The organism is Geobacillus sp. BMUD, assembly GCF_013096845.1.
Taxonomy (GTDB): domain Bacteria; phylum Bacillota; class Bacilli; order Bacillales; family Anoxybacillaceae; genus Geobacillus; species Geobacillus vulcani.
Genome location: NZ_SDLA01000005.1, coordinates 115,343 through 173,013, shown reverse-complemented (window position 1 = coordinate 173,013; position 57,671 = coordinate 115,343). Strand labels below are relative to the sequence as shown.

At 50.0% G+C, this 57,671-nt stretch carries 45 protein-coding genes, 2 pseudogenes and 2 riboswitches (2 of these 49 running past the window's edge); of the genes and pseudogenes, 13 read left to right on the top strand and 34 right to left on the bottom strand.

Features of this window, described 5'->3' with window-relative positions; translation table 11 throughout:
* The 3 genes from ETC05_RS08420 to ETC05_RS08410 form a co-directional block, all read left to right on the top strand.
* Positions 1-605 carry the 3' portion of an FAD binding domain-containing protein gene (locus ETC05_RS08420; protein WP_031405796.1) on the top strand. Its footprint begins 232 nt before the window's first position, so 605 of the gene's 837 nt are visible here — the last part of the coding sequence; its start codon lies beyond the left edge, outside the window; the stop codon is at positions 603-605.
* A gap of 21 nt (positions 606-626) precedes the next feature.
* Positions 627-1,100: a (2Fe-2S)-binding protein gene (locus ETC05_RS08415; protein ID WP_031405798.1), complete on the top strand. Its 474-nt coding sequence runs from the start codon at positions 627-629 to the stop codon at positions 1,098-1,100.
* A gap of 80 nt (positions 1,101-1,180) precedes the next feature.
* Positions 1,181-2,275 (top strand): MFS transporter, encoded by a 1,095-nt coding sequence (locus ETC05_RS08410; RefSeq protein ID WP_237746867.1) that lies wholly within the window; start codon positions 1,181-1,183, stop codon positions 2,273-2,275.
* A gap of 212 nt (positions 2,276-2,487) precedes the next feature.
* Here the strand turns inward: ETC05_RS08410 and ETC05_RS08405 are convergent, their stop codons facing one another.
* The 6 genes from ETC05_RS08405 to ETC05_RS08380 form a co-directional block, all read right to left on the bottom strand.
* Positions 2,488-3,645 (bottom strand): saccharopine dehydrogenase family protein, encoded by a 1,158-nt coding sequence (locus ETC05_RS08405; protein ID WP_031405801.1) that lies wholly within the window; start codon positions 3,643-3,645, stop codon positions 2,488-2,490.
* A 157-nt stretch (positions 3,646-3,802) separates the two neighbouring features.
* The gene (locus ETC05_RS08400; RefSeq protein WP_171660822.1) at positions 3,803-5,284 is read right to left on the bottom strand and encodes an aldehyde dehydrogenase family protein; all 1,482 of its coding nucleotides are present in this window, start codon (positions 5,282-5,284) and stop codon (positions 3,803-3,805) included.
* A 71-nt stretch (positions 5,285-5,355) separates the two neighbouring features.
* Positions 5,356-7,011, bottom strand: a complete 1,656-nt coding sequence (locus ETC05_RS08395) for a thiamine pyrophosphate-binding protein (protein ID WP_171660821.1) — start codon at positions 7,009-7,011, stop codon at positions 5,356-5,358.
* Positions 7,008-8,186: an aminotransferase class I/II-fold pyridoxal phosphate-dependent enzyme gene (locus ETC05_RS08390; RefSeq protein WP_156961372.1), complete on the bottom strand. Its 1,179-nt coding sequence runs from the start codon at positions 8,184-8,186 to the stop codon at positions 7,008-7,010. Before ETC05_RS08390 ends, ETC05_RS08395 begins: the two co-directional genes overlap by 4 nt.
* A gap of 881 nt (positions 8,187-9,067) precedes the next feature.
* Positions 9,068-10,756: a phosphomethylpyrimidine synthase ThiC gene (gene thiC, locus ETC05_RS08385; protein WP_031405810.1), complete on the bottom strand. Its 1,689-nt coding sequence runs from the start codon at positions 10,754-10,756 to the stop codon at positions 9,068-9,070.
* Positions 10,757-10,930: 174 nt separating this feature from the next.
* A riboswitch (TPP riboswitch) is annotated at positions 10,931-11,044 on the bottom strand.
* A gap of 135 nt (positions 11,045-11,179) precedes the next feature.
* The gene (locus tag ETC05_RS08380; RefSeq protein ID WP_031405812.1) at positions 11,180-12,433 is read right to left on the bottom strand and encodes a methyl-accepting chemotaxis protein; all 1,254 of its coding nucleotides are present in this window, start codon (positions 12,431-12,433) and stop codon (positions 11,180-11,182) included.
* Positions 12,434-12,782: 349 nt separating this feature from the next.
* Here ETC05_RS08380 and ETC05_RS08375 point away from each other — a divergent pair, with 349 nt between their 5' ends.
* The 5 genes from ETC05_RS08375 to ETC05_RS08355 all read left to right on the top strand — a co-directional run bounded on the left by ETC05_RS08375 (position 12,783) and on the right by ETC05_RS08355 (position 19,595).
* Positions 12,783-12,950: a hypothetical protein gene (locus ETC05_RS08375; protein ID WP_156961373.1), complete on the top strand. Its 168-nt coding sequence runs from the start codon at positions 12,783-12,785 to the stop codon at positions 12,948-12,950.
* Between the two features lie 269 nt (positions 12,951-13,219).
* Complete coding sequence (locus tag ETC05_RS08370; protein ID WP_031405815.1) at positions 13,220-15,148, top strand: IucA/IucC family protein; 1,929 nt, start codon at positions 13,220-13,222, stop codon at positions 15,146-15,148.
* Positions 15,145-17,151 (top strand): IucA/IucC family protein, encoded by a 2,007-nt coding sequence (locus ETC05_RS08365; protein WP_171660820.1) that lies wholly within the window; start codon positions 15,145-15,147, stop codon positions 17,149-17,151. The genes ETC05_RS08370 and ETC05_RS08365 overlap by 4 nt, the downstream gene beginning before the upstream one ends.
* Before the next feature lie 12 nt (positions 17,152-17,163).
* Entirely contained in the window at positions 17,164-18,402 is a 1,239-nt protein-coding gene (locus ETC05_RS08360) for an MFS transporter (protein ID WP_171660819.1), read from the top strand.
* A complete protein-coding gene (locus ETC05_RS08355; protein ID WP_031405822.1) occupies positions 18,390-19,595 on the top strand; it encodes a type III PLP-dependent enzyme in 1,206 nt (401 codons plus the stop codon). Before ETC05_RS08360 ends, ETC05_RS08355 begins: the two co-directional genes overlap by 13 nt.
* 40 nt (positions 19,596-19,635) lie before the next feature.
* On the opposite strand, the gene ETC05_RS08350 is transcribed toward ETC05_RS08355, so the two are convergent.
* The 9 genes from ETC05_RS08350 to ETC05_RS08310 all read right to left on the bottom strand — a co-directional run bounded on the left by ETC05_RS08350 (position 19,636) and on the right by ETC05_RS08310 (position 29,407).
* On the bottom strand, positions 19,636-20,049 hold the full coding sequence (locus ETC05_RS08350; protein WP_171660818.1) for an RDD family protein: 414 nt from the start codon (positions 20,047-20,049) through the stop codon (positions 19,636-19,638).
* Between the two features lie 302 nt (positions 20,050-20,351).
* Positions 20,352-21,869, bottom strand: a complete 1,518-nt coding sequence (locus tag ETC05_RS08345) for a SpoIIE family protein phosphatase (protein ID WP_171660817.1) — start codon at positions 21,867-21,869, stop codon at positions 20,352-20,354.
* 6 nt (positions 21,870-21,875) lie between these two features.
* Positions 21,876-22,160, bottom strand: coding sequence for an STAS domain-containing protein (locus tag ETC05_RS08340; protein ID WP_237746938.1), 285 nt, complete (start codon positions 22,158-22,160; stop codon positions 21,876-21,878).
* Positions 22,057-22,569 carry an ATP-binding protein gene (locus ETC05_RS18215; RefSeq protein WP_368668033.1) on the bottom strand — a complete coding sequence of 171 codons (513 nt, stop codon included), beginning with the start codon at positions 22,567-22,569 and terminating at the stop codon, positions 22,057-22,059. Before ETC05_RS18215 ends, ETC05_RS08340 begins: the two co-directional genes overlap by 104 nt.
* Positions 22,570-22,876: 307 nt before the next feature.
* A complete protein-coding gene (locus ETC05_RS18150) occupies positions 22,877-24,529 on the bottom strand; it encodes a response regulator transcription factor (RefSeq protein ID WP_031405832.1) in 1,653 nt (550 codons plus the stop codon).
* A gap of 194 nt (positions 24,530-24,723) precedes the next feature.
* On the bottom strand, positions 24,724-26,133 hold the full coding sequence (locus ETC05_RS08325) for a phosphomannomutase/phosphoglucomutase (protein ID WP_171660816.1): 1,410 nt from the start codon (positions 26,131-26,133) through the stop codon (positions 24,724-24,726).
* Positions 26,084-27,199, bottom strand: a complete 1,116-nt coding sequence (locus tag ETC05_RS08320; RefSeq protein WP_031405835.1) for a hypothetical protein — start codon at positions 27,197-27,199, stop codon at positions 26,084-26,086. Before ETC05_RS08320 ends, ETC05_RS08325 begins: the two co-directional genes overlap by 50 nt.
* On the bottom strand, positions 27,180-28,367 hold the full coding sequence (locus ETC05_RS08315) for a glycosyltransferase family 4 protein (RefSeq protein ID WP_031405838.1): 1,188 nt from the start codon (positions 28,365-28,367) through the stop codon (positions 27,180-27,182). Before ETC05_RS08315 ends, ETC05_RS08320 begins: the two co-directional genes overlap by 20 nt.
* The gene (locus tag ETC05_RS08310; protein ID WP_031405840.1) at positions 28,364-29,407 is read right to left on the bottom strand and encodes a nucleotidyltransferase family protein; all 1,044 of its coding nucleotides are present in this window, start codon (positions 29,405-29,407) and stop codon (positions 28,364-28,366) included. Before ETC05_RS08310 ends, ETC05_RS08315 begins: the two co-directional genes overlap by 4 nt.
* A gap of 289 nt (positions 29,408-29,696) precedes the next feature.
* On the opposite strand from ETC05_RS08310, the gene ETC05_RS08305 reads away from it, so the two are divergent.
* On the top strand, positions 29,697-30,869 hold the full coding sequence (locus ETC05_RS08305) for a Gfo/Idh/MocA family protein (RefSeq protein ID WP_031405842.1): 1,173 nt from the start codon (positions 29,697-29,699) through the stop codon (positions 30,867-30,869).
* Between the two features lie 310 nt (positions 30,870-31,179).
* Here ETC05_RS08305 and ETC05_RS08300 read toward each other — a convergent pair whose 3' ends face one another.
* On the bottom strand, positions 31,180-31,581 hold the full coding sequence (locus tag ETC05_RS08300; protein WP_031405844.1) for a (deoxy)nucleoside triphosphate pyrophosphohydrolase: 402 nt from the start codon (positions 31,579-31,581) through the stop codon (positions 31,180-31,182).
* A gap of 311 nt (positions 31,582-31,892) precedes the next feature.
* Between ETC05_RS08300 and ETC05_RS08295 the strand changes: the two genes are divergently transcribed.
* The gene (locus ETC05_RS08295) at positions 31,893-32,654 is read left to right on the top strand and encodes a sporulation protein (protein ID WP_031405846.1); all 762 of its coding nucleotides are present in this window, start codon (positions 31,893-31,895) and stop codon (positions 32,652-32,654) included.
* 137 nt (positions 32,655-32,791) lie between these two features.
* Here the strand turns inward: ETC05_RS08295 and ETC05_RS08290 are convergent, their stop codons facing one another.
* The 5 genes from ETC05_RS08290 to ETC05_RS08270 form a co-directional block, all read right to left on the bottom strand.
* Positions 32,792-33,022 (bottom strand): hypothetical protein, encoded by a 231-nt coding sequence (locus tag ETC05_RS08290; protein ID WP_031405848.1) that lies wholly within the window; start codon positions 33,020-33,022, stop codon positions 32,792-32,794.
* A 71-nt stretch (positions 33,023-33,093) separates the two neighbouring features.
* Entirely contained in the window at positions 33,094-34,341 is a 1,248-nt protein-coding gene (locus tag ETC05_RS08285) for an RNA-guided endonuclease InsQ/TnpB family protein (RefSeq protein WP_171660815.1), read from the bottom strand.
* A gap of 195 nt (positions 34,342-34,536) precedes the next feature.
* Positions 34,537-34,938 carry a hypothetical protein gene (locus tag ETC05_RS08280; protein WP_171660814.1) on the bottom strand — a complete coding sequence of 134 codons (402 nt, stop codon included), beginning with the start codon at positions 34,936-34,938 and terminating at the stop codon, positions 34,537-34,539.
* Positions 34,939-35,438: 500 nt separating this feature from the next.
* Complete coding sequence (locus ETC05_RS08275) at positions 35,439-37,397, bottom strand: phosphodiester glycosidase family protein (protein ID WP_031406940.1); 1,959 nt, start codon at positions 37,395-37,397, stop codon at positions 35,439-35,441.
* A gap of 154 nt (positions 37,398-37,551) precedes the next feature.
* Positions 37,552-38,784 (bottom strand): CAP domain-containing protein, encoded by a 1,233-nt coding sequence (locus ETC05_RS08270; protein ID WP_171660813.1) that lies wholly within the window; start codon positions 38,782-38,784, stop codon positions 37,552-37,554.
* 222 nt (positions 38,785-39,006) lie between these two features.
* On the opposite strand from ETC05_RS08270, the gene ETC05_RS08265 reads away from it, so the two are divergent.
* Entirely contained in the window at positions 39,007-39,750 is a 744-nt protein-coding gene (locus ETC05_RS08265; RefSeq protein WP_031406936.1) for a hypothetical protein, read from the top strand.
* A gap of 443 nt (positions 39,751-40,193) precedes the next feature.
* On the opposite strand, the gene ETC05_RS08260 is transcribed toward ETC05_RS08265, so the two are convergent.
* The 10 genes and pseudogenes from ETC05_RS08260 to ETC05_RS08215 form a co-directional block, all read right to left on the bottom strand.
* Positions 40,194-40,562 (bottom strand): type II toxin-antitoxin system VapC family toxin, encoded by a 369-nt coding sequence (locus tag ETC05_RS08260; RefSeq protein ID WP_031406934.1) that lies wholly within the window; start codon positions 40,560-40,562, stop codon positions 40,194-40,196.
* On the bottom strand, positions 40,549-40,791 hold the full coding sequence (locus ETC05_RS08255) for a hypothetical protein (RefSeq protein WP_031406933.1): 243 nt from the start codon (positions 40,789-40,791) through the stop codon (positions 40,549-40,551). Before ETC05_RS08255 ends, ETC05_RS08260 begins: the two co-directional genes overlap by 14 nt.
* Positions 40,792-41,147: 356 nt before the next feature.
* Complete coding sequence (locus ETC05_RS08250; RefSeq protein WP_171660812.1) at positions 41,148-43,475, bottom strand: bifunctional 2',3'-cyclic-nucleotide 2'-phosphodiesterase/3'-nucleotidase; 2,328 nt, start codon at positions 43,473-43,475, stop codon at positions 41,148-41,150.
* Between the two features lie 495 nt (positions 43,476-43,970).
* Positions 43,971-44,690 carry a hypothetical protein gene (locus ETC05_RS08245; protein ID WP_171660811.1) on the bottom strand — a complete coding sequence of 240 codons (720 nt, stop codon included), beginning with the start codon at positions 44,688-44,690 and terminating at the stop codon, positions 43,971-43,973.
* Between the two features lie 26 nt (positions 44,691-44,716).
* A riboswitch (cyclic di-GMP riboswitch) is annotated at positions 44,717-44,799 on the bottom strand.
* Between the two features lie 1,111 nt (positions 44,800-45,910).
* Positions 45,911-46,036: a hypothetical protein gene (locus tag ETC05_RS18080; protein WP_256371112.1), complete on the bottom strand. Its 126-nt coding sequence runs from the start codon at positions 46,034-46,036 to the stop codon at positions 45,911-45,913.
* Between the two features lie 681 nt (positions 46,037-46,717).
* Positions 46,718-48,124 carry an undecaprenyl-phosphate glucose phosphotransferase gene (locus ETC05_RS08235; RefSeq protein ID WP_171660810.1) on the bottom strand — a complete coding sequence of 469 codons (1,407 nt, stop codon included), beginning with the start codon at positions 48,122-48,124 and terminating at the stop codon, positions 46,718-46,720.
* Between the two features lie 133 nt (positions 48,125-48,257).
* Positions 48,258-49,628 (bottom strand): sugar phosphate nucleotidyltransferase, encoded by a 1,371-nt coding sequence (locus ETC05_RS08230; protein WP_171660809.1) that lies wholly within the window; start codon positions 49,626-49,628, stop codon positions 48,258-48,260.
* A 2-nt stretch (positions 49,629-49,630) separates the two neighbouring features.
* Entirely contained in the window at positions 49,631-50,884 is a 1,254-nt protein-coding gene (locus ETC05_RS18210; protein ID WP_171660808.1) for a glycosyltransferase family 4 protein, read from the bottom strand.
* 14 nt (positions 50,885-50,898) lie between these two features.
* A complete protein-coding gene (locus tag ETC05_RS08220; RefSeq protein ID WP_171660807.1) occupies positions 50,899-52,026 on the bottom strand; it encodes a glycosyltransferase family 4 protein in 1,128 nt (375 codons plus the stop codon).
* Between the two features lie 413 nt (positions 52,027-52,439).
* Positions 52,440-54,101: pseudogene (locus tag ETC05_RS08215) on the bottom strand (IS1634 family transposase).
* Between the two features lie 86 nt (positions 54,102-54,187).
* On the opposite strand from ETC05_RS08215, the gene ETC05_RS18205 reads away from it, so the two are divergent.
* Positions 54,188-54,409 (top strand): helix-turn-helix domain-containing protein, encoded by a 222-nt coding sequence (locus tag ETC05_RS18205; protein WP_483299795.1) that lies wholly within the window; start codon positions 54,188-54,190, stop codon positions 54,407-54,409.
* A 20-nt stretch (positions 54,410-54,429) separates the two neighbouring features.
* The gene (locus ETC05_RS08205; protein ID WP_253263974.1) at positions 54,430-54,936 is read left to right on the top strand and encodes an IS630 family transposase; all 507 of its coding nucleotides are present in this window, start codon (positions 54,430-54,432) and stop codon (positions 54,934-54,936) included.
* 127 nt (positions 54,937-55,063) lie between these two features.
* On the opposite strand, the gene ETC05_RS08200 is transcribed toward ETC05_RS08205, so the two are convergent.
* From ETC05_RS08200 to ETC05_RS18290, 3 genes and pseudogenes are all read right to left on the bottom strand, one after another.
* Positions 55,064-56,284, bottom strand: a complete 1,221-nt coding sequence (locus tag ETC05_RS08200) for an IS110 family RNA-guided transposase (RefSeq protein ID WP_171660806.1) — start codon at positions 56,282-56,284, stop codon at positions 55,064-55,066.
* A 645-nt stretch (positions 56,285-56,929) separates the two neighbouring features.
* Positions 56,930-57,120 (bottom strand): annotated as a pseudogene (locus ETC05_RS18295) (IS110 family RNA-guided transposase); the annotation flags it as partial.
* Positions 57,035-57,671: the 3' portion of an O-antigen ligase family protein gene (locus ETC05_RS18290; protein WP_256371113.1), read on the bottom strand. The gene runs 107 nt beyond the window's last position; the window shows 637 of its 744 coding nt (coding positions 108-744); its start codon lies beyond the right edge, outside the window — the gene reads right to left on this strand; the stop codon is at positions 57,035-57,037. The gene ETC05_RS18290 and the pseudogene ETC05_RS18295, both read right to left, overlap by 86 nt.

Genomic DNA, 57,671 nt, shown 5'->3' with positions numbered 1-57,671 from the left:
CGCTGTCGCTCACCGAGCTCGAGGAGGCGAATCCGTTCCCGTTATTGACAAAAGCGGCCCGAGAAGTCGCCGACCGAACGGCGCGCAACCAAATTACACTCGGCGGCAACATTTGTGGACAAATTTTTTACCGTGAAACCGCACTGCCCCTATTCGTCGCCGAGGCAGATGTCATCGTTGCCGGACCATACGGCATCAGGCAATGCCGCTTCCTTGACTTGTTTCATCAACAGCTGCAGCTGGGCCGCGGTGAATTTGTCGTCCAGTTCAAGGTTGACCGTGCCACCGCCACCCTGCCCCATTTCCATCGCAAGCGCCGCAAACAAGGAGAAGTCGGCTACCCGCTTGTGACGATTGCAGCGCTGAAAAAAGACGAGGCCGTTCGCGTCGCTTTCAGCGGTGTCTGCCCGTTTCCGTTTCGCCTGGCTGAAGTTGAGGCGCACCTCAACGACCGGAGCCGCCCGATTGGCGAACGGATCCAAGCGGCGATCGCCGCCTTCCCGCGCCCGATTTTGCATGATATTGAAGGATCGGCGGACTACCGCCTGTTTGTCGCCGCCCAACTTTTGGAAGATGCGCTTCGCGAGTTAGGGGAAACCATCTAGACGGGAGGTCCACATATACACATGGAAGAAACAACAAAGCGGGAGCTTGTGTTGCACATTAACGGGGAGCAACGAACCGTCGTCATCCGCCAAGCCGAGACGCTGCTGTTTGTTTTGCGCGATCATCTTGGGCTGACCGGCGCCAAACCGGGTTGTCTAAACGGTGACTGCGGAGCCTGCACCGTCTTAGTCGATGGCATGCCGATCAAGTCATGCATGATGCTCGCGATGGAAACGGTCGGCAAACCGATCACGACGATCGAAGGGCTGGATGATGCCCCCATACAACACGCTTTCGTCCGCCATTTCGCTTTTCAGTGCGGCTATTGCACACCGGGCTTCATCATGAACGCTCAGGCGCTCATCGAGCGGCATCCGGATGCCGATGACGCGATGATTCAAGAATGGCTCGAATCGAACATTTGCCGCTGCACAAGCTATCAAGAAATTGAAGCAGCAATCAAAGAAGTGCTTGAAGCTAAAAAACAAGCATGACGCGTTAGCCTCATTTTCGACAGAAATCTCCACCTCGAGCAATAGGCAAAGCAAGCGATCCTAGGAAGAAGTGAGAGAAGTTGGCCAAGACAGCTCAGATTTCGCTCCTCCGTAGGAGCGTTTATCATCGCGGCGCAACCCATTGGCAAGTGGAAATGCTGTTTACCGCCTACATTTTTACGATGGCCGTCATGATGATTCCGGTTGGCCTCGTCGTCAGCCGCGTCGGCGATAAACAAATGATGGTGATCGGACTTGGCCTTGTCACGATTTTCTCATTATTGTGCGGCTTTGCGGCGAATATCCCGCAATTATCCCTCTTCCGCGCCGGGTGGGGGCTTGGCAATGCCACGTTTTTTGCGACCGCCATGACCTTGTTAATCGCCTTAACACCGCAGGCGAGCACGGCTGTCGGCTTGTATGAGGCGGCGATCGGCCTCGGGATGGCCGGCGGCCCGCTCATCGGGGGGCTGCTTGGCCAACATTCATGGCACTACCCGTTTCTCGGCACGAGCGTGCTCATTTTTATCGCCTTTTTGCTTGTCGCCTTGTTTGTGTACGATCCGAATAAAGGAAAACCAAAAAAGGCGGCCGGGTGGCAAGAAATGCGGCGTCTGCTCGCCTTTCCGCCGTTTTTGAAAGGGGCGGTGGGCGGCATGCTTTACTATTACGGCTTTTTCGTTGTCCTAGCCTATTCGCCGCTCATCATTCGCTTATCCGCCATTCAAATCGGCCTCGTCTTCTTCGGCTGGGGGCTTTGCCTCGCCTACGGTTCGGCGGTGCTGGCTCATCGGCTGGAGGAAAGCCATGAACCGAAACATCTATTGCCGTACAGCTTATTGCTGTTTGCGGTGTTGCTGCTGCTGTTGGCCGTCGCTCAGCCAACTTGGTTGATGATCGTCTTGATCATTTTGTCAGGTCTTGTATCCGGCGTAAACAACGCCTTGTTCACAAGCTACGTGATGGAAACATCGCCGTATGAACGCGGCGTCACTTCCGGCATGTACAACTTCGTCCGCTGGCTCGGAGCGGCCATCGCCCCCGTGCTGTCCGGCGTCATCGGCCATGCCATTTCCGCGAAAGCGCCGTTTATGGTGGCCATGGCGCTGGCGCTCATCGCCTTCCTGTTCCTTGCCTGGCGCAAGCGGGAGACTTCGGCAACCAAAACGGCATAACCGTGAAAAGCAGGCGACAACGGCCGTTTCGCGTCTATATAAAACTCGGAAAACGCCCGTCTCCGTCTGGAACGGGCGTTGTTCACAACTCGCTTTCCAGCCACGATCATTTTGAGCATGCTGCGGTGGCGTTGTCTGCTCCGCACGCAATGGCGAGACATTGCCCTTTTTCACGAAACTTCTTCCATCCTCCTACTTATGGCGCCGCCTTTTCAGCTATGAACCGTCCGCTTCTCGCTGATGAGGACGCCGCGTTTTTTCATCTCGTCCATATACACATCCCCCGGAACGATTTGCTCTGGCGGATAGACGCCGCGCTTTGTAATCACCCCGCGTCCGATGAGCTGAGCGACAGCGGAAATGGTGTAAGCCGTCGTGCGCGCCATCGCCGTCACCTTGTTTTCGCGGTCATTGAACGTGACGGTTTCGTATTCAAGCACTGTTTCCTTTCCGTCTTTCCGACCGCCGACGATGACTCGGAGCAACACCACATCATCTTTTCCTTTCAAATCAAGAAGCGGCTTTAGGACGGAAAGCAGCACATCGCGCGGCTTGACTTTGCATCCATTGACCTCGACTTCTACATCGTTGCGCGTCAAGTTCAAATCGACAAGCAGCTTGCATTTTTCTGCATGGCCGCGGTAGCGGATCGTTTTGTACTCGAGCCGCTTCAAGTTCGGAAACGAACGCGAGAGCGTCGACGTCCCGCCTGAGGTGTGAAACGCTTCAAGCGGCCCGAACCGGTCGAAATAAATCGGCTCGACTTCCGAAAGGGACGGCACTTCCTGCTTTTGGCCGTTGCGGATAATCAAGGCTGGATCCGTGTAATGGTCAAGCAGCCCCTCGAGTGAAAACACATGGTTGTACTCCAGCGGCGGTTCAGGACGGACGGGAATGCCGCCAACATACAACAAGATGGATTCCACCTCATCGAGTTGACTCGCCCCATAACCGGATAAAATGTTGATCATTCCCGGTGCGACGCCAAGGTCGGGGATGATGGTCACACCAGCAGCTTGGGCTTGTTCATGCAGCTCAAGCACCCGGTCGGTGATATGGCCGATATGGCCGCCTAAATCGACAGAATGGACGCCAGCTGCAATGGCCGTTTTCGCCACCGTTTCGTTAAATTGGTAAAACAAGGCATTGACCACCACATCGTGCCCTTTCATGCAAGCCGACAGCTGCTGTTGATCACCAGCGTCCACCCGCACGGCGGCAAGCTTCTCGGAATGAAGCTGCCGCACCGTCTGCTCTGCCTTAGCTAAATCAACATCAGCCAACGTCACCGCCTCAACGTCTGGGCTTTGCACTAAATCTCGCGCTGCTTCTTTGCCCATCAACCCCGCTCCAAGCACAAGCACTTTCATCGTTCTTTCCCCCTCCGTCACCGATTCTTTGCCATACGCTCACATGGCAGCCGCTTGTTTCGCATCCTTGTTGCGGCCGTTGCTTCAGTTCGCCACACGTGTTTGGTGTTGATTTTTTCTTCTCTTTCCCCGACCATCTTGCAAGCGACATCCCGGTTCAATCTCCAGTATCGATTTGCGCCCGCTGCAGCCTGCCGCTGAAATCGACATAAATGCTCCGCCATTCGGTGAATACGTCAAGCGCAGCGACGCCGGAGTCGCGATGGCCGTTGCCCGTCCCTTTCGTGCCGCCAAACGGCAAATGAATTTCCGCTCCCGTTGTGCCGGCGTTGACATACACAATGCCGGTGTCCAAATCGCGCATCGCTCGAAACACGTTATTAACATCGCGTGTGAAAATCGCGCTTGACAGCCCATAATCGACGCTGTTGTTGACGGCGATCGCTTCGTCCAAACTGCGGACGGAAATGATCGACACGACCGGGCCAAAAATTTCTTCGCGGGCGATGCGCATATTCGGCGTGACATCGGTGAAAATCGTCGGTGCGTAGTAAAAGCCGCGCGCATAGTCGCCTTCACGCAATATATAACCGCCCACAAGCAGCTTCGCCCCTTCTTCTACGCCAATACGCACGTAGTGGTCAATTTTTTGCAGCGCCTCTTCGTGGATGACGGGTCCGACTTTGACCGTTTCATCGAGCCCGTTGCCAATTCTCAATGTTTTCACGGCTTCAAGCAGACGCCGTTCAAGCTCCTGTTTCACCCGCTCATGGACAATGACCCGGCTGCACGCCGTGCACCGCTGGCCTGATGTACCGAATGCACTCCAGATGATGCCGTCCACCGCCAATGTCAAATCAGCATCATCCATCACAATGACAGCGTTTTTTCCTCCCATTTCAAGCGAAACTTTTTTCAACAGCCGTCCACATTTTTCCGCAATCATCCGCCCGACTTCATTCGATCCGGTAAACGAGATGACCTTGACATCCGGATGTTCGACGAGCGCATTGCCAGCTGTCGGCCCGTCGCCATGGACAACATGAAACACTCCCGGCGGCAAGCCCGCTTCTTCAAAAATGCGAGCCAACTCCTGCGCCATGATCGGCGTCTCGGGAGCCGGCTTCCACACGACCGCATTGCCGGCAACAATCGCCGGGAATGATTTCCAAGTGGCGATGGCAATAGGGAAATTCCATGGCGTGATGATGCCGACCACTCCAACCGGCACGCGGACGCTCATGGCAAATTTGTCCTTCAGTTCAGACGGCGTCGTATCACCAAACAGTCGGCGGCCTTCCCCAGCCATGTAAAACGCCATATCAATGCCTTCCTGCACTTCGCCGCGCGCTTCCTCAATCACTTTGCCCATTTCCATCGTCAACAGCCGAGCCAACTGTTCTTTCCGCTCCTTTAGCAACATCCCGACTCTATATAAAACTTCCGCGCGTTTTGGCGCCGGCACGAGCGCCCACCGTTTTTGCGCTTCTTTGGCTGCCTGAACCGCTTCATCGATATCGTTTGGACCAGACATCGCCACCTCGGCAATCGTTTCCCCTGTCGCCGGATTGATCACCGGCGCAAATTGCCCGGTGCTTGGCTCCTTCCATTCTCCATTGATATAATTTTGGATTTTCACTGTATACTCCCCCCATTTTTTCTAGATGATTTATTAAGATAATTTATACATTGAACGCCGGGTGATGATCGTCAGGACTTCCTCTTGGCCCGCAAGTCTTGGATCGTTGCCGCCACCGAAATGTGGTCCGGATCGGTCAACACTTCAATCACCGTCGGCTTCTTGGCTTCAAACGCCAACAGAAGCGCTTCCGTGAACTGTTGTTCCGTCTGCACTTGGAATCCGCGGCTGTTCAAGCATTCTGCCAACCGGGCAAACGACACGCGGCCTAAATCGGTGCCGATGACCCGCCCCGGAAACTGCAGTTCTTGATGCATGCGGATGGTGCCGTACATATGATTGTTAAACACAATGCTGATGATCGGAATATCGTATCGTGCGGCTGTTTCCAACTCCTGCACCGTCATCATAAAACCGCCGTCCCCCGATAAAGAAACGACAGTCCGGTCAGGAAAGGCCAGTTTGGCGCCAATGGCAGCCGGCATGCCATATCCCATCGCTCCAGACGTCGGACCGATGTACGTGTGTCCATCCCCAAACGGGAAAAAGGCATGAAGCCAACCGGCGAAATTCCCGGCATCGTTCGTAATGACCGCATTTTTCGGCAAATGACGCCCTAAACTCGCCATGACCGCTTCATGAAGATTTCGTTTTTCAAGCGGCAACGCGGCCGTTTGTTCGTACCGTTTCCTCCGTTCAGCCACCCATTCTTGCCAAGACGGTCGCACCGCGAGATCGAGCAAACGGGACAGCGCTTCCCGACAGTCAGCCCAAACCGCAATATCCGGTGCATACACTTTTCCGAACCCATCGCTGTCGATATCGATATGAATCAGCGTCTGCGTTGGAGATAGCAAACGGTAATCTTGCGTCGTCACTTCCGACAGCCGCGTCCCCAACGCAATCACCACATCGGCCTGCTCGGCCGTTTCCATGACCTCTTTCGGCGCCCCTAGGCCTAGGTGGCCGACATAGCACGGATGGTTGTGGGGAAACACATCATGCCTCCGGAACGCCGCCATCACCGGAAGTGAATACTTTTCCGCCCACAAGCGCAGCAACGGCTCCGCCCCCGACCATTTGACACCGCCGCCGGCAATCACGAGCGGCCGTTGGGCGCGCTCAAGGCGCTCTTGGATGTTCCGTATATCTTCTTGCCTTGGAGCCGGTTTCGGTGCATGGGTCTCGGCCAGCACCGCTTCCGTTATCGTTTTGGAAAATAGATCTTCTGGCAGTGAAACGACGACGGGGCCGGGCCGTCCTGTTTTCGCCATGCGAAACGCCCGTTGCACCAGCTCGGGCACCCGCTCGGCTTCGTGAATTTCAACCGCCCATTTTGCGATCGGTCGAAAAAACGCTTCCATATCGACTTCCTGAAATCCTTCACGCCCTAGGAAGCGGCTGTTCACTTGCCCCAAAAACACGACCATCGGAGTGGAATCTTGCCTCGCGGTATGGACGCCGATCGCCAAGTTCGCCCCACCAACCGCTCGTGTGGCCAGCACGACGCCGCACTTCCGTGACGCTTTCGCATATCCTTCCGCCATAAACGAGGCTCCCCCCTCATGGCGGGTGGAGATGAATTCGATGGACGGCTCATCGTAGATGGCATCAAGCAACGGCAAATAACTTTCCCCCGGCACACCAAACACATGACGGATCTGTTCCTGTTTTAGACATTCAACGATGGCTTGAGCCACCGTGATGTGATGTATCGTTCGCTTCATGGCGCCGATTCCCCCCAATCCACGTGCTTCCATCGTTCAACGGCTTGCTGCAGACGCTCCATCGGCGCTGACAGCGATACGCGGACATATCCTTCCCCGGCGGATCCAAACGCTGTTCCTGGTGTTACAATGACCCCCGCTTCTTCCAGCAGTTTGGCGGCAAACTGCTCGGACGAGTATCCGTCGCAAACGGGAACCCATAAGAAAAAGGTCGCTTTCGGACGCTGCACGTCGATGCCCAATTCTCGGAGTTTCTCGACCATCATATTCATGCGTTGTTCATAAATGCGGCTATTTTCTCGAATAAACGTCCGTCCGTTCGTTAAAGCAGCCACCGCTGCTTTCTGAATCGGAATAAACTGACATGTGTCTGTGTTGCTTTTGATCACCGAAAGCGCTCGAATCATGTCACGATTTCCGACCACATATCCGATGCGGCAACCGGCCATGTTATAGCTTTTGGACAACGATCCAAATTCCACCGCCACTTCCTTTGCCCCGTCCACCTGCAAAATGCTCGGTGCCTGAAAACCGGCAAACGTCACGAACGAGTAGGCCGCATCATGAGCAATGAACATCTGGTGCTGACGGGCAAGTGAAACGGCTTCGGCAAATACATCCAAATCAGCAGTGGCGGCCGTCGGATTGCTCGGATAATTGAGAAACATGATTTTCGCTTGGTCATAAACAGACGAAGGAAGCGCATCAAACCGGGGAATATAACCATGTTGCGCATCGAGCGGAAGCGATAGACTCTGTCCACGGGCAAAATGGACAGCCGTCCGGTAAACGGGATAGCCCGGATCAGGCACTAAGGCGAGCTCGCCGGGATTGAGAACGGCTTGCAGCAAATGGACGATTCCTTCTTTTGAGCCGATTAACGCCAACACCTCGGTCTCCGGATCGAGCTTGACGCCATATTCCCGTTCATAAAAACGCGCGACCGCTTCCCGGTACTCCCTGCAGCCGCCATATGGCGAATACGTATAGTGCTCCGGTACATCAAGCGCTTCTTTCAATGTTTCGATGACAAAGGAAGGAGGCGGCAAATCGGGGGCGCCGATCCCTAAATCAATGACATCGACCCCGAGCTTTAGCAGTTCTTCTTTTTTCTTCTGAAATCGGGAGAACAAATATGGCGGCATCGTCTGCACAATATCGGAAAATGTGTTCAATCCCATCCCTCCTCATGGGCCTTCGTTTCAGTTTATGCGCGCGCCCATCGCCCTCATGCCCGTTTCACTTTCAAGAGGCTGCCTACAATACAAACAGATTTCCCAAAATAAAGACATCATCAAAATCCTTTTTCTCGGAAATCGGTTGATGCTGGGGAAATGATTATGTTTTTTCACTAGAAGGTCAGTGATTTTGCAGGAGATGCAGCCCGACCACGGAATGTATCAAATTGAGCAATCTTTCAAAATCTGCTTTTCTCTCTTACGAGAAACATCGAGTTGACGGAACCCATCGTTTTTTGCCAACCTTCTAGTGCTAGAAAGACGCGATCAACCTTCTGAAAACCGCCCCTTTCGCCATAAAAAGAAGCGGCCGGCATCATCCACGGTTCGATGACGCAACTGGCCGCTGTCTATGGAAGCAAAACGCCGGCGAAGGCGCCGCAATAGACTGCGCAGTTTTCCCCTCATGATCATTCTATGACTAGAAATTTGTACCTTATGCCATTATCATAATCGATTTGAAATGATTTGTAAATATATTTTTTTGAAAATTATATATTTTATATGTATTATGAACCTAAGACTGACCCAAAAGGTTGTTTTTCCTGAAACAAAACACCACCTGTCATTTCTTCATGATTGTTTTATGCCTACATACGGTAATAACATAAGGAAATCCTGATCCTTTTGGAACAACCTCTCCTAATTTACGTTAATGAGGAGACGCACCGATTTGCAGGACAAACAAGGGGGCGACGAACGTTCGCCCCCTTCCACTGCTTCGATCAGCACCCGAGCGTTTTCCAGCTCATGCTTTTTCTGTTGATCGAACTTCCATATCCTTATTTACCTATTTCGAGCAGCGCAGCCCCTTCTTGTCATTGATACAGCGACGACCCTTGCTGAACAAATTGTTTCGCTTTTTCTTTCATCCCTTCCTCTTTGATTTTCCGTTGCAATTCATGAGAAATGTTCATCGAGCAAAACTTCGGTCCGCACATCGAACAAAAATGGGCTGTCTTCGCCGCCTCAGCCGGCAATGTTTCATCATGGTACTCGCGGGCCCGTTCCGGATCAAGCGATAAGTTGAACTGATCGTTCCAGCGAAATTCAAAGCGCGCCTTCGAGAGCGCATCGTCGCGCTGCTGGGCAGCTGGATGCCCTTTCGCCAGATCAGCCGCGTGGGCCGCGATTTTATAGGCCACGACCCCGGCGCGTACGTCCTCTTTATTCGGCAGCCCTAAATGTTCTTTAGGCGTTACGTAACAAAGCATCGCCGTTCCATAAGCGCCAATGATGGCGGCGCCAATGGCTGATGTAATATGGTCATACCCGGGTGCGATGTCGGTGACCAGCGGCCCTAACGTATAAAACGGCGCCCCATGGCAAATTTCCTGTTCCCGCTCGACATTTTCGCGAATTTTATGCATCGGAATGTGTCCTGGCCCTTCGATCATCACTTGCACATCATGCTTCCAGGCGATTTTCGTCAGCTCGCCGAGCGTCTCCAGTTCGGCAAATTGGGCCTCATCGTTCGCATCGGCGATAGAACCGGGGCGCAAGCCGTCGCCAAGGGAGATCGCGACATCGTATTGTTTCAAAATTTCGCAAATGTCTTCAAAATGCGTATACAAAAAGTTTTCTTCATGGTGGGCGAGACACCATTGGGCGATGATCGAGCCGCCGCGCGAGACGATGCCGGTCGTCCGGTTGGCGGTGAGCGGAATGTAATGAAGACGCACGCCGGCGTGGATCGTCATGTAGTCAACTCCTTGCTCGGCTTGCTCGATGAGCGTCTCGCGGTACACGTCCCATGTCAGCTTCTCCGGCACCCCTCCTACCTTTTCGAGCGCCTGATAAATCGGCACCGTTCCCACTGGGACCGGCGAATTGCGGATGATGTACTCGCGCGTTTCATGAATGTGTTTGCCTGTCGATAAGTCCATCACCGTATCGGCGCCCCAACGCACCGCCCAAAGCAATTTTTCCACTTCATCTTCAATCGATGAAGAAACAGCCGAGTTGCCGATATTGGCATTAATTTTTACATGGAAACGACGGCCAATGATCATTGGTTCGCTCTCTGGATGGTTAATATTGGCTGGAATAATGGCCCGACCAGCGGCGACTTCTTGGCGGACAATTTCTGGATCGATTTGTTCACGAATCGCGACAAACTCCATTTCTGGCGTAATGATCCCCCGTTTGGCGTAATGCATTTGTGTCACGGTTTTTCCAGTCTTCGCCCTTAATGGACGGCGCACAAACGGAAGCGGACGTTGGATGGCAACAGAAGGCCGCTCCATTTCCTCCACATCCCCGCGCTCGACAATCCAGCGGCGGCGAAGAGGAGGCAAGCCTTTTTCTACGTCCGGTTCAAAATCGGGATCCGTATACGGGCCCGTCGTATCGTACACACGCACCGGTTTGTTTTCCACCATTCCTTGTGGCGTTTTCGTTGGCGACAAGGCAATCTCTCTCATCGGCACGCGCACATCCGGGCGCGACCCTTCGATGTACACTTTGCGGCTTTCCGGAAACGACATAAACGAGCGGATGTTTTCCATGCGTGGCTCCCCTTTCAACATAAAATGAAGATCAGATCTGAAGCCACACCGTCTGAAGAGGGGCAAACACGAGAATCAGTGATGGCGGCCAATCGAAAATAAAAACAGGTTCCGACATCGGAACCTGATCGAAGGCAAAAGGCCAAATGGACAAGATATACGTCTACGTCCATCTATTCCCGCTGCCTGCTTCCCTACGCTGGCATGACCCAGATCAGGTTCAAAGGGTCAAAGAACTTCATCGCGTTCTTTTCTCAGCCCGGCTCTCGGACTCCCCTAGCAGATAAGCGTATAACAATGATGCCTGACTTTTTTTATTTTATCAGTCCATTGTCAAAGATGCAAACCATTTTGTTCCAAACGTTGGCTCCCACACGTCGTTTGCAAGCCCCTCTTTCTCGGAGAAAGCGTCCTGTTCCTCACTCACACAGAAAATTTCTTCAGCATGGCCCGCATCTCGTCCGCCATCTGACCGAGCGATGTCGACGAAGAGGCGATTTCCTCGACGGAAGCCATTTGTTCCTGCGTCGCTGCCGATACGTTGGCCGCACCGGACGCTGACTGTTCGACAATATGGGTCATTTGTTGGAGTGCATCATTTACTTGACGAGCATGCGCTGTCATTTGCTCAATAGCGGACGATACTTGTCCAATTTGTTCACTCACTTGACCGATTTCCTGGCGAATATGGGCAAATGATTGGCCGCAGACCGCCGCAACGTTTAATCCTTTTGCCACCTCAGCGATCACCTGTTCAGTGGATGCAACCGCCCGTTTCGTTTCTTCTTGAATATAAACAATCAGTTCGGAAATTTGTTGAGCTGAACGAGCGGATTGTTCTGCGAGCTTCCGCACTTCATCTGCGACGACCGCAAACCCTTTCCCTTGCTCACCGGCGCGCGCCGCTTCGATCGCCGCATTGAGCGCCAACAAATTCGTCTGCGACGCAATGCCAGTGATCGCTTCCGTAATCTGTCCAATCTCATTGGAGCGCTCCCCAAGACCTTTCACCAACTGGCCGAGCGTTTGCACATGATCATAAATGAACCGCATTTGCTCGGACATTTGCCCAATCGATTGCTTGCCATCCTCAGCTTTCTCCGACGTTTTCTCGGCCCGGTGCGCCACATCTTTCGTAAGGCAAGCGACGTCGCTCAATGTTTTAGAAATATCATGCACGGACGCGGCGTTGGTGCGGACAGCATCGGCCTGCTCCTCCGCGCCTGTCGCAAGCGTTTCCATCGTTGTCGCAATTTGCTCTGTCGCTTTCGTCGTCTGTTCAGCAACAGCAGCAAGATGCTGAGAATATTGCGCTACCTCTTCGGCATGATGTTGGATTTGCCTCATCACACTTTGCCAAGCGTCTGCCATATCGTTTAACGACGCCGCAATCGGCCGCAGCTGCTGCACGCGATCAAGCGGTACGCGTACCGTCAAATCTCCGCCTGTCATCTTGCCTAAATGTTCATTAATAACAGCAATCGGGGCAACAAACCGCCGGTAATTGAGCGTTGCCGAAACGAAGCCGAGCATCGCGCCAAACAGCACCGTAGCAACAAGCGTCCACCAAAATGCCGCGCCGCGAATGCCGTTGACCAAGCATGTGGCAAGGCCGATCGCCGCTGTGCCAGGAATGACAACGAACATTGTGCGAATGATATAAGCGCTTAACGACAATCCATTCTCCTCCTTTTTCTATCGTGCAAACAGTTTTGTCGTCGTCATAGACTTGATATATTCGTCAACTTGCGTTGGTTTTCCTGCTTTATCGCCCAACCGAACATCCTTTATATGACAGGAGTTCAGTAAAAGTATCAGAAAATGTTATTATACCAAGGTTTTATCCCCTCCTCGAATCTCACTTATCGAGTGAGCAGCAAAAACGTTATATTTATTCATTGTTCTCAGCAGCTTGGACACATTTTTCACATGGAAAAATTCTATTGCTAGCAAAAGGGAATTGGATTAAAACAGAAATTATGTTATAAATATTCATTTACGAGATCAATAGAATGGAGGATCATCCATGAATAGGAAGATGATTGGCGGGGCACTTGCCTTCAGTTTGTTGGCATTCTCCCCTTGGACGGCCACGCAAGCTGAGCCGATCAAATGGACGAACGTCAATGCGTTTGAAGAACAAAACGGGAGCTTATTCAACCAAGAAAACGATGACTTTGTCAAGTTTTCGTAAATTAAAATCGTTGATTCATAAACGCGTGGAAAGGTTGTTCATTCATTAGCGACCCCCCCTCGCTAGAACGTTTTTCCTTTAAATTACCGACTTCTGAGGCGGAACCTTTATAATTCTTCCTCCCATAAATCGAACTAACCAGTTTTTCTTACTCCCCTCCCTATCTCTTGGACGGAAAGACTATTTTTTATCCCTCTATTGAAAATGATAATCATTTATATTATGATATTTAACGATATTGATAATCGTTATCAAATGGAGGGGTCCCCTTGCATTCGATCCGCCTCTTTCTTGATGAGGAAGAAAAAACATATCAGTCTTTACAAACGATTGATCCGTCGCTGGCTCGTTTGTTTTTGTCTATTTTGCCAAATAGCCGGCGACGCATCGCCGGCCGGCTGCTACAGGCGCTCATTCGCGAACGGCTTATTCCCCTTGACCGGGTCATCTGGAAGTGTGCGGGGGAAGAATGGGAGCTTTTCATCCCACTTTCCGGGACAAAACAGATCAAAGCGGCGATAACGGAACGGTTCAACCTCGGTCAATTTGTCGTCGCGCATCTTTGGCTGCTCGACGGAAAGGAGCGAACCCCCCTCTCCTCTCCTTTGGAGCTGCTCGAGCTTCTTCGGAGCGAAGGGCTCATCGGTTCCGCGCCAAACTGGAGCGGATTTTGCGCCGAAATCGCCAACAGCGTAATTAATGACGCGCTTGTCCAAGCCGCGGCCGAGCGGCGAAGAAGCCGGCGGCGCGACGCCTACGGGAAGTGCTCCTCTTCGCTCGAGTGGGTGCGCGCTCAGCCGCGGCCGTTCAGTCCGCTCGTCTTTTATGAACAGGCGGTCATTGACGGACATACGCTACATCCGTGCGCCAAAACAAGGCTTGGTTTCAGCGTCCAAGATATGATTGAGTATTCGCCGGAATGGGAAGCCAACGTCTCTCTCCCCTTGCTGGCGGTGCATCGCAGCCATTGCCGTTTTGTTTCCTTTTCCTACGGACGGATGGCAGATTGGGTTTACGAACAAGATGAAACGTTGCAGTCCGTTGTACAAAACGCGTTGCGGACATACGGCCTGTCTGAATGCGAATACGACGTCATCCCCGTTCATCCATGGCAATGGAAGCACGTCATCCAACAGCGTTTCCAAAACGAGCTGGCCGCACAAACCATCGTTCCGATCGATGGCGGCGTACTGCCGGCTTATCCGCTCGTTTCTGTGCGGACGTTCATGGTTCCCGGCGCTTCCGGCGATCATTTGAAAACGCCGGTCAACGTGCAAATGACAAGTGCCATCCGCACTGTATCCCTGGCGGCGGCAGCCAATGGGCCGCGATTATCGGCATGGCTGGCCGATGTGCTCACAAAAGAACGGCTCGCTCCCCGCTTTCGGATCGTCAGTGAAAAGGCAGGCATCTGCTTCTTGCCTCACGGCCGAACGGACGAGGAGGCAGCGGCCCTGGGCAAACAACTCTCGGCCATCGTCCGAGACAATCCGGAACGCGGACTGTCCGAAGGAGAGATCGCGTTGCCGGCGGTGGCGCTTCTTTCTCCGTCTTTCCTAAGCGGCAAACCCGTGGCAGCTGAACTTGTCCAGGAATATGCGGCCGATCAAGCGGCAAGCTCCATGCGTGAGGCGGCTGTGTCATTTTTCCGTCAATATGCGGAAGTGCTCATTCCGCCGCTGCTCGTTCTTTTATGCAAGTACGGAATCAGTCTTGAAGCCCACTTGCAAAACAGCGTCCCTGTCTTTCGCCGCGGCGTGCCTCAAGCGATGCAAGTTCGCGATTTAGGGGGCATTCGCCTTCATTCCGGCCGCTTTCGTCGCCATCGCTATCCGCTTGACGAGCTCGCGCCGTCAAGCGTCGTGACAGCCGATCTCAACGAGTTGCGGCATACGTTCACCCATGCTGTCATTCACAACCATCTCGGCGAGCTGACCGCCTGCTTGTCTCGCACATTCTCTGTTGAGGAACCGCTCTTTTGGCAGACGCTGGCCGACGTGATCGAAGAGGCATTCGCTTGGCTCGCCCGCGACAGCGAAATCAAAGAACAGGTAAAACAAGATCGCGAAGCGCTCTTTTCCCCGGTGCTGCCGATGAAAGCGCTCGTTGCTATGCGCTTAACGGATGATCTTCGCAACCATTTCATTGAAACGGCCAATCCGCTGGCCAAATGGAAAAGGGAGGAATGGGAACGATGAATACGCGTTTATCCCTCCGGACAGCTGATATCATCCTTTATCCATACGAAGAAGAATGCGCCGAGTTCATCGAAAAACGATTTCCTGAACATCTGTCCGCTTATGTCCACCATGTCATGCGGGCGCGGACGACGATCTTGCAACGAACCGTAGCTGCGTTGCTGCGGGAAGACGTATTCGGTCTATACTCCCGTTCCTACAACTTGCAAGTGATCGGCTCAGTGTATATCACGAACTGGCGCTGGCTGACGCCGGAATGGGAACCGGCTGTCCGCCAGCTGCCGGCCGCCCACTTGCGAGAAGGGATCATGTATAAATTGTTCCCCGTTGCCCCCGGCCAATGTTTGCTGATCCCGATCCGCGGCGAATCCGCTTTCCGCCAATGCGACATCGGCGAAGAGGTCATTTCGGTCGGCGAAGGCATCCAAACGGTGCGGGACGCCCTTTCCTTCCTTTCGCTGCTAACGCCGCTCATCAAAGCGGCCGGCGAGGAACAAGCATGGGCGCAGCTGGCGAAAGAATTGGAAAACGGAACCGCCAACTTGGCGTTGGCTTATTGGCATTTTGAAAAGGAATGCCAAACGATGCGCAAGGAAGCGGACAACTTGTTCACCTATATCGAACAACGACAAAGCGATCCATCGTTTTGCCCGGCGCTGTTTTTCGAGCAACTTTGCATTGAAGGGCATCATCTCCATCCGGGCGCCAAAACGAAACTGCCGATGTCCCCTAAAGACGTATTGGCTTACTCGGCGGAGTTTGGGGGTCAACCGCAGCTGCGGATCGTCGCCGTCCGACGCAATTTGTGCGATTTCCATTTTGACGGATATGAGGATCCGAACACCTTCTTGTTCGACCATTTTCCGGCGCTGCGCAGCCTGGTTGCCGAACGCTTTCGGGAAGCGGACAAGAGGCTGGAAGACTATGTGCTCGTGCCTGTCCATCCTTGGCAATACGAACATGTCCTTCCGAACGTCTATCGCGAGGAATTGGACGACGGCCGCCTTTGGCTGATCGAAGGAGCGGTGATCCCAACGCAGGCGACCGCCTCGTTCCGAACCGTTTTGGCGAAAGAAGCGCCGCTGTATATAAAGACGGCCGTCCATAGTCAAATGACCTCGACGGTCAGGTCCATTTCCCCCCAGTCAGCCAACAACGGCGCAACATACAGCCGGCTGTTTCGCGCCATTTTGGAAAGAGAGAGGGGCTTGTCCGCTATCTTTCTTCCTGTTTGTGAAATTGGCGGCTGCTCGTTCCGCTCCAAAGATCCAAATAAAGCACGGAACTTATCGGTTATTTATCGGGAAGGGCTGGATCGCTTGATCGATGAAGGGGAAATCGCCATTACCGGCACCGCTTTATATGCCCCATCTCCATTTAGCGGCCAGCCGATTATCAACGATATGATTGAGGCATATGCCAAGGGAATCGGCCGCCCATCATCTCAAGAAACGGCGCTTTCCTTTCTTCGCGAATACGCCGTCATCGCCGTCCGTGGCTTTCTAACGTTGCTCGTCAAGTACGGCATTGGCCTGGAAGGACACTTACAAAATACCGTTCCCGTTTTCCGGCAAGGAAAACCAACAAAATTGCTGTTTCGCGACTGGGGCGGCATTCGTTTGTACCGGCCGCGCCTTGAACGCCAAGGATTCCATATCGATGTCCGTCCCGGTTCCATCACGATTACAGATGATTTGCGAGAAGCACAAAACAAAGTGTTTTATACAGTCTTTCAAAATCAGTTTGGCGAAATCATCCGGCACATCAGCCGCCGTTGGGGCATCGCCGAGGAACAAGGCTGGGCGTGCGTCCGCCGCCAATGTGATGAGGTGTTTGCCGAATTGGCGAAAGACCCGAGCCTAACGTTCGCGGTGGACGAGGACCGCGAGGCTTTATACCGGCCGTTTATCGACCATAAGGCGTTGACAAAAATGCGGCTGCAGCCAGAGGCGAAGACATATTGTTTCGTTTCCGTGCCGAATCCGCTAGCAACAAGCCGATAAGGGGAAATCGATATGCTTCTGACATCGAAAAAACCGTCCCCTTCCTTCGCATTATTTTGGCGCCCGTTCCGGATTTATTGGGGCGGAACGCTGCCGGCGCGCATCGGGGAGTGGGCTGATTTCATCGTCTTAAACTGGGCCGTGCTGCAGCTTTCCCGCTCGCCGCTCGACCTCGGCGTTCTCAACGTTTGCCGGCTGCTGCCGATTTTTCTATTCAGCTGGCTCGGCGGGATGCTCGCTGACCGCCTTCCGCGTCGCCAAGTGCTGGCCGCCTCCTTGCTTGGCATGGCAGGATCTACTTTGGCGATCGCCTGGCTGTTGCATGAGCCGTCCTCCCTCATTTGGCTGCTTGCCGCTGTCTTCGTCCGTTCGGTTTTTATGGCCATTGAGACGGCGGTGCGCAATGCGTATATCGCTGATCTTGTTCCAGGCGCGGCACTCTCGAGCGCCATTTCACTGCATACCGCCGCTCTTCACATCGGGAAAATCATCGGCCCAGCAATGGCCGGATGGGGGCTCTCTTCACTCGGCGGCGTTTTACTGCTTATCATCTACAGCGCGATGCTCGTTATCGCAGCTTTTGCTGTATTGTCATTAGAAGAGAGCCGCCCCCGCCGTCCAGCTGCGCGTCCGACCAACAGCGGCAAAGGGGAGGCGATCTGTTACATCAAGCGCACCCCGCTCGTTCGGGCGCTGCTTCTTCTTTCAATCATTCCGATGACGTTTGGCTTTGCCTATTCGGCGGTCACCCCGCTTCTTGTTGACGCGTTGGCCAACGGCGATGCCGGGGATTTCGCCTTGCTGCTTTCTGTCTCATCCGCCGGGGCATTGCTTGGCACGACTTGGCTTTCCTTCCGGCCGGTCGAGGCGATCGGCAAATGGCTCATCATCTCTTTGCTCGCTTTCTCTTTATCGTTGCTTCTATGGATCGTCTCGTTTGAACATCAGCTGCTTTGCCTTGCCGCCATGGCGTTGGCCGGGCTGACCGGGCAGCTGTATCGGACGCTATGCCGCCTGGCCGTCCAACTGACCGTTCCGGATCAGCTGCGCGGGCGGATCATGAGCATCGCCTTAATGGACCGAGGCTTCATCCCGCTCGGCACGCTTTTGCTGACGACTCTTGCCGAGTATGTTGGAGCGAAAGTCGCTGGCTATGCGATGGGATGGCTTTGCCTGCTTTGCGTCCTTGCCTTTTGGCGGCGAAAAGAACTATGGAACATCTCCACAGGAGGACGAACATGGAACGATTGAATACTGTCATTCAAACGATCGTGAGCCACAAGACCAAACAGCGGTCCCCGCTTTGCGCCTATGTATATGACTTAGACAACCTCCGCGTCCATACAGCGAGCTTGTCCGCCTCGCTCCCCCCTTCCGTCCGGCTCTTTTACGCCGTGAAAGCGAACGCGGATGAGCGGATCTTGCGAACGGTCGCGCCGCATGTCGCCGGTTTTGAAGTCGCCTCAGGCGGCGAGCTGCAAAAAGTCCGCCGCCTGTTTGCCGATGCGCCGGTCCTTTTCGGTGGGCCAGGAAAAACGGATGAAGAACTTATCGCAGCACTCGAGGAGCGCGTGGCTCTTATTCATGTCGAAAGCCTTTGGGAATTGCAGCGGCTCAGCTGGATCGCTGCCGATCGGCAAACAACCGCGCGTGTGCTCTTGCGAGTCAATTTACGCCAAGCTGCCTCAGGCGCCACATTGCGTATGGCGGGAAAACCGACCCAATTTGGCATCGACGAACGGCACATCGCCGAAGCCATCCATATAGCGCTGGCACTTCCATCTGTGGATCTACAAGGATTCCATTTTCATTCGATGTCCAATCATACCGACGAGCAAGCCCATCTTTCTTTTATCGAAACGTGCCTGTCATTTGTCGCGCAAGCGGAAATGACGTACGGGCGGCGGTTTTCCACAGTAAACGTTGGAGGAGGAATCGGCGTCCATTACAGCGATCCGGACCGGCAGTTTCACTGGGATTGGTTTGCCAAAGAGCTAAACTTTCTGCTGCGCCGCCGCGCTTCCCGGCATTGGACCGTCATTTTCGAGCTTGGCCGTTTTATCACCGCTCATAGCGGATATTACGCTGCAGAAGTGCTCGATCTGAAAAACAATTACGGAACGTATTTTGCGATTCTCCGCGGCGGCACCCACCATCTCCGGCTGCCGGCAGCTTGGAAAATGAACCATCCGTTTCTCATCATTCCGATCGACAAATGGCCTTACCCGTTGGACCGCCCATTTTTGTTCAATGAACGGGTGACGTTAACCGGCGAGTTGTGCACGCCAAACGATGTATTGGCTCGGGATGTGCCTTGCGACCGTCTGCGCGTCGGCGACATCGTGCTGTTCCGCTGTGCCGGCGCCTACGGCTGGGACATTTCCCATCATGATTTTTTAAGCCACCCGCACCCGGAATTTATTTACCTTGATTCGTCAACCTAAAACAGCGGGCCTCCATTTGGAAGCCCGCTCGTTTCCTTGTTTACGCCGTCGGTTTTTCTGTTGTCACATACGTCCCGGCGATAAAATCGTGAATCGACCGTTTGTCTTCTCTTGCAGCTACCATAATCGCACTAATAATAAGACCGATTCCAAAAGTTACAAAATAAACCAGTCCACCGACAAATGAACGCAAAAACATCGTGCCGAGGCCGACTTTGCCGCCATTCACCTTCGCAATTCGAATGCCAAGCATCCGCTTGCCCACCGTATATCCATACCAGACAACCGGAACGATTAACGCGTACAGGATGTTCGCTAACGATGTAAACCAGTTCGTTTCCCAACTGCCCGTGATCCAATAGCCGACAAGCGAAATTGGAATACCCACAACAATGGCGTCCAACAAATTCGCCAACAGCCGCTTCCAAAATCCAGCCGGATTCGTCACCGCCATCGATCTTCCCTCCTCGTGCCTTTTCTATATTGTATTCGCCATCAATAGCGTAATTGTCTTTATTTTAACCTAAATTGTGGAAAGGAATCTATACCATTGTTTTGTATTTATTTCCATATAAGGAAACATGAGTGAATTTGCTCGTCTTTTCAAAATAATTAAAAGGGAATAGGGCAAAAGGCCACTTTTGTAACCGCCTCCCCTTTGAGGGAGGCCAACTTGACTGCCATGCCGTTTCATCCGAACAAAAAAGTACTTGTAAAACGAGCCGACAGCCGGATATAGGCAGGCGGGGCCCTCATTCAGCCAAGCTTGGCCACCACCACCGAAAAATCGTCCCGAAGCGGACCTTTTTGCGCAAAATGGCGGCGCAGATAGTCCAAAAGCACCTGTTCGTCCAATAAAATATGCGGCGCCAGCGCGTCGCGAAGCGCCTCGATCTTTTGCCGAACGGATCCCGTTCCCCCTTCAATCGCCCCGTCGGAATACAGCACAAGCGTCGCCCCCGGCTCGTAGCACAACCGGCCGCTGTCGACAAAAAGATGCGGAAGCAATCCGATCGGCGCACAGCCGCGATCCAGCTCCGCCACCGTCCCGTCCGGTTGGAACAAAAACCCTGGCGGATGGCCGGCTGATGCATATTCAATCATCCGTTCCCCGACATCCACAAGAACATACACAGCGGTGAAATAATACGTCATTCGCCCGTTTTCATGGTACAACTGGCGCATATGGCGGTTCAACTCGCGAAACACTTCCGCCGGAACGATCCCTTTGCGGATGACGCCGTTTAAGAGTGAGCGAACCGACATGCAAATGAGCGAAGCTGCTGCCCCATGCCCCATCACATCCATTAAAAAAATGCCGTACCGCTGCTTGTCGATCGGATACCAAGCGTACATATCGCCACCCAGCTCCCGCGATGGGATGTACATCCCGGCAATCTGAATTCCTTTGGCCGACAGCGGCTTGCTCAACACACGCTTTTGCACCTCGCGGGCGAGCCGCAAGTCATCTTTCATCGATGCGGCGTATGGGTTCTCATAAGTCGGATTGGCAAATAAAAACAAGTAAAAAGCGATTCCTCCATCATGGCCGGGCACAGCTCGCACCGTCGTCTTCCTGACATAAACCGAACCGTTTTTCCGCCGCCAACGCACCTTTCCCCTCCATTCCCCAGTTCCCGCTTGAACCACCTCGTAAAGCCAGGCTTCGTAATAACCCGCGTAAAGCGTATGCAACGGCTGACCAACAATCTCTACACCATGGCCTGTTAGTTTTGTGAATGCTGGATTCACAAACTGAACGATAAATTGGCCATCGGTTACCAGCATCGCCTGTTCCATAGCTTTGTACACTTGTTCAGCGAGCTGCCGTTCATTCTCGTTTCGCTTTGCTTCTGTCAGATCAGCGACAACCCCGCTGACGAGCCTCACTTCCCCGAATGGACCAAGCACAGGAAACGTCCGTTCAAGCACCCAGCGGACGGAACCATCCCGCTGATTGATGATGCGATACGTTTGGGCACCTGCATCCGCCCCTGAAAGAAGCGACCATTTTCGTTCCGCCTTGGCGCGGTCATCCGGATAGGACACTTTTGACCAGATGTCTTGATCTCGGTAAAAGTCGTCCGGAGGCAAACCGTACAGCTGCTCACATGATGACGAGATGAACAAGAGACGCCTTTGTTCCGGCGCTGCGAGCCAATACACATAATCGCCCGGCCCAACGAACACATTCATTTTTTCCAAGCTGAGAAGCAACTCCCGCCACGCGAGGTGATCATAGCGTTGAACAGATTCCCAAAACCCATCCACCATAGAACGTCATTCTCCACTGAAATAATCCATGGCTTCCTTCTCTGTGGCAAATAGTTTGATAAACGAAGAAAATTTGACAATATGGAAAATTTCTGCGAGCGACCCTTCCACCCCAGCAATGACCAACTCTTTTTGTCGGGCTCTCGCCGTCATAACGCTGTCAGCGATAACACCGAGTCCAGCGCTGTTAATGTATTTGACCCCCTCCATGTTGACAATCAATCGGTCCGCCCGTTTGTCCAGCAACGTTTCCAGCACTTGACGGAACGACTCGACGTTGTTTAAGGTAATATCTTCTGTCCATGTCAGCGTGCAAATTGCCCCTTGTTTTGTCTCCATCCTGTTTCCTCCAATGGTCACTCTTTTTTTTTTTGCATTTGCACATGCACAACAAGACGTTGTTTCCCGCTCGCTTCACGTATACATCGTCGACAATATGGGTAATCAGCTGCAATCCCCTGCCGCGCGGCCCAGTATTGACGACATCGGTTCGGGCTAAGGAGAAGCATCCCCCTCGCTGCTTGACAATTATCATCAACTGTCCCGCATCAATTTTCCAAAATATCCTAAATGGAAAACTTTCCGTTTTTTTACAATATTCATATGCATTCGTGCACGCTTCCTCGGTTGCCAGCCGAAGAAAAAGGCAATCACGCGGCAAAAACCCCACTCTCTTCGCCAATTCCTCGGTAATGTCCATCGCTTTTAAAATGTCCGCCGGTTTCATGATGGCCATCGTTCGGATCATGGCTGCAGGCTTCATCGGCATTCCCCTATCCTTGTTATGCTTATACGCCGACCAAAGCAGCACGGCAACTTTTCCGCTATCGCACGTTCCGGCGCTGGGGAAAACGGATTCGAATGCTATTTTTTCCTTGATTGTTCCATTCTTATCGAAAAATAGTTCTTATTTACTACAATTCATTATAATACAAAATAGGGTTCATTCCAATTTCCTACATTCAAAAAAAAAGACATCATGGCACCCATCGTCCAATGATGTCCCCTTAGCGGCGCTGCCGGCGGTGGTTTAGTTGATACACAAGGGCGATCAACTGTGACCGGTCATTGACGCCAATTTTTTGAAAAATGTTCGTAATATGATTTTTCACGGTATGGACGCTAATGAACAACCGTTCTGAAATTTCACGGTTGCTGCAGCCTTGAATGAGCAACTCCAATACATCCATCTCCCGGGCCGTCAACTGCTCAGATAGCATGTCGATATTGACCGTCCCATCATTCCCGCCGTGAGCCTTGCCGCTAATCATCATCGAACCAATCGCAGCCAGCGCCGTCATATACACTTCCGCCTCTTTCGCTTCCCTTTCTTTCTTTATATGAACGGAAAGAACACCGTATTGGCCAGCGCTGACGAAAAACGGCACTTCCATCACAGGTTTGTCCTCGACATAGAGCAACACCGGCACCTCGTTTTTCGCCTTCTCGCCCTGACAGCCATAGCGACGGCAAACATCATCCCGATAACGAACAGCCATTTCTACGTCCATCGCTCCTTCATGGACAACGGCTGCTTGGCCATCGCTCGACCATACCACGCAGACAAAATCGCCGTAAGCGAGCTCTGCGGCGAATTCGGCCATCATCCGGATGATGTCTACCTCGTTTTGCACAACACGCATGGCTCGTCCAATTTCCATCAACATCGAAAGGCGCATCAAATGGCGGTCCATTTTCATATCGGCCTCTGTACATTTCGCCAAGAGCAGCCAATGTTGAACGAGGGCGGAGCCGACCGAACGAAGCGACGCCGGCAGTGAAGAGGCCGCCTCGCTGCCGATCATGACCCATCCTTCCATTGTTTTCCCGTACATCGCCGGATACGCGATCATCGCTTTCGGGCGGATGTCATGGCGGACAAAAAAGGAAAAGCGTGGATCCAAAGCGGCATCTTGAACGTAAACCGAACGAAGCGGGGGCTCCGAAGACGAAAGCGGCGGAAATAACACATCTATCATCTTGCCGCGCAGCTTCCCTGCCTTTTCTCCACTTGCCGCTGCCACCATCCATCCTTGCGGACATTTGGCGATATACAACGCCATATCGACGCGTTCATCGAACGCCCGCAACTCAAAAAGCAGCTTGTCTACGTCCGCTAAGGCGGAGCTGTCTGTGACCACTGTTTCGAGCCGTTTCCCGTATTCACAGCATTGTTGCTTGCGGCGCTCGCCGCTGATTAATTCCCCGCATATGATCGCCATCTTTTCTATATCTTTTAACTTCGCTTCGACTGCTGGCGCCGGCAGCGCCACCGATTGTTCGAGGGCTGACATCCACTTTCCGCCGTCTACCAGCGGCTGTTCGCAAATGAGCCATTTCGTCTCTTCCTCGATAAACACGCCCGCCCAAATCCAATATTCCACCTTTCCATCGACAAACACGGGAGCGACGATGCTTTTCATGCCCAAACGTCCGACCGGCACGACCGACGGGCGCTGCCATCTGTCAATGCTAAGTTCTCGCGGAAAGGAAAATGATGGCGCTTCGCTTTTAGCGGCAAACAAAACGAGCTCCGCCAGCTCAGTCATATTTGATACTTTCGTCACGGGAGTACCGTGATCATCAACGATCAGCATGCTCAACTCCGTCAATGCCGCGTATGCATCTTGAATATATTGCAACGATTCACGGATCACCACGCCTTCAACTCTCCTACAACTCGTTTTTACCCCTATCTATTATGGACAAATAACTGGCAAGAAATCAAGCTTTAACCCTCTGCGACAGCAAAAACAAACCGGCGCAGCGTCCGTCACTATGCGGACGGCCCACGCCGGGAAAGAGCTTTTGAACCAGACAGGGCACATCGGTGCAAACGTTTCGGAATAGGATGTCACCAATCGATGTGCAATTCCAGAGCATGGAGACAGTCAGCCAGCTGCCGCTTAATCTCCGCCAATGCGGCTTCCGTCTTCGCCTCCGCACGCAGGACAAGAATCGGCTGCGTGTTCGATGGCCGCACCAACCCCCAGCCTTCCAGAAACTGGATGCGGACGCCATCCACATCAACAACTGGATAGCGGCCGGCGAACCGGTTTTTCACCGCGGCAATGGCAGCTGGTTTTTTCTCTTCCGGACAAGCAACGCGCGTCTCCGGCGTCGCTGCGTACCGCGGCACATCGGCAAACCACTCAGACAGCGGACGTTCGTCATTCGACAACAAGCGAAGCAGCCGCCCGGCGGCGTACAAAGCGTCGTCATAGCCGTAAAACTCATCATTAAAGAACAAATGGCCAGACATTTCACCGGCAAACGGGATCTCCGGACGGCGGCGCAGCGTCGCTTTGACGTGCGAGTGGCCGGTCCGATGGAAGAACGGCTTCCCGCCGAGCCGCTCAATTTCCTCCACGAGCGCTTGTGAACATTTCACTTCGACGGGCGCGTCGGCTCCCGGATGGCGCTTGAGAATCTCGCGCCAGAACAGCACCATCAGCTGGTCGCCCCAGCGGATCGCACCCGTTTCATCCACAACCCCGATCCGATCGCCGTCGCCGTCAAACGCAATGCCAAGATCGGCCTTCTCTTTGCGCACCGTTTCAATCAAATCCGTCAAGTTTTCCGGCACGACCGGGTCCGGATGATGGTTCGGAAACGTTGGATCGGATTCGCAGTAAAGCGGGATGACATCGCACCCCCACTCTTTGAGCACTTGTGGCGCAATGATCGATGGGGTGCCGTTGCCGCAGTCAACGACAACCTTCAGCTTGCGCGGACCGAGTTGGATTTTCTCCTTCAACATCTTGATATACGCTGGAGCAAGGTCCAACGTTTCCTCACGCCCCCGCGCTGTTTCAGGCCGCGGCTGTTCCTTGCTGAGCCGCTCCATCGCCAGCCGCAGCGCTTGGATACGCTCACCATAAATTGTCGTTTTCCCCATGGCAATTTTAAATCCGTTCTCATCGCCTGGGTTATGGCTGGCGGTGATGATCATGCCGCATGGGATGTTCGTGTAATATAAGCTGTAGTAAAACATCGGCGTCGTCGAAAGCCCAATATCGACAACATCGCAGCCGCCATCGAGCAGCCCGTCTTTGAGCGCCCGATGCAAGCCAGGCGATGACAAACGATTGTCATGACCGACAACCGCCCTCTTCTCGCCTTCCTTTTGCATCATGTCGGCAAAGGCCCGTCCGAGCCAATACGCGAACGACTCATCGAGCTCCTCGCCGGCTCGTCCGCGAATGTCATATTCTTTAAACACGTGTGCCGGCCATGCGAACGGTTTCGTTGTTGATGGATTCATCGACAACCACCTCCACCGAAATCGATTGAGCGATTGCTGCGGTTAACAAGTAAGATAATGTCGATTCTGCCCCCCGATTCGGGTTCGGGCCGTTCGGGCCAAGCCCGTCGCAACAACTGCCGTCGCTTGGGTCGGCAAGCGGCGCCTTGCCGTCGTTTTCTCCGTAAAACCAGGCAAGGCAGCGGCGGACGACGCTGCGATACTGCTCGTCGTCCGTCGCCCAATACGCTTCGCGCGCCGCCAAAGCGAGCTTCATCACATCAAGCGGCTGCTGATCCCAATCGGCGCGGTAGCGGCGGCTGCACCAACCGCGGTTGCCGATCGGGCGGATGACACCTTCCGGTCCGCTCATTTTTTCAATAAGGAAAGCAAGGCTTTTTTCCGCCACTTCCCTCACCTCATTCCGCGGCGCGCGCCGATATGCCGTCCAAAGCGCCCACGGCAACACCCCGTTGGCGTACGTCAACTCCGGCTCATACCAATGCCAACTGTCACCGGCATGCTCCCAATAAGCCGCAAGCAGCCGTTGCTCAAACCGTGCGGCCAAAGCCGCCACTTCCTCTTGATCGACGCCACGCGGGCGTCCTTCTGTCAATAAAACGCCGCAAGTGGCCAACCCCCAGGCGACGCCGCGCAGCGATCGAAGCTCCCATGCCGCCGGCATGGCCCGCCGCAACATCTCGGCCGCCGCCTCGCGCCGCGCCGGATCGCTGAGGCGAATGCAAGCCAACGCCGCCGCCCAAAACGATCGCCCAAAACAGTCGTCTGACGGCGTTTCCTCTTCTTTTGTCCGGTCGAAGAAAAAGTTGTTGTGGAACGTGCCATCATCGTTTTGCGCCCAAAGCAAAAACGCCAAATACCGGTCAAGCAAACGGTGCAGCCGCTCTTTCTCTTCTTTGTCCTCGCATAGCGCCATCCATTCCAGGCTCGCCCAAATAGCGCGAGCGTTGTCATCGGTCGAATAACCCTCGCGACGGCGCGGGATGCGACCAAGGCTATGCTCAAGCAACCCGGTGTCGTCAGTCATGCGCTCGAGATGGTCGAACTTAATGACTGACGGTGCCAATGGTCTTCACCTCCCCACGTTTCGCGGCGCACATGCGCGCAAACAAGGCGACATGCTGTTCGCCGACGCGCGGCCAATGCGTGTTTGCCCCGATTTGGCGCATCTTTTCCTCCCATCGCTTCAGCGCCGCCTCGTCGGCCAACAGCTGCCCGAGCCGCTCTTCCCAGACAGTTGTATCGCCATATGGCAACAACAGCTCTTCACAACCTTGCAACAAATCGCGCGCATGCTCATACGGCGTCGAAACGACCGGACGACCGACGCCGACCGCATAGGCAAGCGTGCCGCTTGTAATTTGTTGCATGCCCGGGTACGGGGTGACGTATAGATCGCATGCCGTCAAATAATCAATCAATTCCTCTTCGCTGAAATACCGATCTTCCATACGAACATGGCGCTCAAGCCCCAAACGGTGAATGAGCGATTTCAACTCCTCGCGATAGGCTTCTCCTTCCCTCTTTTTCACTTCTGGGTGCGTCTGTCCAGCGATGACATACAGCGCTTCCGGCACCTTGCGAACAACACCCGGCAATGCGGCCAAGACCGACTCAATGCCTTTGCCGCGGCTGAGCAAGCCAAACGTCAACATCACTTTGCGGCCACTGAATCCGAGGCGACGGCGCAGCGAATCGCGGTCCTCACTGCTTGGACCCGGAGCGCCGTGCGGAATGTAGACGACTTTCTCCTTTGGCAGGCCGAACGCCTTCACTAAGTAAGGGATCGCCTGCCGGTTCATGACGATGATCGCATCGCTTGCTGTCGCGATTTTCTCTTGAATCGGGCGATACGGTGGCTCGGGCTCGGCAAACACCGTATGGAACGTCGTTACGAGCGGCTTATGGAGCGCGGCAATGAAATCAAGAATGTATTCGCCCGCCTCGCCGCCGAAAATGCCGAACTCATGCTGCAATAAAACGACGTCGATGTCGCTTTCATTCACCCTTTTGGCCATCTCAGCATACGCCGCGCGGTTTTGCGCCGGAAGCGGCCAATACACTGGGTTGTTGCGATAGGCGTCATCTCCATCGCTTTCGTTGTACAACACGATGACGCGGTCGCCGTCGGACGGACCGCGGACGCCATCAATACTTTGGCGCAAATGTTCCGTAAACGTCGCCAGCCCGCACCGCCGTGGTGGGTACGTGCTGACGTAGGCGATTCGAATCATGCTTGCACCGCCTCCTTGAACTGATTAATAATCGAATCTTCGAACACTTCCCCCGCCGGCGTCACCGTCCGATAGCCGAAAATGCTGTTTTGCAAACGGCTGCGGTCACGAATGACAGAGCGGTCCCAAACGATGGTTTGCGCGCAATGGACGCGGGCGCCAATTTGACAACGATCGCCGATGACCGCATTCGGGCCAATGACGGCCTGCGGACCGATTTTCACGTGATCACCGATGAGCACAGGCGGCACAAACAAGACGCCAGCCCCAATCTCCACGTTTTCCCCAACAAACACGCCTGGTTGAATTTCACGTCCTTTGAGCGGAATCGGAAATTCCCGGTTCAACGCATCCCAATGCACTTGGCGATAGCGGGCCGGCGTCCCCATATCTCGCCAGTATCCGTTGCTGACGATGCCATATACACCGACATTCTTCTCGATCAGCAGCGGGAACGTTTCACGCTCGATCGACACTTCCCGCTCAGCCGGGATATAGCGCATCACGTCCGGCTCGAAAATATACATACCGGCGTTGATCCGGTTCGATGGTGCTTCCTCGCGGCGCGGCTTTTCGACAAAGCGTAAAATTTGCCCGCGATCGTTCTGTTCGACTACCCCATAGGAAGAAGGATCGTCTACTTCCGTTAAGACAATCGTCGCCAAACCGCCATGTTGACGATGGAAATCAAGCAACGGGATCAATTGCGGCAAATGCACGATATCGGCGTTAAACACGAGAAACCGTTCCTTCAGCCAGCGTTCGGCGTTTTTGATCGCTCCAGCCGTTCCGAGCGGGAACGGTTCAAGCGCGTATGTAATCTTCACATTCCAGCGCTTCCCATCTTCGAAATAGCGACGGATCACGTCTGAACAATGATGTGCGGCGATGACAAATTCGTTGACTCCTTGGTCGCGAAGATGAACGATGAGGTGTTCAAGCCATGGCCGGTTCGCAATTGGGGCCATCGGTTTGGGGATGTTTTCCGTCAATGGACGAAGACGTGTACCTAATCCTCCTGCCAGCAACAATGCTTTCATTTCGTCATCCCTCCAATACTATTTTTTTCACAAAAATAGACACGCTTTTGACGGATGAACGAGAAAATGAAAGTCGTTCATAGATTGCTAGCACTCGGCTATGATGGTTGCTAATAATAATATACATAATATTCCTCCTTCGATGCAAGCGAAATGATTGTCGAATGACGTCGATGAAGAATGGACGCTTATAAATTTAGAAGCTTTCATTTTCTCGTTCTTCTTTTTCTTTGCGGTATAATGAGTATCGTTAATGCTATATATATGTGAGGGAGGAGGAGAATACGCCATGATTTCTTCATCATCTTTCCGTTACCATGTTGGCATTGCCGGTGCCGGCGCATTCGCTGAGTTTCTCGCCGGCGCTCTTGCTCCGCTTCCTTCCTTTCATCTCTTCGCTGTCGCTGGGCGGACGGACGAAAAACGCCAGCGCGTCATCGACGCCTATCGCCGCCGTCAGCCGCAGGCGGGCGACGTGCGTGAATACCGCGAAGCTGAAGAATTGATCGTTGACCCACACGTTGATATCGTCATTCTCACCACCCCGCCGCATTTGCACACCCCGCTTGCCAAGCGGGCGCTTGAGGAAGGAAAACATGTGCTGCTTGAAAAGCCAGGCGGCCTCACCGCCGAGGCGCTGCGGGCAAACATCCAGCTCGCCGCCCGCCAAAACCGGGCATTGGCGGTCAATCTCGTTCTTCGCTACCACCCGCTCGCGGAAGCCGTCAAGCAACTCATCCACCGCGCGCTTCTTGGCCCAGTGGACTACGCAAGCCTTCACAACGCCGCCCATCGCGTTGCGGAAGGCCATTGGTTTTGGGACGAACAGCGAAGCGGAGGCATCCTGATCGAGCACGGCGTCCACTTTTTTGAAGTCGGCCGCGATTGGTTTGGCGAAGCGGCTTCCGCGCACGGATTCGCGTTGGGGGAAACAGACGGCACACGGCCGCGCGTCGGTGCCACGGTCATTCATGAAGGCAACGGACGACGCGTCCCCGTCCATTATTACCACGGCTTTACGATGGACCCTGCCGCTTCGGAATCGACGCACTGGGACATTCATACGGCACGCGGGCGCATCGTGCTTGACGGCTGGATCCCGATGCGGCTATCCGTATCCGGCCTCGTCTCAATCGATGAGGCAACCTATATCAACGCCTTGTTTGATGCCATTCCGAAGCACCCATCCGCAGATGCCATCGAACAAATGCGGTGCACCGCCGACCGCCTGGCGCCGCCCGCTGCATCGCCAGCCGCCCCGCGCATCCCGTACGAACGCACCGTGGTGCTCTCGGACCGCCACGGGTGGTACGAAGCGATCGCCCAAGCGCGCTTTCTTGACTTTTGCCGCTTGATTGAGGATCCAAGTGCGCGCAGCATCGTCACTGCCGAGAATGCCGCCGCCGACCTCGCTTTGGCGGAAGCGTGCACCACCGCCAGTGAACCGTCACGCGTTCGCTAGACAGCGGGCAAGAAAACAAGCCTGTTGGGGATGCAATGAAAGCAACCGCCGACAGGCTTTTTCTTTTGGAACCAATTTCCTATTGTTACACAAATCAAAAACGGCTCTTCCTACGGGAAAAGCCGTTTTCCTGCATTAGAATCAATGAGGGCGGTGAAAAACGGCTGATTCCCTTACTCAATGGGGGGAATGGGCGAAAAGCAGGGTCGATGCAACAAGGTTTTTCTAATTGAGAAATGACATGGTAAAGCCGTATTCACGATTAAATCACCAGCCTCCAATACCTCCCCCAGCTCAGTGCCTCATTCTCCTATAGGCAGCCTTTTGCCAACAGTGCCTCAACGGTGGGAAGATCAGCCGGCGCCCATCTAAGGTCACGAAGCTGCGAGGGCGGCACCCACCGAAGCTCGGCATGCTCCCGAGCTCGCGGTTCCCCATCGACTAAGCGGGCTTCATACGTCCGCAAATGCACGATGGCGTGTTCATATTCATGGCATACATCCGCCAACAGTTTGCCGATGGAAATCGTGCAGCCAAGCTCCTCGCGAATTTCCCGGACTAAAGCCGCTGCCGGACTCTCCCCTTCTTCCACTTTGCCGCCGGGGAACTCCCAGACGTTCGGCAACGACATATTCGGTGCGCGCAGCGCGCATAAAACGTCCCCCTGCTCGTTGCAGATGGCTGCTCCGACGACAGGAATGACCCGTTTCATTGCTGACCCGCCCTTCTCATCCATATACGCCATTTTAGCAAAAACCGCTTTGTTTTCCAAAACAGTGGAACTCCTTCAAACATGACGAATGCGGCATCGCCTTGCCGCTGGCCAACTTGGCTAAAGAGCTGTACGGGTTTGCCAAACCATACGGTCGGGGGCAAGAAGACGCTTTCCGCTGTTTATCGGCTGTTGTCAAGCCAAAAGGGACAGGCAGGGACGGTGCCGTTCCCTCTTTTTTGAAAGGACGAAACTTTTTGACTGGACGCTCCGTATTCTCAACTGAAATCGATGACAGGGAGGCGAACTCATTGTTCAAAAAACTGTTAAGTTCCATCGGCATCGGATCTGCCACGGTCGACACGAAGCTTGCCAAAGCGCAATACGCTCAAGGGGAAACAGTCGAAGGAGTAGTCGAAATTCGCGGCGGCAGCGTGGAACAGCACATTGATAAAATTGATCTAGCCTTAGTGACGACGTATATTCGCGAAGTCGACGATCACAAATTCGAAGAAAAAGCTGTGCTCGCCCGACACAAGGTGTCTGACTCGGTGACGATCAGGCCGAACGAAACAAAAACGATCCCGTTCCGATTCACCCTGCCCTATGACACACCGGTGACGCTCGGCTCTTCCAAAGTGTGGCTGCAAACCGGCCTGGACATTCAAATGGCGCTTGATCCGCAAGACCGGGACTACCTCACCATCGAACCGCATCCGCTCGTCACAGCGTTTCTTGAAGCCGCCCGTCAACTGGGATTCCGCCTCCACCATGTGCAGTGCGAACAAGCACCGCGCTATTGGCAGCGGCGGCTGCCGTTTGTCCAAGAGTTCGAGTTTCGCCCGGTAAGCGGAGCGTTTCGGGGCCGCCTTGACGAATTGGAAGCCATCTTCTTTGTGTCCGAGCACGGAGTGGAAACCATTTTGGAAATCGACCGCAAAGCGCGCGGATTGGCCGGGTTGCTCGCCGAGGCGCTCGACATCGACGAGACGCTCGTCCGCTTCACCTACGGGCCGAACGATCTCGCCTCGCTGCCGCAATTGCTGGCCAATGCCATTCATCGATATAGCTGAACCGAAAAAGCAAAAGGGGCCATCGGCCTCTTTTGCCCCATAATGAAGCAAATCGACAACTTGCCCCTATGTCCCCTCTATCACTGCTCTATAGACAAAACAGCATGGTTTCTTCCAGCGAAAATGCAAGCAAGCACTTAAATCGTCCATTGATCGTGAACAATCCCAACCAGCCGCCATGTATCGCCATCTTGTTCAAAAACAAGACGCAAACTCTTCCAATCCATTCCATTATATTGCTCGTCAAACCCGGTAAAATGAAACTCCACAAACACTCCATTGGGATATACTTCATGAATGTTTTCCAACGTATTTCCTTTCCCAATCACGATGTTGTTTCCAATCATATGCGGATTGGCAAAATCCACGTCGTGAACTACCCCCACTTAATTTTCTAGCGAAAATTTGAAGTGGAGGCTTCCAAAGAAGTTTGACTGCTTCAAGCAATCCTTATTCTTTGAGGCGTGTCCACTTCGCCGCTAGAGCATAAGACACTCAGGTCTACAGCTTTACTTTTCTTTAAGATGTTTAATGCGCCATTGACATCAGCATTAATTAGTTTGCCAGACTTTGTTCGATACAAGCCGCGCTTAATACGTTTGCCGCTGAACTTATATTCTTTTGGATTGTCGGCATTATATTCAGGAATCTCATCGCCGTCAAAAAAGCTGGCTTGAGACGTATATGATTCTTCCTGTTTAAAGAATTCAATGCCGTAAAATTCACAAAGATATTCTAGTTTTTCTTTTATGTTACCGAGAGGAATATTGACAAAGTTTTGATTTGTCTTTTTTCCTAGATTAATATTGCGTTGCCATGTTTCAGCATAGCCAATGACAAGTTTGCCAATTTGATTTTCAATACAGTAGTTAATGATGTAACGGCAAGTCTTGTTGATATAATCATTCACTTTATTATTGCGATTCATAGCAAGCAACGCCTGTTTACGAGTCGTGCCTTTGATTTTTTGCTTATCTTTAATGCTTTGAAGTCTGGCATTTTCTTTGTTAAACCATTGATTTATACTTTTTAATCTCCGCCCATCAATGATGAATGATCTGCCGTCTGATGTGACACAAGTGGCAAAATTGTTTAATCCTAAATCAATTGCCAGTGCTTTTTGGTCATTTAATTCTCTTTGATCTTCAGGCATTTCATATTTGTACTGAATCTCAAAGAACCTGGCATGATGCTTAGGAATGATTTCAATCTGCTTAATCTTTTTGTCCAGCAACACAGGCGGAATCGTTATCGTGATAGGCTTGTGAGTCTTTTTAAATAGGCGAGAATACGGTATCGTGAATTTGTTGCCGTCTATACGAATCTGGCCAATGATCAGTGAATGAAAGCCATCTTTTTTAAGATATTTTGGAATACTGATAGCCTTGTGGTCATATTTTCCTTGTTTGGCAAGACTGATCAAACCAAAGAAAGATTTAAAGGCTTCATTGACCTTTTTTAAAATTTGCTGTGCCATGTTACTGTTTAACAGCTTATAGTTTTCGTTAGTTTTTGCAAGATGATAGTTTTTCTCATAATTAAGAAATTCCTTGTGTTCAAAATAGTATTGTCTGACATTGTACAATCCGACGTTGTACATGTTCTTGGCAATATGGCACAGTTCTCTAAGAGTCAAGTATTCTTCTTTGGTCAAACCATTTAGCTGTTGCTTGATACAAAAATACATTTTTTCACCTCCCATCTAACTATATGATACTATATTTTACTGAATATATACTATTTTCAGTAAAATATAGTTAAGGCGATTCATCTCCCACTTACTCCGCTTCGCTTCGTTGAAGTAGGAGTCTTCTCGCCTAATTAAGATAAATAAGGCTGACTCTTCAGTCACCTTTCCATTGACTGTCAGAGTCAGCCTTGATCAACTAAAGTGCGGCCAGTTCGTTTGCTGCTGATCCCCGTCGATTTTGCTTAGCGTCCGGTAGCGAAACGGAATGATGGCCTGCTCTGGCTTTCCAAGAAACTCTTTCGCCCATTCGAACGGAATCAAATCGAACTGTTCCTTGTTTTCGGCGATGAAATAGACGCCAACAACTCTCCCTTGTTGATGGAGGTCAATGGTTAAAAAAGCCGGATAATACGTGCCGTCTTGCGCTTGCAACACGGCTTTGGCTGTCACCCGGTCGCCTCCTTCCTCTTCCACATCCGGATTGGCGATTCTCTCCAACACCTTGATCGCCCATCCTTGTTTTTTATATCCTCCGACCAGCTTCGGCGGGTTTTTCCGCAACTGCTCCAACAACGTTTGTTCGTCCATCGTCAAGCTTTTGCCTCCCTTGCGGTTTGCCTATCCACATATATACAATACTTTTCAGAGAAATGCAAATGCCCAGAAGAACAGCATGCAAGGATGGCCCGATTTATATAGATGCCATTTGAAGTTCTATAATTTACATTTTTTACATAATATAGAGTATACTGTATATAGAACGAACCACGCCGCTTCCAGACCCATCGATGGGTCTGTGAAGCAGGCGGTGGTTCGGTCTTCCGTCACGCCTTGGTGTGATGGAAGCAAGCCACAGGCTTGCTTCGACAGTCGAACATGGACCAACCGCTTTTCCGTCAAGGATCTGTTCCACGTCTTCGTTGCATCCTGAAAATACCCGAATTCGAAAATGTGCAAAATATAGAGGGGGATTTTCATCCTTCCGTTGGTGACGAAATTTTTCCGTCATGGAAGTCTATATAGGAATCCTTATCGGCGAGCAACATCCCTTGTTCATTCGCCATCTTTCCAGGCAAGCACGGGAGGCGAGCACATCAGCGGAAAATGGCGCGAAGGCCGTCGATGTAAATCACCCCGGCGTTTTTCCGCCCTGCGTCTGTTTCCATATAGCGCACCGGCGTCTCCAACATGAGCGGAAGCGCAACATCGCTAGGCACAGCGGCCTGCACGTATTTCCACCCCACCCAATCAACATGACGGGCAAAATCGATCCAAAAGCGCCGTCCGCTTCCATCCTGCAGCTGGGCGCGCAGCCAATGGCCGCTTCCGTCTCCATACACCCACATGCCAATCGCTTGCGGCCGTTTCGAAATCCAAATCGCTTCCTCCCGACTAGCATAGACGCCGGATGTTCCCAGCATCCCGCGGAAATCGTATGAAATTTTCAACGCCTTCGTTCCGTCTTTCGCCTTCTCCATCGTCCGCTCAACCGCCGCCCCCACAGCGTTAACGCCTGCTGCCTTCCACTTCGACTCCGTTTCAAAATCATCAAGCACTTCTTCGCTGTCCCCGTTCTCCTGCGTCTCTTTGTACACCACAAGAAGCGCATTGGCCACCGGCCGCGGGAACCCATCAGACGGTTTGTTTTCGACTTTGAGCTGCCCGTTTGGCTGACGGACGACCAATGTCGAAGATCCGCCGCCATCAAGCGTCATCGCATCGACTGCGCCAAGCTCACCCATCAACTTGGCCATCTCGTTCAAAGTCATGCCTTGACTATGGGCAGGCTGACGACCATCGACAACAACGAGCATGACATTTCCATCCCGATCAATGCCGACAGCGGTGCGAGGATGAGCACCGGCGATCGCAAACGACTGCACTTGTCCTCCTGCCACCAATCGATATCGACCGCCAAGCGCTTCTTTCACCCCGCTCCATTCGGGTTGGTCATACTGAAGGGAAATTTGCACCGTATCCCCCTCTTTCGCTTGCCGCAAATAGTCGCTCGCCCGTCCGTGGCCCGACAACACCAATTCCCCAGGCTGAAGCGGCTCATCTCCTTGACTCACAGCCACCTTCTTCACCGTTGCAGTGACCGTTCCATTCCCATTCAACACCCCTTGGACGTTCGTCAACACGACTTCCGTCCCAAGAGCGTTCGTTTTCGTGGAGGCAGCGAAATACGGGGTATACAAAATCAACTGATGAGCACGCCGCGGTTTATTGATGCCGTCAATGGGATAAGGGCTTCCTTGTCCCATTTGAACTCGAATCTGGACATCCGGATTGCCGATCATCGGCTTCCCATCAGCGCTGATGCCAAAAATCGTCCGTTCCGCCGCCGGCGTCGTATTCGTCATCACGATTTCCCCGCGGTGCACCATCAAATCGGTCGGTGACCCGTCCTCTTTGAAATAATCCCCATTCACTGCCGCTAACACGATTCCGTCGCGGCCATCATAGCGCTTGGCCTGCTGAAGCACCGGTTCAATGCCAAGCACTTGATCATTGGACAGCGCCGTCTCGATGGCCAACTTCTCATTCGACGCATCGATGTCAAGCTTGTATACGTGTTGCTTGCCGCGCACGCCGACAATTTCCATTTCTTCTTTTTCTACCCCTGGCGCCACGCGCGCCAACGCCTCCTTCACCACTGTGCCCACAGCCAATTGTTTCGCTCCGTACCGCCCCGGATTGACAAGCTTGAGCTTCTCCTTCGACGGCGTTTTATACAAGACATGCCCTTTGATGTTGGTGACGTAATATCCACCGCCAACCCCGTACTGGCCGCCAAACGCCTCATCGTACGAATACACCCGATACTGTTCTCCAGGCTGCAGCACACGAACAAACGTCAACGCCTCATTTTCTCGTTTCCATAGATTAATCGGTTTCACGATCTCCAATTTTCCAATTTGCCCCTGCAAAAGGCGCATACCTTCCCAGTAGACGACATTCGCCGCGGCATCCACTTCTGTCGCTTGCAGCGCCGTCCATGCCGCCAACACCGCCCCGACCCCGCTGCGGATGATGTTCTTCACTTTTCTCACTGGTTCCCTTTTCCTCTCTTTCTATCATTTTGTTGCAATCGATTCTATTATACGACAAACTTCTACAAAAAGGGGCATTATTTTCCATTTGTTTTGCAAAAAAAAAAACGCCCGGCGGCGCCGGAACGTTCTCTAGAGATGCCAAACCGCGCCATTACGGGGCGTAAAATTCTTGAGAATAGTAGGGTTGATGGAATGAATTGAACGCCACCCCGACACCGAGGCGGGTAAAGTTCGGATATAAAAGATTTTGCCGATGTCCGAGCGAGTGCATCCACGCTTCATGGACAAAAATCGCATCGTATTGTCCGTAGGCGATGTTCTCTCCCGCCACGCTATAAGCGATGCCATGGCGCTCCATGCGGTCAAACGGCGACAATCCTTGCAAGTTCGTATGAGAGAAGTAGTGATGGACCGCCATATCTTCGCTATGTTCACGGGCAACCGCCGCCGCTTTCGCATCCCACGCGAGCGCCGGAAGCCCGTGCAAGCGGCGCGCTGCATTCGCCAGATCAAAAATTTGATATTCATAGGCTGTGCGCAGCTCCTCCGTCGGCATTCCATAAAATCCAGGTTTTTTATCTTCCAGTGCGCGATTCACCACCAGCACGCCATCAACCCGATTGTTGTTATACCGGTCATAAAAGAACGTGACATAGCGGCCATCGACAAAATACGTATCGTACTCATCATTTTGGATGCTGTAAAAACCATCCTTTTTTTGAATCACCTCAAGCGCTTGGCCGTAACGCGCTTCCACCACCGTTTTCGCCGTTCCGATGCCCGTTCCTTTTTTCGTTTGGACAATCGGTTGGTTCGTGTACATCGCCGCCACCCGATCACGGTCATAGCTCACCATCAAAAAGTTTTTGTAACCGCCCTGATCATACGCCTCCCAATATAGGCCGTAGGCGTTTTTCGTCTTCCGCTTCGCCTTGCCGTACATCGCTTCGACCTTGGCGCGCGAGTCGCCGATCGCCACCCCGTTCATCGTGACATCGGCCATGCTTGTTTTCGCCTGCTGCACGCATAAAGCAGCGGCCAACTTCTCTCTTGACGGCGTTTCATAGCGGACGCGGGCATCGTTCTTAATCACATATCCTCCGCCGACATCGAAATCCCCGCCGCGCAACGCGTACACGCGGTACACCCCACCGTTTGGCAGCGTCTTCACTGCTTTGTTCGACAACCATAGCTCTGTCGGCGCCGCCACCGTCACCCGGCCGATTTGCCCGGGCTTCAGTTCAGCACCGTCCCACCACACTTTTTCCGTGCCGACACGTTCTCCGCATCCCCCCGCCTTGACCATGGATGAGCTCGGCATCCAAAGCCATCCGACCGCCGCCAACAGCATTCCAATTGCCACGGCCTGCACCCATTTCCTCACTTCCGCCCGCTCCTTCCTTTCTCTTTTTCTTTCATCATAGATGTCTTTCCGTCAAAAGAAAAGAGAAAAAAGAATGATTTCGAAGAAAAAGAGGGGGCTTTGGTGGCGCAAAGGTCAACATTTCGTCAAACAAGCTTCTCACCGGACTTGGCTAAGGGGCAAAATATAGGTTAAAATAAATCATCATTATTCTTCCATTTTCATGAGAGAGGAGCAGATTTTATGAACATTACAAAAAAATTTCTAGCCGTCTCGGCGCTAAGCGCCGGAATCCTTCTGTCACCGTTTCACGCCCACGATGCGCAAGCAAAAGTTTGGTGGAATGGCATGGAATTAGTACAGGGACAAATCGGCAAATTAACCATTTTAAAAGACACAGAGCTTTATAAGTTGCAAGGCGAGAAGAAAGTCTACGTCAGAACGTTAAAAACCGGCGGAACCTACCGCATTTACACGTTTAAACCGGGCATGTTAGGTTTAGGAGGCGGATATTATGTCGATCGCGATGCTCGGGTAAAATACGAAACTCCGTCCAAAGCAAAACTCAATCAAGTCAAAATGGAACAGCTGTTCCGAGGAGTAAAACTGGGCATGTCCACTTCTCAAGTCAAGAAGTTGGAAACCGCAAAATTTATCCTACAAGAAAATATAGACGGCGGCCAAGCTTGGGTCTATTCGACTTCTCTTTTCGGATATCATACGCTGCTCGTCTATGGATTTGAGAACGGAAAGCTTGCCTTCTACGGCTACTCGTTCGATGCCGGCCAGGAGTATACAAAAGATCAGCTCACAGCGATTTATAACAATCTGAAACAACAGCTCATCACGCTATTTGGAAACCAGTATGAACAGTCCGATTCTGGCCAAGGCTACCCGCCTGCACTCGCATTTCACAAAGACGGCCTTGTGATTGCCCTTTCCTATGATGCGGACGGGTTGGCGGTTACGGTCACGGGTGAACAATAACGTGCAAAAAGCGAGGCTGCCCTATTGATTCGGACTGCCTCGCTTTCTGTTTTTACTCCCCATTCACCAAATTCAACTCATATTTCGCAACCTTTGGATAATATACAAAAAATAACCCAAATATTCGCATAAAAATAATTTTTATGAAAAAATTGTAAAATAATTAATTTTATTCGGTCAAATCGGGCTTATTTCGAATTTTTATTCAGGGTGCGAAATGTGAGTTCAACTTCTCCTTTGACGGTGTTTCGTAGCGGATGTGCGTGTCGATGTCGGTCACGTAATACCCGCCGTCGACCGCATACTGCCCGCCGAAGCGCGCGTCATACGCGTACACTAATCGGATGACTAGAAGTTACTAAATCTAATGCGAACACACAGAGAACGACGCAACTCTCTGGTCTCTGATCAATCTTCAGGACGTAACAAGCAGATAATGATGCCTATTCCTCAAGCACCTTGTTCAGCTTCTTATCAAAAGTATATACCTCGTATCCCTTCACTTTATGGTAGGCGTACAAAAGGGTATCCACAAAGTCCAGTCGTCTTTTGCCAAACAGAATGAGCGCTTCCTCTAATACCTCGATATCATCCACGTCGATATTATCGTATTTGAACAGTTCTAAAAGAGTATCACTGATCTCAGCATGTGTGACATTGTACACTTTTTCAAGAACATAGACAACTTCAACGACCACTTCCTTTAGCAATAACACCTTGTTATTTTCAATCATCGTTGCCGCTTTAGCCGACAAATCATCATGATCATTAAGCAGGTATCTTAGAATAATGTTTGCATCAATGATTTTCATATTGATCCACCACAGCTTGAGACCAGGCATCGCTTTCTTGAGCCTGCAAACCCCCATTTCTGTATTTTGACAGAGCCCCTCTTAAGCTTCTCTTTTCTGATTGTTCTGAATTTTCTTCGTCCGCATAGGGAAGGATAATGACTTCCACTTTCCTATTTTTTAATGATTCAGGTATATCTATGAACTTTTCTAGATCATTGCTGTTTTTTATTACTCTCACAAAATCCATGCTTCTTCGCTCCTTTCATTGAACACTCTCCCACCTACGCTTGCGCTTCGAGGTGGGAGATGATAAAGAGGAACTTTTAAATATATTATATCATTTTAATTGTACATGATCACACAAAAATTCACTTTATGAGTCAGTCAAGAATTTATCGAGCAAATCCACAGAATATTCCTCTGTTTATCTGACTGTATGCATTTATTACTATATATCCTATGACGGAAAAGTTCCATGGGCAGTGTGATCTGCCCTCCACCCGGGGATGAAAATCTCGCGCCAGTCCTGCATTTTCACGAAAAAAAAGCCGCCTTTAGCCGAAGCAGGCATACATCCCTGACGGCTAAGACAGCTATTTCACTTTATTGCCCATTCACCAACTTCAACTTCTCCTTTGACGGCGTTTCATAGCGGATGTGCGTATCGATGTCGGTCACGTAATACCCGCCGCCGACCGCGTACTGCCCGCCAAAGCGCGCGTCATACCCGTAGACGCGGTACACTTCCCCAGGCTGTAAGATGCGGACGAACACAAGGCGCCCATCCTTCGTCCGTTTCCATAGATTGATTGGCTTTTGCACCGTCAAGCGGCCGATTTGCCCTTTTTTCAGCTCCACGCCGTCCCAGTAGACTTTTTTCACGTGCCCCCGAGGAGGGGTTGGCTTTTCCGGCTGCTTTGGCGGATTGGGCTTTTCTTCCTTCCAAAGCGGCAAGGCAAACTCATATTGGGCAAATCCGCTTGGCAAGTTGGCGACATAGCGGATGCTGCCGTCTGGCGGCAAGTATTTTTGCGCTTCCGGCGACGATTCAAAAGAAACGGTCACCGGTTGTTTCCCTTTCACCGGCGCAAAGGTCCAGTTGCCATCCGCCGACGGGTTGATCGTTCCGTTTTCCCGAATGTAATCGATGATGACTTGCCGGTTTTCATCCGGCGCGGCCAAAATCGTGTTTTTCCCGCCCGGATTGATGATCCGGTTCGTCGTCGCCCGGTAGTTGTTCGTCGCAACGATAAACTCCATGTTCGGCGTCACCGGCTTGCCTTGGAATCGCAAATTTTTAATGCGGTTCGCGTTCGGGTTGATCACATTTTGGTTTTTGTCGTATTTCGCCGGCTCGGTGACATCGATCTCGTACGTCACGCCATCAATAATGTCGAAGTTGTACGTCGGAAAGTCGTTGTTCACAAGCGGCTGAACGTCTGTCTTGTTCGGGTCGATTTGGTTGAATTGCCCTGCCGACCACTCAAGCCATTCTTTCAACTCGGCTCCCGTAATTTTGAGCGCATACACGGTATTCGGATACAAGTACAAATCGGCGACGTTTTTAATGGCGATTTCCCCTGCCGGAATATCCGTGTAATAGCTCGGTCCACCGCGCCCGCCGGCTTTGAACGGAGCGCCGGCCGACAGCACCGGAAGGCCTTCATATTTCGTCCCTTTCAACATCTTTTCGACATACCATTTTTGCGCATTCGTGACCATTTGCACGGACGGATCGTCTTTGATCAGCGCAAAATAGCTGTTGATCGGGCTCGTGGTTTTTCCAACCGGGCTGCGGACGTACTGAATCGTCGCTTCATGTTCCGTTTGGATCGCCTGCTCCACGGCCGGGTCGCTGTCAACCAACGGCGTTTTCGTCGCCTTGTCGTACACCGGGCGAAGCTGGGCTTTCGCTTGCGTCACTTTCCATTTTCCATCGACTTGCTCAACCGTCAAGTCAATAACCCCAAGCGTATCGCCCCACGAACCCGGCATCGTCACCGGAACGCCGTTGATCGTGCCTGTTTCATTGTTGATACCGTTCCCATCCGGAAAATCGGGCGTCGTTCCCGGAAGCGCCGGAAATTTTTTATGCTGGTGGCCGGTCAACACGGCGTCGACCCCCGGAATTTGCGTCAAATAATAGGAGGCGTTTTCCATATTCGAGCTGTTTCCGCCGGTTTCAATGCCCGAGTGCGACAGCACGACGATCAAATCGGCCCCTTCCGCTTTCATTTTTGGAATATATTTTTGTGCCGACTGCACAATGTCTTTCGCTATCACTTTCCCTTGCAAATTGGCTTTGTCCCAATCCATGATTTGCGGCGGCACAAAGCCGATGACGCCGATCTTCAGCGTATGCTTCTCTCCGTCTTCATCAACGACTTCTTTCGCGAAAATGTGATACGGTGTGAAATAGTTGACATCGTTATCTGGATTTTGATCATGGTCATCGCGGTACACGTTCGCATTGACGATTGGCAGCTTGGCATCGTCATACACCTCATTGAGGAAATCCAAGCCATAGTTGAACTCATGGTTTCCCACCGTCGCTGCATCATACTTCAACAAATGCAGCAGTTTCACCGCTGGATGCACTTCGCCATCTTGCAGCGGCTTCACTTTCGCCACATAGTCGCCAAGCGGCGTTCCTTGAATCAAATCCCCGTTGTCAAACAGAAGCGTATTCGGCTGCTCAGCGCGCGCCTGCTCGATCAATCGCGCCGTCTTCGACAACCCGAATTCATTCGTCGGGCTGTCTTTGAAATAATCATAGTTAACGAGATTCATATGTACATCGGTGGTCTCCAAAATGCGCAGCTTGACGACATCCCGATCCTCCGCGCCCACCGCCGCCGGCTCAAACGAAGGAGTCAGCAGCCCCAACGCCAACGCCATGCTCGCCGCCGCGTATTTCTTCCGTTTTTTCAATGCCCATCCCCCTTGCTCAGATTCAATCACTTTCACTTCTACATTACCATAAAAGCAACAAAATTTTGATAGGAAAAACAAAAGAAATAGAGGAAATAAACAGACAATATCGAAAGAAGATAGAGGGAAACACAATGTCCTATTCTTAGGGATGGTTGATCTTTTCAATCTTCTTTTCTACATTCATGCTGTATATTATCATTGAAACCGCCGTCCGACGAGCGATTGACAGCTCAACATTGGCAAGAACACATCAAAAAAACCGTTGGAAGATAGAAAAATAAGGAATGACAGACGACATTAAAGGAGTGACACGCATCGTTAAGAGGAGTAGATAAGGAAGCAGAAAAGCTGTTCAAATAATCTATTATTCGCAAAGAGATATGCCTTGAAGGACTGTCTTTTCTGAAAGAGCAGGAAAAGAAGCAACCCAAGCAAGAAGGTCACCATTGCAACACAACGAAGAGCGCCCTCCACTGGCGCCCTTCCTCATTTCTATAGCAAATTGAGCAACGCCCTTTTGTTCGCTTGCACTTGGTCGTTCAACGCCTTCACTTTTTCTTTTACCTTCTGAATATCGGCGTTGTCGGCGCCGACTTTCTTTTCAAGAGCGCGAATTTCATTCGTCACCGCCCGCAGCTGGTTGGACAGGGCAATGAGCTGGCCGATGAGGCCATCGATTTGCGCTTGTTTTTCTTCATCGAGTTCTGCTTGGTCTTCATCAACGGGTGATGGAGAAGTCGGAGACGATGCCTCCGTTACCGTTTGCCCGCTGGAAGCGGGAGCTGCAGCGTCATTAGCCGCTACGGCTTGTCCGCTCGAAGCGTCAGTTGCCGCCGTGGCCTCTCTCGGTTGAGAAGTGGACGGCTCGCCCGTTGACGCCGGATCCGCAGGCGTCGTTTGCGTGTCCGTTGCCGGTTCCGCTTCGCTCAATGCTTGAATGCGAGCAGTCACTTTGTTGAGCCGCTCTTCAATTTGGCTTACTTTTTTATTTAACTGCGCCAACTTTTGTGCAAGCAGTTTTTGCTGCTTGGACGATTCTTGTTTTTTCTTCGCCTCTGCTTCCTTTTGTTCCGTCTTCTTCTTGACGACGATTTCTACTTTCTTCACCATCGTTTCGCGCTCATGCGCTTTGCCTGCTGGCTTGGCGGCCGCCCACGCCGGAGAGGCGACGAGCATCGACGCCACCAAAATCGGCCATCCTTTCTTTAACATTACCAATTCCTCCTTTATTTTTTGGTAATGGCAGCTGGCTGGCATAGGTTTCCCCTTAGCCCCTGTAGCTTTGTGACGCTAAGTTTCCTTAGCTGTACCTTTCATCATGATTGTACCATGATTTTCTTCGCAAGGAAGTGAGACGAAATGACTATTTTTGACCTTTGAACCTTCTTAGGAACGGCGATCATTTTCTCCATCGTTTCTTTAGCGGTATCTGTCAACACTTCAACTTAAAGGCTATCGACTGAGCCCTTGGATTAATGGACGGACCTTCGTTTTGATCTCTGCGAAACGTCGTCATTGCCCCCAATTCTTGTTTGAGTCCATCCGGAAGCAACGCTCGCTCAAACCTCCAACTGACCATACCAGGTTCTTTCACTGTGTAATCGTTCGATTCTTCCTATTGTATCGCTCCAATCCGCCTCTTCCCGGTTTCAACAGCCGGATCTTTCATCCATAACTGTACGGTTTGCTTGGCATAGCCATCGCATAAATGCAGGCCTGCTTCCGTCGATTTCGCAGCAATGAAATGAAAAATGGGGGAATGGCAAATCGGTACTCGAGCACCTTCACCCTTTTTTATCTCCTTTCGTCCCATGCCATTTTTTGATTTGATCAATTTCAGACGTTGGCAACCCACTCACGATTCTTCTTATTCATGAATGATCACCGTTCTTTTCACCTAACCGTCGGCATGTATCATTCATTGCAAACGTTTAATATACTTATTATCTATTATTCGTAATAATCAGTTTTTTCTTAATTTATTCACTTATTATATGCCGACAATAAGTAAAAGATAGTGAAATACTTGGAAAGAGTGGTTAAAAACGAACAGGCTAAGAGCGTTTATTCTTCGTTGGTCCGTATCTTTGGAAACGAAACAAAACGGAAAAAAGAAGAAATTTTGATTAAGGTTTCAGATGACTAGAAGGTTGGTGAAAAACAGCGATCGCCCCTAGCTCACGGCGGATGACATGAAACGAAAAGCCGATGTCATAAGGTTTCTCCATTTGAGAAACAAGGCGGTGAGGCAACTGACTCCTTTCATCACCGGCCTTCTAGATATCATCTATCTCAGGGTAAAGCTATTTTCACTTTTTCTTTACTAAAAAGCAGGAAAAGCCCCGCAGAGATTTCTCTCCGCAGAGCCATTCGATGGATGACAAGCACACGCCCAGTCCTACTTTTTCGCTTTTACAACTTTTCTAGCACTCTTATTTCCATCCCCCGTCAACAGCAATTACCTTAATGGACGTTCCTGCTTTTTTCAGTAGTATTTTAATCGTATATTTTCCCATACTTATCTGCTTTGGCGCTGCTGATTCTTTGGTTTCATACATATGCAATAACCCTGGAGTTCGCTTCCGCTCTCCCTGTAATTACTTTAAGATTTACTATATACATGCTCATTGAAAAATTAACATTTGACTTCTCCTGCAACGAGCTTCCTCCCCCATGGCTCAGCTTGCAGGTTGAGCCTACAAGATCTTTGGAGGAAATGATGCAGCGCTTAGGGTGTGCAGGATAACGAAGAGGTTAACTCTTCATGTTGCATGTATATAGTAACACTATTTACAATTTGAACAGCAGGAGGAATTCTGTCCACTACAACAACGATCCGTTCCTTGCTCGTATAACCATACTTATCTTTTACTGTACAAATGCCAGTTCTACCATTGAATCTGCAAACGCTAAATCAGCTTTAAGAATGGATAGAGTGAATGAATAAGGGAATAAACGCAATAAACAAAGGAACCCGCCTTTGGCAAAGTTTTCAACACAACTCACTTCTTAAGGAACTCAATACTTTTAATAAAAAGCGCTGATATACCTTGATATTCCCCTCAAACTTCCAATTAATTCTTTTCTTCAACACTCAGCTTACGATGGAGTTTACCAGATCTCCAGCAAAAGTGCTAGGCTTGTTGAATGTTTAAGATAGCGAAAAAATCTAACTCTTTGCTTCTTTCACCTTTAATAGATGTTGCAATGCTCGATGTTTTTACATTCATCATGAGTATCTAATAAGCATTTTTATTCACTAAACCATTTGTAATTGTACGTAAAATAATTTTAATATCTAGCCACAAACTCCAGTTCTCTATATAAAAAATATCATGTTCAATCCTCGCCTGTATCGAGGTATCGCCACGCAATCCACATACTTGAGCCCATCCTGTGATCCCTGGACGGACATGATGTTTTATCATATATTTTGGGATTTCTTCTTTAAACTTTTCGACAAAATAAGGACGTTCAGGCCGTGGGCCAACCACACTCATATCGCCTTTCAGTACATTGAAGAACTGAGGCAGCTCGTCTAAGCTCGTTTTCCGCAAAAACGCTCCAAATTTCGTCCGACGCGGATCGTTTTCAACTGTCCATTGAGTATCGGAAACGGACTGAGGCATATGCTTCATGGAACGAAATTTATACATATAAAACGTCCTTCTGTTCAATCCAACCCGCTCTTGCTTAAAAATAATTGGCCCTGGCGAAGTTAGCTTGATTCCAATGGCAATTGCGATCATCAGCGGAGCCGTTAAAATAATAGCCAGCAGTGAAAAAACAACATCAAATAATCTTTTTAAAAGACGATTTCGCAGTTCATCCAATGGTACATCACGCACATTGATAATCGGCAAATCTCCAAACACTTCAAAATGGGGAGATGCTGGAAGGATATCATAAAAATCAGGAATAATAGAAGCACGTACTCCCATTTTCTCGCAAACCGATATAATCTCCCGATATTTTGGATAGGCTTGCAACGGTAAAGCCACAACGACTTCATCAATTAACTGGTGGATCAAAATATGTTCCAAATCCGACACTTTTCCAATAATAGGTTTATAGTGAGCAAAGCGTGGCTCATGCTTTGTCCGAAAGTCGTCCAAGAACCCGACGACCTCAAGCCCGTATTCCGGATGCATTTGGAGATTTTCAAAATACTTTCTACCGATCGATCCTGCCCCAACAATTAGAACAAATTGCTTATTATATCCTTTTTTTCTCAATTGACGAAGGCTTTGCTTCACTATATAGCGATATATCGAGATAAGCATAACGTTCCATATAAAATACAAAAATAGAAATAATCGTGAGATATCAACTATTTTCGAGGTAAACAATACGCTTAATAATAGGAACATGCTCAATGTATGTACTTGCAATACTTTCGCTAACTCATTAGAAAACTTATCCTTACGTTTTGGTCCATACAATTCTATGAGATATCCTATTACAATGGCAATGGCACCATAAATAAGGCTCCAAAACAAATAGTTTTTCAATGGCAAATGGCCATTGATCCCATCGTGAAATAGATGAAACTTCATCACCCATGATAAAATAAATGCCAACTGGATGATGACGAAATCCATCGAAACATAAACCTTTGTCAAAAAACGTTCTCGCCCTCGAATCATAACTACTCCCCCGTACAGAACTCCCAAATTAAAACAGAAAGTTGAATTTCACAGTACTACAGTCAATTCCTTCTCTATTTTATCATAATTTGGAATTAAGATATAGCAATTTTCGACAATTTTTTAGAAAAAACTACCTTGCATAACGACAAAACTGCTCTACCTCATCCCATGACATATAAACCCGAATAATATCTTCCTCGATTAATGGTGTTCCTGTCTGCACTTCAATCAACTCTAAGTCCGTCATCGCCTTAATACCATGTTTCGCCCCGACAGGAATTTCAAGCACATCCCCCGGCTTCACGGGGCGAATTTCACCATTCAATGCAAATTCCCCTTCACCGCGAATAATCGTCCATACTTCACTGCGATAACGATGCATTTGGTAACTTAAGTTTTTCCCTGCCGCGATCCCGATTCGTTTTGTTAAAACTTCTCGCCCGTCTTCAAATCTCGTATAATCCAACACCCGATACCAACCCCAGCGCCGTTCTTCATACATCGGGCGTTGATCAAACCCATTAACAATGTCTTTAATCTTTGGGCTTTTCGCTTTATCTGCGACTAAAATTCCGTCAGGGCTTACCGCTATAATGGCGTTGGACACTCCCAGCACAGCAACAGGAATGTCAAACTCATTAACCAAGTGGGTGTTCTCCGACTCCACAACAATCCCTTTGCCAATTTGGTTGGTCGCCATTTCCTCCGTTAACGTATTCCACGTACCGAGGTCTTTCCAATACCCGTCATACGGCAACACGACAATATGTTCTGTCTTTTCCACCACCTCATAGTCAAAGCTAATTTTCGGCAACCGATCATACTGCTTGACTAACTCATCATATTGAACAGAAAATCCCTTTTCTTGCAGCAAGGAAATAAGATAATCAAGCTTAAACGCAAACACACCACAGTTCCAAAGTGCCCCTTGTTTTATGAGCTCTGCTGCTTTGTCTTCAGTTGGTTTCTCCGTAAAATGGCTGACTCGTAAATAATCGCCATCGCTCGATTGAGAAGTTGGAACAATGTAACCGTACTTCGCTGATGGATACGTTGGCTCCACGCCGATTAACGCCAAATCGGCACCGCTGACCAACACCGTTTCCTCTAAATCCTTCACTCGATCAAAAAAGCGATCCTCTACATAAGGATCAACAGGCAAAACGGCAACGACTTCGTTTAAGTCAATTCCTTCTACGCTATATAAATAAGCCGATGCAAGCGCAATCGCCGGAAACGTATCACGCCGCATCGGTTCAATGATAATTGGAACACTTTGCCCCAATTGACTTTGGATCATATCGACTTGGGATTTGCTTGTCGCAATGACGGCAGAATCCGCCAAGCCGACATTTCCTAACTGTCTCCATACACGTTGGACCATGGATTGCAACTGACCATTTTGATTTTCCAACACTTTTAAAAATTGCTTAGAGCGCGCATCGTTCGATAACGGCCAAAGGCGTTTACCAGAGCCGCCTGATAAAACCAATAATTTCAAATTTATTTTACCTCCTCAATATTAAATACCTTATCGTACATCTCATATACTATCCTTTTGGAATAATTACTTTGATAAAAATTATATGCCTTTAATGAGTACTTCATATTAGTATCCAAATATATTAGCTGTTTCATATATAAAGGGAAATTAAATATATTGTCATCCACGATAATATCATTAGATTTTATAGAAATACCTTCGATCCCATAACTTGTTGATATAACTGGTAGCCCTCTTGAGAGCGCTTCTAACGTTTTTAATTTGACACCACTTCCAAACTGAAGTGGGATAATCATTGCACATGCACTACTAAAAGCTTGTTCGAGGTTTTCGACATAGCCACTTAGTTCGATATAACATTCATACTTTTTACACAAATAAATTAGTTTATCACTTGGATGTTTCCCAATAATTTTTAATTTAAAGTTTGGAATTTCTTTTATTAAAACATCAATATTCTTTTCTATAAAATAACATATAGAATAATCATTATGGGGGATATTTAGTGATCCTAAAAATATATATTCAGGTTTTCCTTGATACGTTCTGTTAAACTGTTGACTTATATTAAGAAAAGGCCGGACCTCTTTAATATTTTTTTGTCCACTTCTTTCTGTCAATATATTTACTTCTTTAGAACTGATCAAGAGATTATTCTTGAATGTTCTCGCGGTCTCAATTTCCCTGTGAAAAATCATTTTTCTTTCAAACTCCAGAAACAATCTTGTAAATATCTTCAAATTAAAAAGAGGTCTTATTACCTTAGGTACAAACTTTTTGAAATTACCCAATGGATTTATGTCTGCTTCTGGAAATTCTTTTAGAACATTTAGCATTTTTGTATATCTGACCGAAAAAAGGTCATCTAAATATACAAATTCATTATTTTTAGGATTATCTTCAAACATTTGTGAAATTCTAATTGTATCATAAATGACAATATCTATATTATTTTCTTCAACAATTCTTGAAACCATATGTTGTATTCTACGATCAAAAAACATAGATTCTTGTATACTTTTTTTCTTTAAGAAAAATGAATAAAAAATTACATTAAATATCTTCTTCATTAGTTTGACATCTGAAATTAAATATACATTTTGTAAATGTAAAGAATTATTTAATATTTGATCATTACCAATATAAATATAGTACACATTTTCCTGCCCATATTTTTCAATAAAATACTCTACCATTGATGAAATAATAATTTTCTTCCCATTATCTTTTGGATACGGAAAGACTGCACTCACAAATAGAACCTTCTTTATTTTTGCTCACCTTCCATTTTTTTTATTACGTTTAGGAAAACTTCTGCACTTTTTCTCCACGAAAAGAACTTCAACCTATCTTTTCCCTTTTCGATCAAAGTGCTTCTTAAATTGTCATCTAATAAAAGTTTATTAATCACGTACGACAACTCTTTTGGTGAAAAAGGATCTACAAACATTGCAGCATCTTGAGCAACTTCTGGTAATGAAGTAGTTTTTGAGGTGATAATTGGAACTCCATACCTCATAGCTTCTAGTAACGGAATGCCAAAACCTTCATATAAAGATGGGAATATAAATAATCGAGCATTTTCATAAATATAGGCCAACTCTTCCTGTGAAATATATCCCGTAAAGTAAACATATTCTTCAATATTCAGCTCCTTTATTAACTTGCGAATTTGTTCCGAACCATTACCTTTGCCACCTACAACAACAAGTGGTATTACGCTTAAGTTATTTTTTATCGAATAAGATATTGCTTTAAGAATTAATTGTAGATTCTTTCTCTTTTCTAAAGTTCCTACAAACAAGCAATACTCTTTTGGTAATTTTAATGAAGGTTTTCTTATAGATTTTATATTTAAATTAGGATTTAAAGCACAGTATGTTACATTTATGTTATCTTCCGGAATTTTATACTCTTTCATAATATCATACTTTGTATAATGTGAGACAGTGAGAATATTTAATTTTTTATCAACAAAAAATTTTAAATAATACTTTAAATAAAAAGCATGTATCGTAGAGTGATTCTCTTTATTTTTTATAAAAGCCAAATCATGGATTGTTACAATTGTTCTTTTGTTTGGAAAAACAAGTGGTTTCACAAAATTAGGACCCCAAAAAATATCTATTTTTTCTCTTAATAACCTAGGAACTATAAATAAATTTAACCACAAAAAGCTATATATCTTTTCATTTTTTATTGTGTTCTTTAAAGTTGATATTCTTATATACTTTACATTCGGATTATTAAATCTTATCTCTGGTTTTTGATCTACAAAAATGTAATATTTATTTTTTTGATCTATACGAAATAATTCTTCTAATATTCCCAAAAGATAGTTTCCTATTCCAGTCCTATTACCTATTAACTTTCTACCATCAATCGCAATCTTCAAACCACTACTTTCCTCCCTCTAAAGTTGATATATCAACGGTTGTAGCCGTTTCAGGCATATCAAAAAGTATTCTTCACCGAAACTCCCAATATCATTTCCCTAATATATGCATATATTACATTATGCGGGTACGCTTCGTAGTCGTCTCTGGTCAAATTTGGTTTTATTGAGACGGCATATGGATGCACCTTGGATCTCTGCATGACTGATGATGACGAACCTTCCCATTTCTCTGGGCATCCTTGTGCCTAGCACTCCTTCGTTCGGTCTATATACATGCTCATTACCCACATTTCGCACCCTAACAGGGTAGAAAGAAAGGATTTTTCATTTCGTTTTTCAGAATAACATTTCGACCAACACGACGAGCGATGGCAATCCTTTTTTACCATCGCTAGTCGTTCCGTATGATGTTACACGTAAATGCTCTCGTCCATGCCCAATCCCTGCAGAATCCTTCGCTGATCAGGGGTGAGCGGTTTCCCTAACGCGCGTTGGATGTGCCCATCCGGCAGCTCCAATAGGACGACTTTCACATACCGGAACAACTGAAAGATCGCCTGGCCGGTGGGTCGGGTCAGTTTCCGGCCTCCCACGCCCTTTCATGGGTGTTCCGGGGTGATGAACTGACGCACCCGGCGCTGGAAGACGCGGTAAATGGCCAAGGCCAACAGAAACAAATAGCCCAATACCGCGACCCGTTCCGGTTTTTTGACGTAAATCTCATCCGTAAAGAATGGGTCTTTCAAGAAAGAGAAGTTCATCTCCACGGAGATTTGGCCTTTATATAACTTCAAGATCTCTTTTGCCTCCATCGGTTGACCCTTCCATTCCTTCGGAACGGTCGCGACGAGGACAAACCGGGACGCTTTCCGTCTCGCCTGTTCCCAAGCGTTTTGGTCGAACTCGATGCCAAGACGCACGAAATACAGCGTCTCCATCTCGGGTTCCGCCCCTTTTTTCGGTCGTCCGCGCCGTTTTTTCGGGCGCACGATCTCTTCGACCGCGGCTTCCACCCGATGAAACCGGGGGCGAAGGGATGCCTTGAAGGAGGCCAAGGCTTGTTCGGCGTCTTCCCGACAAGAGAAGGGGGGGCGTTCCCAACGGGCTTGTTCCTCACGAAGAAGCTCCGCTTCTTTGCTCCGCTCTTTGTCGAGCGTCTTTCCTTTTCGCTGGTCGAGCGCGCTCGATTCGACGACGATCAGCCGAACGGGATGGCCTTCATAAGTCGAGGCCGTTTCCCATACCCGATACGTGGCGCCGTTTTTCTCCGCCAGCGTAAAGGGGTCGCTCCACGCCGAATCGGGTTGGGCATCTGCCTCCGAAAGCGCGGTTTTGACGATCCGAAGCGACGAAGGGCCCCGCGTGATCAAAAAGGCGTTGGCGACTTTCGTTTGCGCCAAGGTCTCTTTCGTCATCGCAGCGGAATCCGCCACGTAAATCCATTCGTCTTGGATCTTGGCTTGCTTCAGCTGTTCATGGACACGGGAGAGCACCTCGGGATTCCACGTTTTGTCCGGCACGTTGCCGTCGTGCACATCGCCGTAAAACGGGATGCCGTCTTCGTTGCCGATCAGCCCGAAACCGATCTGTTTTTGCCAACGATGATGCCGGTTGTAGCCATGCGTGATCTGCAGGGCCTCTGACGAGACCGATTCATACGTGCCGTAAACGGTCTTGTCCGTCTTATCCGCGTGGAAGACGCGAAGAGAGAGGCCTTCTTTCTTGTAGATCTGCACGAGGCAAGACGAAAGGACTTGATGGATATTCGCCTCATACAGTCGATCCAAATGACGCGCGATGGCATCGTCGTTGAACCAAGACGGATCCAGCCCTGGCCGAATCAGCTTCGGCAAATCGATGTCATGCGCCCATTGTTCCAAATGAACGAGCGCTTGCCGGCCGCTCAAGATATCCAGAATGATTAGCTTGACGATATCGCTGGCTCGAGTTTGGCATTGTGGATCCACGGGAACGAGATGATCAATCAACTGAGGAAGGTCAAGATCTTTGAACAGAGTGCTTATTATATTCAAATAAGAACCACCATAAATGGCACGGATTTGAATGCTCATGGTGTAGAAACTCCTTTGCTTTCCTTGGGTGTGAAGGATTCATTCGACAATGGAAACAAAAAATCCTCCCGATTTTCGTCGGAAGGGTGCGAAATGTGAGCTGGGACATTGCTTCGGCGTGGAATACGAAGATCCTTCAATCCTATGTGCACCACCGTTATGGCATCTCCATTTCCCGCGAAGCCTTGCGAAAACTCTTGCATCGAAAAGGGCTTTCTTGGACTCGGCCGACCTACACGTTGGCGAAAGGAGACCCGGACCGGCAAAAAAAACTTCGAGAGACAAATGGATCTGATAAAAAAACGTAATCGATCCGGATTCCGTCCTGTTGTACATCGATGAAACGCATATCCGGTCGTATCATGTGCTACGTGCGACATGGTCAGAGGTTGGCCGTCAAAAGCAAGTGCCGACGTTCGGCCATCATGCCCACGTATCGCTGTTTGGCGCGGTTCATGTCCATGATGGCGAAACGGTTCTTCATCCAGCAGGGGCGGCCAACGCGACAACGTTTTTGGATTTCCTGCGAGTTCTCAAAGAGCGTTACCCGGATCGGTTCATCGTCTTGGTGCTGGATAACGCCCGAATTCATCATGCCAAAATGGTGAGAGAGTTTTTGCGGGAAGAAGGACAGTGTTTTCACTTCATTTCCCTTCCTCCGTATTCTCCGCAACTGAATCCGATCGAACGCTTGTGGAAATGGCTGAAAGACACCCTCATCGCCAATGTGTTTCACAAAGATCGAAACGATATCGCCCAAGCCATTGCCTGGTTTGTGGACTGCATTCATGAACGCCCCGAGGAAGTGCTGCAACGCCTGGGGTGTGCAGCGTAATCGAGAAGTTAACTTTTCAAGGTGCATCTATCCTGAAAACACCACTTAAGACAAAAAACGGGACTCCCTAGCCTTTGGAACCAATTTCCAAATTAAGACATTCCAGTATATATATGGTTCATCCGTGCTATGCACTCGTTTTTTCCAGTTTCACTTCGTACCCTAACCCCTCTAATCGTTTCACCGTTTGACGCACGAGGCTCGCTTCTCGCTGCCGATCCCAGTAGTCCGCTCCCAACTCTCTATACGGTTCCTTTCGAGTTAAGATGTAATAAATCAGTTCTAAAATCGTTCTCCCGACTGCGACACTCGCTCGATTCGCTCCTCTTCGTTTGGCGATCCGATGATACTTGGCCGATAGGTACGTGTTCTTCGTTCGGGCGGCGGCACGGGCGCATTCCACGAGGCACGACCTCAGCTTCTTGTTCCCTTTCCTCGTTCGGCCTGACAACCGTTTCCCTGCACTCTCATGGTTCCCGGGAGCCATGCCGGCCCATGAGGCCAAGTGCGCGGCGGTAGGGAACCGGCTCATATCCGTCCCGATTTCCGCGACCATTTGTTCCGCGCTTTGCCGCCCCACTCCCGGGATCGTATCGATGAGCTCCAGCGCTTCATGAAAAGGGCGCGTTCGTTCCTCGATTTCTCGATCCAACCGGGCAATCGCTTCATCTAAATACTCCACATGACGCCATTGTTCGGCCAGCATCATGCGTTGATGCGGCCCGATCCTTCCTTTCAACGCGCGCCGGAGCTCTTCCGTTTTTTGTTTCAGCCGCCCCTTGGCGAGCTGGGCGAGGGCCGCCGGATCGTCCTTTCCTTCGATCAAGGAGCGAATGATGAGTCGGGCCGACATCCCGTTGATGTCGGATACGACCGAGGAAAGCTTGATATTGGCTCCTTCCAGCACTTTTTGGATGCGGTTGAGCTCCCGTGCCCGTTCCTCGATCAAACTGCGCCGATAACGGACCAGTTCCCGGAGCTCCCGCTGAGCCCGATGAGGGATGTAACTCCCTTTTAGCCATCCATGGCGAAGCAAGTCCGCGATCCATTCCGCATCTTTGACATCGGTCTTTCGCCCGGGAACCGCTTTGATGTGTTGGGCATTGACGACCAGCACTTCGATCGGTTCTGCTTCAAGGAGATGATACACGGGTTTCCAATATACGCCCGTCGACTCCATGGCCACGTGCGTCACCTGTTTTTCTTTCAGCCAATCCACCAACTCCTCGAGATCGTCGGTCAGCGTACCAAACGTGCGAATCTCTTTTCCTTCAGGGGTCAGGGCGCAAGCCGTAATCGATTGCTTATGCACGTCCAATCCGCAACAGTGTTCATACAAGACGCGCATCGGTTTCCCTCCCTGCTTCGTTACTCAAAAACAGCTGGTGCAGCAGCCTTTGTTCAAGCATTCTATCCTGCGTGCTTCCCTTAAGGGAGCGACATTCCGTGGTGCACCAGGCTACTGGGGTCCGTCTATATATCGGACTTTACGTACCATAGATACTACGACCTCATGCCCCCAGCTGCAAGGAGACCATTCGACAGAAGGTGGTTTTCATCCTTCCGATGGTGACGAAAATTTTCGTCATGGAAGTCTATATAGTCATCATGCAGAGGCCCACTAAGCTCCTTTAGGGACTTAAGGTCGGACGCGCCGGCTTCTCTATCTCCATGTCATCCTAGTTGTCCTAAAGAATCGAGACAAGCGGCATCAAGCAACCATTTCGAGACCAAAGATATCCTGCATCATTCACTTCACATTCAAAGCTTGGTGCTTCATAAACTAGCATGCAGTACCTGCAGTCATTTTCTTCCTCACACCACAATCTATTGATTATTCCGCAACGGATGATCAGGACGTATATCGTGTGTAATAGTCATGCAACTGCCGAAACGTTTCGTTATGGTGGATCATCGGCATCATCGCTCAGAACATCTCGCACCCGCTTTGCCGGTAAAAGGCGAGAGTCTCTTCTAGCTCTTTTTCTAATCAATCACTTGGAAATGCGTATATTCCAATAAGGAGAGCACCATTTTTCCAAACGACGGAAAGACTTGCTTAAACGTCAGAAAATACCGATCGAGCCAGCAGATCATCTCACTTCGAATCACTCCCTGTTCTTCTAACGATTTGAAACGAAATGCCCCCCCAACGTATAGCTCCGCCTCCATCCCTTTCAAAACATCCTGATCTAATAAAAGCTAACATAATCCAAAAATCTACAAAAGCATATGAATCAAAATTCATTACCATAGCCAAACCGAAACAAAAAACAAATTTTGAATAGTCGGATTTACAATAGGTAAACAGTTTAAACAAGAAGAACAGAAAAACTATAAAACCTACTAATCCTTCTTCGGCTAAAATCTTAACTATTAAATTTCGTGGATTTGCATTGCTTGGGTCGACGAACGCATTAAAGTATACCTCATTGAAACTTAATCCATAGCTAAAGTGTTCTTGAATAATCCTTGCAAAATCTAAATAGTAAAACCCCCCACCTACTCCCAAGATAGGATTCTCTAAAAATTGAATTAATCCTATTATCGGAAAAACAACCCTTACAAAAATAGATCCGTCGTTATGTAATAACTTTCCAAAATGATAATACTGTTTAAAATCAAATCTATGAACATAATACCCCTCTAATTGGAGTAAATTTATTATATAACCTATAGCAATAAATAATAGAAGTCCTAAAAAAAATAAGAATAATGCTTTTATTTCCCTTTTA

Bases quoted from the DNA above. Each gene is read 5' to 3' on its own strand.
- ETC05_RS08415 (WP_031405798.1), top strand. From the start codon at position 627: ATGGAAGAAACAACAAAGCGGGAGCTTGTGTTGCACATTAACGGGGAG.
- ETC05_RS08405 (WP_031405801.1), bottom strand. From the start codon at position 3,645: ATGAAAGTGCTTGTGCTTGGAGCGGGGTTGATGGGCAAAGAAGCAGCG.
- ETC05_RS08395 (WP_171660821.1), bottom strand. From the start codon at position 7,011: ATGAAGCGAACGATACATCACATCACGGTGGCTCAAGCCATCGTTGAA.
- thiC (WP_031405810.1), bottom strand. From the start codon at position 10,756: ATGGAAAACATCCGCTCGTTTATGTCGTTTCCGGAAAGCCGCAAAGTG.
- ETC05_RS08375 (WP_156961373.1), top strand. From the start codon at position 12,783: ATGAATAGGAAGATGATTGGCGGGGCACTTGCCTTCAGTTTGTTGGCA.
- ETC05_RS08365 (WP_171660820.1), top strand. From the start codon at position 15,145: ATGAATACGCGTTTATCCCTCCGGACAGCTGATATCATCCTTTATCCA.
- ETC05_RS08360 (WP_171660819.1), top strand. From the start codon at position 17,164: ATGCTTCTGACATCGAAAAAACCGTCCCCTTCCTTCGCATTATTTTGG.
- ETC05_RS08355 (WP_031405822.1), top strand. From the start codon at position 18,390: ATGGAACGATTGAATACTGTCATTCAAACGATCGTGAGCCACAAGACC.
- ETC05_RS08350 (WP_171660818.1), bottom strand. From the start codon at position 20,049: ATGGCGGTGACGAATCCGGCTGGATTTTGGAAGCGGCTGTTGGCGAAT.
- ETC05_RS08345 (WP_171660817.1), bottom strand. From the start codon at position 21,869: ATGGTGGATGGGTTTTGGGAATCTGTTCAACGCTATGATCACCTCGCG.
- ETC05_RS18215 (WP_368668033.1), bottom strand. From the start codon at position 22,569: ATGGACATTACCGAGGAATTGGCGAAGAGAGTGGGGTTTTTGCCGCGT.
- ETC05_RS08325 (WP_171660816.1), bottom strand. From the start codon at position 26,133: ATGAATCCATCAACAACGAAACCGTTCGCATGGCCGGCACACGTGTTT.
- ETC05_RS08315 (WP_031405838.1), bottom strand. From the start codon at position 28,367: ATGATTCGAATCGCCTACGTCAGCACGTACCCACCACGGCGGTGCGGG.
- ETC05_RS08310 (WP_031405840.1), bottom strand. From the start codon at position 29,407: ATGAAAGCATTGTTGCTGGCAGGAGGATTAGGTACACGTCTTCGTCCA.
- ETC05_RS08305 (WP_031405842.1), top strand. From the start codon at position 29,697: ATGATTTCTTCATCATCTTTCCGTTACCATGTTGGCATTGCCGGTGCC.
- ETC05_RS08300 (WP_031405844.1), bottom strand. From the start codon at position 31,581: ATGAAACGGGTCATTCCTGTCGTCGGAGCAGCCATCTGCAACGAGCAG.
- ETC05_RS08285 (WP_171660815.1), bottom strand. From the start codon at position 34,341: ATGTATTTTTGTATCAAGCAACAGCTAAATGGTTTGACCAAAGAAGAA.
- ETC05_RS08265 (WP_031406936.1), top strand. From the start codon at position 39,007: ATGAACATTACAAAAAAATTTCTAGCCGTCTCGGCGCTAAGCGCCGGA.
- ETC05_RS08260 (WP_031406934.1), bottom strand. From the start codon at position 40,562: ATGAAAATCATTGATGCAAACATTATTCTAAGATACCTGCTTAATGAT.
- ETC05_RS08255 (WP_031406933.1), bottom strand. From the start codon at position 40,791: ATGGATTTTGTGAGAGTAATAAAAAACAGCAATGATCTAGAAAAGTTC.
- ETC05_RS08245 (WP_171660811.1), bottom strand. From the start codon at position 44,690: ATGTTAAAGAAAGGATGGCCGATTTTGGTGGCGTCGATGCTCGTCGCC.
- ETC05_RS18080 (WP_256371112.1), bottom strand. From the start codon at position 46,036: ATGTATGAAACCAAAGAATCAGCAGCGCCAAAGCAGATAAGTATGGGA.
- ETC05_RS08235 (WP_171660810.1), bottom strand. From the start codon at position 48,124: ATGATTCGAGGGCGAGAACGTTTTTTGACAAAGGTTTATGTTTCGATG.
- ETC05_RS08200 (WP_171660806.1), bottom strand. From the start codon at position 56,284: ATGCGCGTCTTGTATGAACACTGTTGCGGATTGGACGTGCATAAGCAA.